The sequence below is a fragment of the Paenibacillus sp. FSL W7-1287 genome (genome assembly GCF_038004245.1).
Lineage (GTDB): Bacteria > Bacillota > Bacilli > Paenibacillales > Paenibacillaceae > Pristimantibacillus > Pristimantibacillus camelliae.
In genome coordinates this window covers 800,858-858,528 of the sequence record NZ_JBBORD010000001.1, presented here as the reverse complement: position 1 = coordinate 858,528, position 57,671 = coordinate 800,858, and the positions used below count along the sequence as shown (strand labels likewise).

Annotated in this window: 51 protein-coding genes and 1 pseudogene (1 of these 52 cut by a window edge); 19 read left to right on the top strand and 33 right to left on the bottom strand. The window is 44.0% G+C overall.

The genetic code is table 11. From position 1 onward, the window contains the following. A protein-coding gene (locus tag NSQ99_RS03970) for a sensor histidine kinase (protein ID WP_251666822.1) crosses the window boundary here: on the bottom strand, positions 1-1,408 show its 5' portion. It extends 335 nt beyond the left edge of the window; the window shows 1,408 of its 1,743 coding nt (coding positions 1-1,408); the start codon lies at positions 1,406-1,408; the stop codon falls past the left edge of the window. Between the two features lie 256 nt (positions 1,409-1,664). On the opposite strand from NSQ99_RS03970, the gene NSQ99_RS03965 reads away from it, so the two are divergent. Then, positions 1,665-2,231 carry a GNAT family N-acetyltransferase gene (locus NSQ99_RS03965; protein WP_251666823.1) on the top strand — a complete coding sequence of 189 codons (567 nt, stop codon included), beginning with the start codon at positions 1,665-1,667 and terminating at the stop codon, positions 2,229-2,231. 127 nt (positions 2,232-2,358) lie between these two features. Here the strand turns inward: NSQ99_RS03965 and NSQ99_RS03960 are convergent, their stop codons facing one another. Next, positions 2,359-3,423 carry an LLM class flavin-dependent oxidoreductase gene (locus NSQ99_RS03960; RefSeq protein ID WP_340835207.1) on the bottom strand — a complete coding sequence of 355 codons (1,065 nt, stop codon included), beginning with the start codon at positions 3,421-3,423 and terminating at the stop codon, positions 2,359-2,361. 246 nt (positions 3,424-3,669) lie between these two features. On the opposite strand from NSQ99_RS03960, the gene NSQ99_RS03955 reads away from it, so the two are divergent. After that, positions 3,670-4,230 carry a hypothetical protein gene (locus NSQ99_RS03955; protein WP_340835204.1) on the top strand — a complete coding sequence of 187 codons (561 nt, stop codon included), beginning with the start codon at positions 3,670-3,672 and terminating at the stop codon, positions 4,228-4,230. Positions 4,231-4,370: 140 nt separating this feature from the next. Here the strand turns inward: NSQ99_RS03955 and NSQ99_RS03950 are convergent, their stop codons facing one another. Both NSQ99_RS03950 and NSQ99_RS03945 read right to left on the bottom strand, forming a co-directional pair. Next, the gene (locus NSQ99_RS03950) at positions 4,371-5,933 is read right to left on the bottom strand and encodes a PTS sugar transporter (RefSeq protein WP_340835202.1); all 1,563 of its coding nucleotides are present in this window, start codon (positions 5,931-5,933) and stop codon (positions 4,371-4,373) included. 124 nt (positions 5,934-6,057) lie between these two features. Continuing rightward, positions 6,058-6,945 carry a LysR family transcriptional regulator gene (locus tag NSQ99_RS03945; RefSeq protein ID WP_340835200.1) on the bottom strand — a complete coding sequence of 296 codons (888 nt, stop codon included), beginning with the start codon at positions 6,943-6,945 and terminating at the stop codon, positions 6,058-6,060. 166 nt (positions 6,946-7,111) lie between these two features. On the opposite strand from NSQ99_RS03945, the gene NSQ99_RS03940 reads away from it, so the two are divergent. Continuing rightward, complete coding sequence (locus NSQ99_RS03940) at positions 7,112-8,092, top strand: DMT family transporter (protein ID WP_251666830.1); 981 nt, start codon at positions 7,112-7,114, stop codon at positions 8,090-8,092. 169 nt (positions 8,093-8,261) lie between these two features. On the opposite strand, the gene greA is transcribed toward NSQ99_RS03940, so the two are convergent. From greA to NSQ99_RS03915, 5 genes are all read right to left on the bottom strand, one after another. Continuing rightward, complete coding sequence (gene greA / locus NSQ99_RS03935) at positions 8,262-8,729, bottom strand: transcription elongation factor GreA (RefSeq protein WP_340835198.1); 468 nt, start codon at positions 8,727-8,729, stop codon at positions 8,262-8,264. A gap of 265 nt (positions 8,730-8,994) precedes the next feature. Then, positions 8,995-9,852 carry a class II fructose-bisphosphate aldolase gene (locus NSQ99_RS03930; protein ID WP_340835196.1) on the bottom strand — a complete coding sequence of 286 codons (858 nt, stop codon included), beginning with the start codon at positions 9,850-9,852 and terminating at the stop codon, positions 8,995-8,997. Between the two features lie 315 nt (positions 9,853-10,167). Continuing rightward, complete coding sequence (locus NSQ99_RS03925; protein ID WP_340835195.1) at positions 10,168-10,872, bottom strand: SDR family NAD(P)-dependent oxidoreductase; 705 nt, start codon at positions 10,870-10,872, stop codon at positions 10,168-10,170. A 26-nt stretch (positions 10,873-10,898) separates the two neighbouring features. Then, a complete protein-coding gene (locus NSQ99_RS03920; protein WP_251666836.1) occupies positions 10,899-11,351 on the bottom strand; it encodes a VOC family protein in 453 nt (150 codons plus the stop codon). Between the two features lie 57 nt (positions 11,352-11,408). Then, positions 11,409-12,452, bottom strand: coding sequence for a LacI family DNA-binding transcriptional regulator (locus NSQ99_RS03915; RefSeq protein ID WP_340835194.1), 1,044 nt, complete (start codon positions 12,450-12,452; stop codon positions 11,409-11,411). A gap of 173 nt (positions 12,453-12,625) precedes the next feature. On the opposite strand from NSQ99_RS03915, the gene NSQ99_RS03910 reads away from it, so the two are divergent. From NSQ99_RS03910 to NSQ99_RS03895, 4 genes are all read left to right on the top strand, one after another. Further along, positions 12,626-13,465 (top strand): sugar phosphate isomerase/epimerase family protein, encoded by an 840-nt coding sequence (locus tag NSQ99_RS03910; RefSeq protein WP_340835192.1) that lies wholly within the window; start codon positions 12,626-12,628, stop codon positions 13,463-13,465. 89 nt (positions 13,466-13,554) lie between these two features. After that, positions 13,555-13,899: a DUF4234 domain-containing protein gene (locus NSQ99_RS03905; protein ID WP_340835190.1), complete on the top strand. Its 345-nt coding sequence runs from the start codon at positions 13,555-13,557 to the stop codon at positions 13,897-13,899. Beyond that, positions 13,880-14,278: a DUF2752 domain-containing protein gene (locus tag NSQ99_RS03900; RefSeq protein ID WP_340835188.1), complete on the top strand. Its 399-nt coding sequence runs from the start codon at positions 13,880-13,882 to the stop codon at positions 14,276-14,278. The genes NSQ99_RS03905 and NSQ99_RS03900 overlap by 20 nt, the downstream gene beginning before the upstream one ends. Before the next feature lie 249 nt (positions 14,279-14,527). Continuing rightward, complete coding sequence (locus NSQ99_RS03895) at positions 14,528-15,916, top strand: aldehyde dehydrogenase (protein ID WP_340835187.1); 1,389 nt, start codon at positions 14,528-14,530, stop codon at positions 15,914-15,916. A 125-nt stretch (positions 15,917-16,041) separates the two neighbouring features. Here NSQ99_RS03895 and NSQ99_RS03890 read toward each other — a convergent pair whose 3' ends face one another. Next, positions 16,042-19,131: an efflux RND transporter permease subunit gene (locus NSQ99_RS03890; RefSeq protein ID WP_340835184.1), complete on the bottom strand. Its 3,090-nt coding sequence runs from the start codon at positions 19,129-19,131 to the stop codon at positions 16,042-16,044. Between the two features lie 97 nt (positions 19,132-19,228). On the opposite strand from NSQ99_RS03890, the gene NSQ99_RS03885 reads away from it, so the two are divergent. Then, positions 19,229-20,077 carry a TetR/AcrR family transcriptional regulator gene (locus NSQ99_RS03885; protein WP_340835182.1) on the top strand — a complete coding sequence of 283 codons (849 nt, stop codon included), beginning with the start codon at positions 19,229-19,231 and terminating at the stop codon, positions 20,075-20,077. 7 nt (positions 20,078-20,084) lie between these two features. Here the strand turns inward: NSQ99_RS03885 and NSQ99_RS03880 are convergent, their stop codons facing one another. Further along, on the bottom strand, positions 20,085-20,258 hold the full coding sequence (locus NSQ99_RS03880) for a hypothetical protein (protein ID WP_340835180.1): 174 nt from the start codon (positions 20,256-20,258) through the stop codon (positions 20,085-20,087). 84 nt (positions 20,259-20,342) lie between these two features. Between NSQ99_RS03880 and NSQ99_RS03875 the strand changes: the two genes are divergently transcribed. Next, positions 20,343-21,371, top strand: a complete 1,029-nt coding sequence (locus NSQ99_RS03875; protein ID WP_251666848.1) for an NADH:flavin oxidoreductase/NADH oxidase — start codon at positions 20,343-20,345, stop codon at positions 21,369-21,371. 220 nt (positions 21,372-21,591) lie between these two features. Here NSQ99_RS03875 and NSQ99_RS03870 read toward each other — a convergent pair whose 3' ends face one another. The 3 genes from NSQ99_RS03870 to NSQ99_RS03860 all read right to left on the bottom strand — a co-directional run bounded on the left by NSQ99_RS03870 (position 21,592) and on the right by NSQ99_RS03860 (position 23,571). Beyond that, positions 21,592-22,392, bottom strand: a complete 801-nt coding sequence (locus NSQ99_RS03870) for an HAD-IIA family hydrolase (protein ID WP_340835179.1) — start codon at positions 22,390-22,392, stop codon at positions 21,592-21,594. Between the two features lie 61 nt (positions 22,393-22,453). Continuing rightward, positions 22,454-22,999, bottom strand: a complete 546-nt coding sequence (locus NSQ99_RS03865) for a chromate transporter (protein WP_285855667.1) — start codon at positions 22,997-22,999, stop codon at positions 22,454-22,456. Further along, complete coding sequence (locus tag NSQ99_RS03860) at positions 22,999-23,571, bottom strand: chromate transporter (RefSeq protein WP_251666851.1); 573 nt, start codon at positions 23,569-23,571, stop codon at positions 22,999-23,001. Before NSQ99_RS03860 ends, NSQ99_RS03865 begins: the two co-directional genes overlap by 1 nt. 245 nt (positions 23,572-23,816) lie before the next feature. On the opposite strand from NSQ99_RS03860, the gene NSQ99_RS03855 reads away from it, so the two are divergent. The 4 genes from NSQ99_RS03855 to NSQ99_RS03840 all read left to right on the top strand — a co-directional run bounded on the left by NSQ99_RS03855 (position 23,817) and on the right by NSQ99_RS03840 (position 29,050). Next, positions 23,817-24,785: a substrate-binding domain-containing protein gene (locus tag NSQ99_RS03855; RefSeq protein ID WP_251666853.1), complete on the top strand. Its 969-nt coding sequence runs from the start codon at positions 23,817-23,819 to the stop codon at positions 24,783-24,785. After that, complete coding sequence (locus NSQ99_RS03850; protein WP_251666854.1) at positions 24,782-26,221, top strand: sensor histidine kinase; 1,440 nt, start codon at positions 24,782-24,784, stop codon at positions 26,219-26,221. Before NSQ99_RS03855 ends, NSQ99_RS03850 begins: the two co-directional genes overlap by 4 nt. Beyond that, on the top strand, positions 26,221-27,555 hold the full coding sequence (locus tag NSQ99_RS03845) for a response regulator (protein ID WP_340835177.1): 1,335 nt from the start codon (positions 26,221-26,223) through the stop codon (positions 27,553-27,555). The genes NSQ99_RS03850 and NSQ99_RS03845 overlap by 1 nt, the downstream gene beginning before the upstream one ends. A gap of 127 nt (positions 27,556-27,682) precedes the next feature. After that, positions 27,683-29,050 (top strand): sugar porter family MFS transporter, encoded by a 1,368-nt coding sequence (locus NSQ99_RS03840; protein ID WP_251666857.1) that lies wholly within the window; start codon positions 27,683-27,685, stop codon positions 29,048-29,050. A 151-nt stretch (positions 29,051-29,201) separates the two neighbouring features. Here NSQ99_RS03840 and NSQ99_RS03835 read toward each other — a convergent pair. From NSQ99_RS03835 to NSQ99_RS03810, 6 genes and pseudogenes are all read right to left on the bottom strand, one after another. Next, positions 29,202-30,755 (bottom strand): annotated as a pseudogene (locus NSQ99_RS03835) (IS1182 family transposase); the annotation flags it as partial. A gap of 272 nt (positions 30,756-31,027) precedes the next feature. Beyond that, positions 31,028-31,915, bottom strand: coding sequence for a metal ABC transporter permease (locus NSQ99_RS03830; protein ID WP_340835175.1), 888 nt, complete (start codon positions 31,913-31,915; stop codon positions 31,028-31,030). Then, the gene (locus NSQ99_RS03825; protein ID WP_340835174.1) at positions 31,912-32,829 is read right to left on the bottom strand and encodes a metal ABC transporter permease; all 918 of its coding nucleotides are present in this window, start codon (positions 32,827-32,829) and stop codon (positions 31,912-31,914) included. The genes NSQ99_RS03830 and NSQ99_RS03825 overlap by 4 nt, the downstream gene beginning before the upstream one ends. Before the next feature lie 3 nt (positions 32,830-32,832). Further along, positions 32,833-33,567, bottom strand: a complete 735-nt coding sequence (locus tag NSQ99_RS03820; RefSeq protein WP_340835173.1) for a metal ABC transporter ATP-binding protein — start codon at positions 33,565-33,567, stop codon at positions 32,833-32,835. Position 33,568: 1 nt separating this feature from the next. Beyond that, positions 33,569-34,519, bottom strand: a complete 951-nt coding sequence (locus tag NSQ99_RS03815) for a metal ABC transporter solute-binding protein, Zn/Mn family (RefSeq protein WP_340835172.1) — start codon at positions 34,517-34,519, stop codon at positions 33,569-33,571. 225 nt (positions 34,520-34,744) lie between these two features. Beyond that, complete coding sequence (locus tag NSQ99_RS03810) at positions 34,745-35,434, bottom strand: sensor histidine kinase (protein ID WP_251666863.1); 690 nt, start codon at positions 35,432-35,434, stop codon at positions 34,745-34,747. Positions 35,435-35,697: 263 nt separating this feature from the next. Between NSQ99_RS03810 and NSQ99_RS03805 the strand changes: the two genes are divergently transcribed. Then, on the top strand, positions 35,698-36,009 hold the full coding sequence (locus tag NSQ99_RS03805) for a YbjQ family protein (RefSeq protein ID WP_251666865.1): 312 nt from the start codon (positions 35,698-35,700) through the stop codon (positions 36,007-36,009). 20 nt (positions 36,010-36,029) lie between these two features. Further along, the gene (locus NSQ99_RS03800) at positions 36,030-36,431 is read left to right on the top strand and encodes a secondary thiamine-phosphate synthase enzyme YjbQ (RefSeq protein ID WP_251666867.1); all 402 of its coding nucleotides are present in this window, start codon (positions 36,030-36,032) and stop codon (positions 36,429-36,431) included. A 165-nt stretch (positions 36,432-36,596) separates the two neighbouring features. Here NSQ99_RS03800 and NSQ99_RS03795 read toward each other — a convergent pair whose 3' ends face one another. Together NSQ99_RS03795 and NSQ99_RS03790 are read right to left on the bottom strand one after the other, a co-directional pair. Continuing rightward, positions 36,597-38,216 carry a glycoside hydrolase family 9 protein gene (locus tag NSQ99_RS03795; protein WP_340835168.1) on the bottom strand — a complete coding sequence of 540 codons (1,620 nt, stop codon included), beginning with the start codon at positions 38,214-38,216 and terminating at the stop codon, positions 36,597-36,599. A 16-nt stretch (positions 38,217-38,232) separates the two neighbouring features. After that, entirely contained in the window at positions 38,233-38,403 is a 171-nt protein-coding gene (locus NSQ99_RS03790; protein ID WP_340835165.1) for a hypothetical protein, read from the bottom strand. A gap of 94 nt (positions 38,404-38,497) precedes the next feature. Here NSQ99_RS03790 and NSQ99_RS03785 point away from each other — a divergent pair, with 94 nt between their 5' ends. Then, on the top strand, positions 38,498-39,415 hold the full coding sequence (locus NSQ99_RS03785; protein WP_340835163.1) for an aldo/keto reductase: 918 nt from the start codon (positions 38,498-38,500) through the stop codon (positions 39,413-39,415). A 56-nt stretch (positions 39,416-39,471) separates the two neighbouring features. Here NSQ99_RS03785 and NSQ99_RS03780 read toward each other — a convergent pair whose 3' ends face one another. Beyond that, positions 39,472-40,092 carry a DUF3298 and DUF4163 domain-containing protein gene (locus NSQ99_RS03780; RefSeq protein ID WP_340835161.1) on the bottom strand — a complete coding sequence of 207 codons (621 nt, stop codon included), beginning with the start codon at positions 40,090-40,092 and terminating at the stop codon, positions 39,472-39,474. 149 nt (positions 40,093-40,241) lie between these two features. Here NSQ99_RS03780 and NSQ99_RS03775 point away from each other — a divergent pair, with 149 nt between their 5' ends. Then, positions 40,242-41,042, top strand: a complete 801-nt coding sequence (locus NSQ99_RS03775) for a TIGR00266 family protein (RefSeq protein WP_251666873.1) — start codon at positions 40,242-40,244, stop codon at positions 41,040-41,042. A gap of 90 nt (positions 41,043-41,132) precedes the next feature. On the opposite strand, the gene NSQ99_RS03770 is transcribed toward NSQ99_RS03775, so the two are convergent. The 7 genes from NSQ99_RS03770 to NSQ99_RS03740 form a co-directional block, all read right to left on the bottom strand. Continuing rightward, complete coding sequence (locus NSQ99_RS03770; protein ID WP_285855668.1) at positions 41,133-41,261, bottom strand: hypothetical protein; 129 nt, start codon at positions 41,259-41,261, stop codon at positions 41,133-41,135. Positions 41,262-41,324: 63 nt separating this feature from the next. Beyond that, a complete protein-coding gene (locus tag NSQ99_RS03765; protein WP_340835156.1) occupies positions 41,325-42,821 on the bottom strand; it encodes a sensor domain-containing diguanylate cyclase in 1,497 nt (498 codons plus the stop codon). A 308-nt stretch (positions 42,822-43,129) separates the two neighbouring features. Beyond that, positions 43,130-43,876 (bottom strand): hypothetical protein, encoded by a 747-nt coding sequence (locus tag NSQ99_RS03760; protein ID WP_340835153.1) that lies wholly within the window; start codon positions 43,874-43,876, stop codon positions 43,130-43,132. A 95-nt stretch (positions 43,877-43,971) separates the two neighbouring features. Beyond that, complete coding sequence (locus NSQ99_RS03755) at positions 43,972-45,441, bottom strand: protein adenylyltransferase SelO (protein ID WP_340835152.1); 1,470 nt, start codon at positions 45,439-45,441, stop codon at positions 43,972-43,974. Between the two features lie 149 nt (positions 45,442-45,590). Then, the gene (locus NSQ99_RS03750) at positions 45,591-47,840 is read right to left on the bottom strand and encodes a methyl-accepting chemotaxis protein (RefSeq protein WP_340835150.1); all 2,250 of its coding nucleotides are present in this window, start codon (positions 47,838-47,840) and stop codon (positions 45,591-45,593) included. 289 nt (positions 47,841-48,129) lie between these two features. Continuing rightward, positions 48,130-48,933 carry an alpha/beta fold hydrolase gene (locus tag NSQ99_RS03745; protein WP_251666880.1) on the bottom strand — a complete coding sequence of 268 codons (804 nt, stop codon included), beginning with the start codon at positions 48,931-48,933 and terminating at the stop codon, positions 48,130-48,132. A 176-nt stretch (positions 48,934-49,109) separates the two neighbouring features. Continuing rightward, positions 49,110-51,893: a glycoside hydrolase family 3 C-terminal domain-containing protein gene (locus NSQ99_RS03740; protein ID WP_340835146.1), complete on the bottom strand. Its 2,784-nt coding sequence runs from the start codon at positions 51,891-51,893 to the stop codon at positions 49,110-49,112. A 460-nt stretch (positions 51,894-52,353) separates the two neighbouring features. Between NSQ99_RS03740 and NSQ99_RS03735 the strand changes: the two genes are divergently transcribed. Further along, positions 52,354-53,322, top strand: a complete 969-nt coding sequence (locus NSQ99_RS03735) for a family 43 glycosylhydrolase (protein ID WP_340835145.1) — start codon at positions 52,354-52,356, stop codon at positions 53,320-53,322. 227 nt (positions 53,323-53,549) lie between these two features. Here the strand turns inward: NSQ99_RS03735 and NSQ99_RS03730 are convergent, their stop codons facing one another. Then, positions 53,550-54,005, bottom strand: coding sequence for a hypothetical protein (locus NSQ99_RS03730; protein ID WP_340835144.1), 456 nt, complete (start codon positions 54,003-54,005; stop codon positions 53,550-53,552). A gap of 120 nt (positions 54,006-54,125) precedes the next feature. On the opposite strand from NSQ99_RS03730, the gene NSQ99_RS03725 reads away from it, so the two are divergent. Further along, positions 54,126-55,529, top strand: coding sequence for a hypothetical protein (locus NSQ99_RS03725; protein ID WP_340835142.1), 1,404 nt, complete (start codon positions 54,126-54,128; stop codon positions 55,527-55,529). Between the two features lie 60 nt (positions 55,530-55,589). Here NSQ99_RS03725 and NSQ99_RS03720 read toward each other — a convergent pair whose 3' ends face one another. Together NSQ99_RS03720 and NSQ99_RS03715 are read right to left on the bottom strand one after the other, a co-directional pair. Beyond that, positions 55,590-56,702, bottom strand: a complete 1,113-nt coding sequence (locus NSQ99_RS03720) for an SGNH/GDSL hydrolase family protein (RefSeq protein ID WP_340835140.1) — start codon at positions 56,700-56,702, stop codon at positions 55,590-55,592. 54 nt (positions 56,703-56,756) lie between these two features. Continuing rightward, complete coding sequence (locus NSQ99_RS03715; RefSeq protein ID WP_340835139.1) at positions 56,757-57,656, bottom strand: TIGR01777 family oxidoreductase; 900 nt, start codon at positions 57,654-57,656, stop codon at positions 56,757-56,759. Between the last annotated feature and the right edge of the window lie 15 nt (positions 57,657-57,671).

The following is a 57,671-nucleotide window of genomic DNA, read 5'->3' as shown; positions in this document are numbered from 1 at the left end:
CGGGTACATCAAGGATTGCGTCATCTGCTTGTATACGCACATCAAATTGAAAATTATAGCGAATTTGTTGAAGTGTCAGATATTGCTTTAATGAATCTATCTCTTCACGTATCGTAGCGGTGCTGTTTCCTTTTCGAAGATTGTAGAAGAGCAGCTTATTGAGTGAAGTAACGAGGCGATCGATCTCCTCTTGCCCGTTAATAACAGCTAGCCAGTGGACAGTATCTAACGTATTCATTAAAAAGTGAGGGTTAATTTGATACATCAGCTTCTCAATTTCTAAATTAGCTCTTCGTTTTTCCTTCATTTCTATCTCTGAATAAAGCTGTGCGATTTGAACCTTCATATGCTGAAATTGATGTAGGAGCATCTCAAATTCTGGTATATTCGATTGTGTTTTAACAGCATTAAAGTTGCTGTTAGCCATCCATTTGATTTCTTTATTAAATCTTGAAAGAGGACGATACACCATCCGCCAAAGCAACAAACCGATCGTTAAGCTAACCAAAATAAATAACAGCAGCAATAGAAGCATTTGCATTAGCCACTGATTTTTTTCTTTGTTATAATCAGCCTTTGCAATTAGCGACACGACACTCCAGCCCTGATTGCTCACTTGTCGATACCAATAATGCTCGCTGGCTACTCCTGATTCTGAGGATGAGGCTTGCAGTCCGGAGAATAAGCTATTCTCTGGGAAGATATCACTTCGCTCGCTATACGCGATTCTTCCGTCGTTATCTAGTATCAAATGGTATGTATACTTACTAACCTCTTCGAGCTCAAGAATGCTTTGTGTCAGCTTGAAGCCTGTCTCAATATATACGTAAGCATCATTACGCTCCGGCATGTCAAATTTGCGTAGGGCAGAGATAACATATTGATTATTAAATCGATCATTACTAATATGAGGACCGTAGTAGGTTATGTCATGATAGCTGGCAATAACGGGGAGCTGATCTATATCGAAGGTATCCTTAACTCCAGTGTTTTCGAATAATATCAAGTTATCATCTTGAAAATAATACATGGTCAAGCCGATATTGGGGTTTGTAAATGTGATGAGGTTTAATTGATATTTGATCTGGTCAATTAAATAACTGCGGTTATAAGGAAGTTTCTCATTCATAAATTGCTCCAGCTGCGCACCTATGATTCCTTCATAAGCAAGCTGCTGGGAAACATGATTTAGATTATGGATATGATTTTCGAATGATAGGCGAACTTGCTTCAGATTAGTCTGAATACCCGATTGAAGCTTCGTATCTAATATGGAGGTAATCGTATTATAGGAAAGATAACTGATGCACATAAAGGGGATTATTGTTGCTACAGCAAATAACCACAGTATTCGATTTTTTAAGGTCATCCGCTCCATACGGGACTTCCATAACGGACCTAGTTTCATTTGCTTCCTCCCATCAATCTCAGTGATTGCTTTATTCACAATGATGACAGAGTGCTTAGCTTGTCCTTGTCTAGCTAGCAATAATACTATTGCAGCAATAGTCGATGTCTTATCTAATCAGTCTTAAGGTTATAGTATTCAATTAGTGTACAAATAACACCTTTCAGTGCTTGAGATTCTTCTCGGTTAACATTACATGTTATAGTGATAATGATATAATTTTCTTCAAGCATTAGACATCAAAGGAGATTACACCATGCTACGATCTGCTACAGCTAATGATGCGCATGCCGTTGTGGAGCTAATTATACTTGCAATCGGCAGTGAACTAACTGAACTATATACCGGCTTCTCTAGCCCTCAAAAGGCTGCTCCAATATTATTGCAATATTATTTACAGCCTGGAAATCGATTTAGTAAGGAATTGATTGTCGTATATGAGCAAGCTGATCAAATTCAAGGAATGATTCTTTGCTACGTCGGTGAAGAAGCTGCTGCACGCTATGCACCGATTGAACGTCAGCGCTCGAGTGAATTGAAAAAAACCGTCAATCATCCTATCGAAGCTGAGCTCGATGAATATTATATCGACGCACTTGCCGTGCATCCAAGCTTCCAAGGAAAAGGAATCGCCTCTAAGCTTATGAAACAGGCCGAGCTGGATGCCGCTTTGCTAGGGAAATCCAAAGTCGGCTTATTAGTCGATCAAGATAAGGAACACGCTTATCAGATCTATGAAAAAAAAGGCTATCGTAAGGTAAATGAAAAAATGCTAGGTAATCAACCGTTTTGGCATATGGTTAAGGAAGTGAGCATTATGTGAATGGAGGATGATGAGGGAGCTAAAATTGCAGCGTTAACGATTACCGTAATAGAAAAGAGATTTTACTGTGAGTTTCTAATGAAAGCCATGGTAAAATCTCTTGTTTTCTATTTATGTTCTATTGTAGCTATTGATTGGAGATTCCTTGTTCCTTCTCCCACTTTGCAACTTCCTCACGAACGATAGGAGCGACAACCTTGCCATACAGCTCAATACCATGCATCACTTGATCATGTGGCATGGTGCCGAGCGGCATATGCAGCATAAAGCGTGTGATGCCTACATGCTTACGTAAATTTATAATCTTTTGCGCGACATATTCAGGATCACCAACGTATAGAGCGCCCTCGACTCCACGCATATAATCATAGGTTTGACGGTTATATGGACTCCAGCCGCGTTCCTTACCGAGCTGATTCATAACCGCTGCAGTAGATGGATAGAACTGCTCTGCTGCAAGCTCCGTCGTATCAGCTATAAACCCGTGAGAATGAGAGGCTACAGGCAGCTTGTCTGCATCGTGACCACTGCGCTTAGCTGCACGCTTGTACAGCTCCACAAGCGGTGCAAAATGATATGGACTACCACCAATGATAGCAAGCACTAGCGGCAAGCCGAGTATGCCTGCACGTGCAACGGATTGTTGATTACCGCCACTGCCAATCCAGACAGGTAGCGGGTCCTGCACAGGACGCGGATAGACGCCACGACCTTTAATGCTTGGTCGGTGGTTACCCTCCCAATGTACAATCTCATCCTTCGTAAGCTTTAGCAGCAGCTCTAGCTTCTCATCAAACAGCTCATCATAATCCGATAAATCATATCCGAACAGCGGGAATGACTCAATAAAGGAGCCTCTTCCAGCCATAATTTCTGCGCGTCCATTCGAGATCGCATCAACCGTTGCAAACTGCTGATAGACACGAACAGGATCATCACTAGAAAGCACAGTGACAGCACTCGTTAAACGTATATTTTTAGTCCTTGCAGCTGCTGCTGCCAGTATCGTAGCCGGGCTGGAAGCTGCATAATCGCTGCGATGATGCTCTCCAACGCCATACACATCAAGTCCAACCTGATCGGCAAGGACAATTTCCTCTACTACTTGACGAATGCGCTCAGCATGGGAGATAAGCTCTCCAGTTTGCGGATCCGGGTTCGTCTCGACAAACGTTGATATTCCAAGTTCCATAAGATCACTCCTAACTTTTCGCTCGCTGGCATTGAAAGATTCCTTTAATTAGCCTGCCCATTTTTTGTGAAAGCTCTACGTTTATTATGACCTGTTTTCTTTTCTTCTTCAAGTTACTTTACTTTTTATTGTAGTAAGTGCATGCAACATTTTATAGTATTCAACGTCAGACAGTATATACTGCGCTTAATACCGTATAGTTGGTTTGTAGCGATCAGCTTTGAGCTGTTAAATGGAGGTAAAGTAATGAGAAAAAAAGTAATATTATTTCTTTTAGCATGCTGTATTATTAGCGCTCATCTTATATATGTTAGTTCCTCAACAGAGCAATTCATTAGTTACCAACCATTAGAATATAAACATAGCATGAACGCTCCTACAACAGAGAAAGAAATACTCTACACCATTCCTGAATCATTAGATCAGTCTTTAATATCGGTAAATCATCTTTTAGAGCAATATGATGACGCTTATGGTGGTGTCACATTAGAAGGGAATTATATCGTTGTTCATACGGTAGGAGAACAGCAGAAGCTAAGTAACGAGCTTTCTGAGTTAAGCAAGTATGACAACATCTTATTAAGGCCTGTTCAGTATTCAATAAAACAGCTAAATCAGGCTCAACAAAGGATAAGGAGCGAAGCCTCTATTGCTGCGTCCTATATTGATATCGAGGCCAATCAAGTCGTCGTAATGCTTAACGAACTTACTGAAGAAAACATACAAACAATAATCGATCTATTACCGAATGAGCAGATGGTAGCTTTTGTAGAAGGAGAGATCACTTTACACGATCAAGCTGCTTAATAAGCGATCTAATGCATTATGTATATAAAAAATGGAGCTAGGCAGTAGCCTTAGCTCCATTTTTTTATATTCTGCGTCTCCACTCACTATAGCGTGTAATGGAAAGGCTCATTAACAAATGTCGCGCAATTAAATATTAACTACACTTTTGCTTTTATTGTTTTGTTCGCTACAAGCGTTATCGAGAACGCCACCAGTAGGGAAGCAAGCATTGCAACTACAAATCCTATTGGATTATCACTTAGATAAGGTGCAGCGAACGATGGTACGTAGGCTGTTCCACGCACAGCGAACAATCCGACAAGTCCGCCTCCGATGCCCGATGCGATAATCGCCCCGGCGAATACAAGCTTATTGGAGAACATAAACGGATATGCCGCTTCTACAAAGGTTCCAAAGCCCATATTGATTAAAAATCCTGGTGTTGCAACAGCTGCCTCGCCTTTATCACGTGGCCCTACAATGTTTGCAAGTGTAATGCCCGCTGACACCATAACGAGTCCAACCATATCCACTGCACCAAGGAAGCTGTTCCCTGTATGCTCCATCTCCAGAAGGACAATCGGCAGTATCGCCGCATGATACACCCCAGCAATAATCGCAGGCCAGATGAGCAAGCCACCAATAATTCCCGCAAGTATCGGATTGAAGTCAATCATTGCACTAATCAGCTGTTTTACCCACTCGCCTAGCTGAAGGGCAATCGGCGACACGAGAAAATACATTAACAAGCCCGCAACAAGACCAGCCAACCCGCCAGCTACAATATTAACGGTTGTCATTGGAAAGCGCCATTGAACACATAGAATGAATAAATAATGCACGAGTATACCAGCCAATATTCCGCCGATCATGCCGCCAATAATACCGCCATCCGTGGACAGCACACCTGCGATTACGCCCGCTACGATGGATACTTCATCTAGCTCCGCCACTTGCTTTGCAGCGACTACTGCAATGAGCACGGGCAATGCACCAACTATAATATCAAATACGCTTGAAAGCGATGCTAATGCAGGAATTTTACCAAGCGCCAGTACAATGGCCATCGCAATAAAACCTGGCAATGATGCCTGCATAATGCCTTTAAAGTTAATTCTTCGCCATATACTTATTGAGCCTGCCGCATTAGCCTCCGCTGCAGACTGCGTGCCTATAACAGGCATATACTTAATCTTCCAATGCTTGCATAGCGCGGTAACAAAGGACACTGCACGTGTGCGATTTGTCGTCCCAGTCGTACCGGAAGTCGCAATGACATTGGCTCCCTTGGAGCTGATCTGTGCCATCGATGTCCCGCCAGTCCCTACAATCGGAATTCCTTTAGCTGCAGCTGCGGCAATTGAGGCGGCATTCACCCCTGTAGGATCACCACTCATTACGATGATGCCATCTACCTCACCCTGCTCTATTCTAGTAGCCAGCTGCTCATCTTCCCGCTTCGCAAGCTGATTAATATCCGCAAGAGTCAAGGTCTCTCCTTGAACGACTACCTGCTGCACAGGATTCCAGCTATATAAGGAAGCACCTGTTTTATCTTTGGCAACATCCATCGATTCTTCAGCTGCAATAAACTGAATAGCTGTGATGTCCAGCTGCGCACTGCTACACTGCGCTATAATTTCACCTAATAGCTTGTCTGGCTGTCGTCCGCCTAGATTAAATAAATTACCGCCACTACTGCCGATAATAGCAACTTTCATCTCTACACTCCTTATCTTATGCTGTCTAATCGCTTTACCGTAGTAATGCATTACCTAATTATAAGGACAAATAAGCATACTTTACAATAACTATTTCTTTGTAGACGTGCGTTTACTATTAAAGTTAAGCATCATCCTGTGGCGAGTTTTCAGCTAATTGCTCTGCATGCAGCTTAATTTCTTCAATAAAGTGGGCAAGAGTACGCGTAATGTAAGCATCCTTGCGCCATATAAAGATTGTCGTTATGTTGCAATAAGGCTCAGGCAGCTGATGCTCATCGACAATTTCCTGCGAGATGAGATTGGTCACGGACGATTTTGGGATGACGGTTACGCCAATCCCCGCAGATACGCTGCCGATAATCGTTCCAAACGTACCAAACTCCATTATTTTTCGTGGAATAATCCCCTCCACCTTCATCCAGCTCTCAAGTCGGCCACGATACCCGCAGCCTTTATGATAGAGCAAGAAAGGAGTCGTCGTAAGCTGATCCATCGTAAAGCTGTCACGCTTAGAGACGAGCACAAGGTTTTCCTCTACGACCGGAAGCTGCTCAACATTCGGGTGGCGAATCGGTCCCGTAACAAAGGCCCCATCCAGCTTCATATCTAGTACATCCTGTATGAGCTGATCGGTCACGCCCGCCATAAGTGAAACCTCTACATTCGGATAAGCATCATTAAAGGAGGATAATATGCCCGGCAATGCATTAACCGTCTCTACTATCCCAATTTTCAGCATCCCTGATACATCTGCATGATCCTGAAAGCTTTGCTTTAGCTCCTCAACCTTTGATGTAATTTCCTTCGCATACTCCAATAATCGCTCGCCCTCTGAATTGAGTACTACACCTCGTTTATGCCTGCTGAACAACGGTGTATGCAGCTCCTTCTCCAAGCGTTTTATCCGTGCAGTAACGTTGGACTGTACATAATTAAGCTCCACTGCTGCCTTACTGATGCTGCCACATTCCGCTACCTTTTGAAAAATTACAAGATCATTTAGCTCCATCCTATTCACCTCTGTCCGTTGAATTTGTCAATGTGTTTTATCATTATATCACTTTTAGTGATGGATAAATTGATTTTCAATCATTTTACATGTTTATTATAACGTAATATGATCATGTAAGAGAGCTACATACGATAAAAATATAAATCGATAGGGTGGAGAGTCAGTGAATAAGAAAGTTTTGATTGGAGCGTTTCTATGTTTAGTTGCTAGTATGTCCTGGGGAGCGATGTTCCCTGTCGCGCATGTTGCATTAATGCATATTGATCCGTTCTACTTCTCATTTATTCGTTATCTTATTGTAGGTATTATATTATCTGTCATATTGTTCATTAAGGAAGGCAAGCAGGCATTTCGCCTTGAAGGTAAAGGATTGTCATTACTGTTTTATGGTTCGATGGCATTCGTCGTTTATAATATGTTTATCTTTTTTGGACAGCAGCAAATGGGGAAAGCTGGTACGATTATCGCCTCCATCATGGAAGTGCTTATGCCGATGATCTCTATTATTCTAATCTGGGTAACCACTCGTAAAAAACCAGGAGCTGCTACACTGCGTAATGTACTCATCGCATTTATAGGAGCCGTTCTCGTCATCACTCGTGGTGATCTAAGCTTTTTCGCAATGAACAGTTCTCAGCTTATGCCGCTATTATTCATGCTCATTGGAGTAACGGGATGGGTTGTCTATTCGTTAGGCGGCTCCCGCTTTAAGGAATGGTCCATTCTTCGTTATTCAACGTTAACCTGCTTGATCGGAAACGCCGCTGCATTGCTCATCGTTACAACAGGAACGATGGCTGGATGGCTACAGGTGCCTACTATGGAGACACTATTTACGATTAAATATGAAATGGCATTTATGAGCTTGCTTCCAGGGCTAGTCGCGCTGCTTAGCTGGAATAAGGGCTTGCAGATGCTCTCATCTACTCATGGCCTTCTGTTCATTAACTTTGTCCCAATTACAACCTTTGTTATTATCGCGATTCAGGGGTATAGCATCAATGCATTTGAAATCGTTGGTACCTTGCTTATTATTGCTGCGATTGCTCGTAATACATTGAATCAAGGCAGTAGTACTGGGAAGAAACAGCTGCCTATTAAGCTGACAAAAGCGTTGCGTACGCTCACGTCAAAGCTACACTAACCACAAAGCACCTATCACCAATAAGCCTTTCAGACATCGGATAAGTAAGCTCTGCTTACTCCGATATGCTGAAGGGCTTTTTAGTTGGCGTCAAGGACAAAACAAAAAAATCATTTTCTTCTCGTCCTGCTTGAGAACGAATAGAAAATGATTATGTACGCGACATACGTTATTTTATTTCCAACAATTTATAAGTAATTATACCAACAGGAGCTTCTACTTGTATAACATCATTGACCTTCTTGCCGATTAGACTTTTGCCCAGCGGGCTTTCGAAGGAAATTTTATTGTTCGCAACATCAGCTTCGGCTTGTCCGACAATGGTGTATTCCACATTCTCATCGAATTCTTCATCATATAATACTACAGTTGCACCAATGGTTACGTCCGTAGCCTGCTCTGATTTCACAATTTTCGCCCTGCGCAGCATACCTTCAAGCTGTTTAATTCTCGTTTCCATATGTGCCTGATCATCTTTAGCTGCATGGTATTCACTGTTTTCTCTTAGATCGCCGTAGCTAATCGCTAGCTTCAGACGCTCTGCAATATCGCGGCGTTTCGGCCCCTTTAACTCCTCGACCTCTTGAACTAGCTTATCATAGCCCTCTTGCGTTAGTATAACTTGTTCCTTATTCATCACGCACACTCCTTTATTACAGCTGTCGTGCAAAGCTGTTGACGACTCCATATTGCAGTCTGCAGTCATTTGACTTCACTATTGCACCGCTAACGTTCTGCTGTCTATTCATTACATATGCATACGTCATAGTATACTCAGACGAGCATTATTTCATTATACGATAGCCAAAATTGATTTATGCACTATCGATCTAAACGGCCTTTCAGGAATAAAAAAGCTGCATAGCCAACGACTATACAGCTTGTACAACCCATGGAGCTTATTAAGCTTTGTTAGAAGAACCGAATTCACGGATTTTGCCGATAACAGTAGCTTTAATCGCATCACGACCAGGAACAATATATTTACGAGGATCGTAAGCTTCACTATCGTTAGCAAGAACTTCGCGAACTTTTGCAGTGAACGCCATTTGGTTTTCTGTGTTCACGTTAATTTTAGATGTACCACGAGCAATCGCTTTTTGGATATGCTCTGTAGGGATACCTGTACCACCATGAAGAACTAGAGGCATATTTGTAAGCTTACAGATTTCCTCCATCTCGTCAAAGCCAAGGTTAGGCTCGCCTTTGTAAGGACCATGTACAGAACCTAGAGCTGGAGCCAATGTGTCGATACCTGTACGTTTTACAAGCTCAAGACACTCTTGAGGGTCAGCATAGATAACGCCATCTGCGATAACATCGTCTTCTTGGCCGCCTACAGTTCCTAGCTCAGCTTCTACAGAAACACCTTTGCTATGTGCATATTCAACAACTTTTTTAGTTGTTTCAACGTTTTCTTCGAACGGATGATGGGAAGCATCGATCATAACAGATGTAAAACCAGCATCGATCGCAGCTTTACATTTTTCAAAGCTGGAGCCATGGTCAAGGTGAGTAGCAACAGGAACAGTAATGTTCATTTCTTCAATAAGTGCAGCAACCATAGCTGTTACAACTTTAAATCCGCCCATGTGACGAGAAGCACCTTCAGAAACACCTAGAATAACTGGGGAGTTTTCTTCTTGTGCAGCAGCTAGAATAGCTTGAGTCCACTCCAAGTTGTTAATGTTGAACTGACCGACAGCATAGCCTTCTTTAAGCGCTTTGTTTAACATGTCTTTCATTGAAACTAATGCCATTATAATTCCTCCTAAAACTTTTCGTGTTATCGACTTCCTTACACTTCCATCCACCATAGAGGCAGCATAAGAGGCATAAACGAAGATCATTAGTTAATTCATTACGATCCCATTAACTATACCTATTTATCATATCCATTTTGGACTAGAATTACAAATGGTAATCAGGCAATTATAGTCAAAAAACGACGCTGTAAGCGATTACTTTTGAAAATATGAAAAAAAAATTTTGACACTCTGCATATTCATCGTCAGATTACGATAACAGACAAAAAAAGCATCGCTTTTGTAAGCAAAAGCGATGCCCGATTCATTTTATATGTCCATAGCCGCTCCACGGTAATCAATAAAGCTAAAGCTCGAGTCGACTGTTACTTTTCTCTCCATAATATCGATAATGCTCACCGCACTTTGCTGTGGGGACAACGGGGCAGCTGAGCCTCCCATGTCTGTTCGCATCCAACCAGGATGAATACTCCAAACATCTATACCTTTAGCGGAAAGCATGCGATTCAGCTGCTCACTTAGCAGGTTTAATGCGCATTTGGATAATGAATATGGATAATCTCCTGCGTATGCGTTATGGATACTCCCAGCTTCTGAGGAGATGTTAAGGATTGTGCCATCCTTCGCGTCAAGCAGCTCAAGCATATGCTTAACGACCCGAATCGGTCCAAATAAATTAACATCAAAGCTTAGCTGCATATCGTCCATATCCAAGTCTTCAATCGCAGTCTGCCGTCCTACGAGCACTGCCGCACTGTTAATGATGCAGTTCAGTCTCATCCCTTCTTGCTTCAACTGCTCTGCTGCCTTCTCAATAGCCGCTTCATCGCGAACATCGGCTAGCATAATCGTTATCTGCTGTTCATTCAAGCCCCCCGCTTGCAACGAAGCACTTAGCCGCTCGCTAGCTGCTTCGTTACGGACTAACGCAACGACATGATGGCCGCGGCTTATAGATTCTGCTGCGAGCTCATAGCCTAACCCGCGATTGGCTCCTGTAATCAATACGTTCACCGTATCACCCCTTCAATCACTTCCGTTTAATCGTTTTCCAACAGCTCAATGAGTACCTTTAATTGAGGAAATGTATCGATATAAGCATATCTGCCGCCCGTATATTCACCTTTTTGCTGCAAAGGGAAGCCTGACTTCGCAAGCAGCTCAACTTTATCCTTCATCCCTTTAATTCCAAATGCGATATGATGTGGACCTTCGCCATGCTCATTCAAATAGTTTCGCCAAGTGCTTTCGTGGTGATCTGGCTCAATTAATTCAATTTGAAGTGAACCCATATCAAAAAAGGCTAGCTTTGCACGAGCAGGACTAGGCTTACCCTCGAATTCAGTCTGCGCCTGCTCCATTGGATCTGTCCAAAAAATATTTGGCTTTTCTACTCCAAAAAAAGTGGCGTATGCTTCACTAACCTTTTCAATATCATGAACAAGAATACCAATTTGCGTAACGACATTCGTTTCAATTAGACCTGACATCATAATCCCTCCAATATGAAATGGTGAATTGCCCTGTACAGCCTTGCCTCTAGCTTACCTTTAATCCAAACGCCTGCAGGATTCCCGGATAATTAGCGTGCAGTCATACTTGATCTCACGAATCGTATCTGCTGGCTCCTCAACTTGCTTAACAACGACCTGCATCAGTTCCTTGAATAGCTGCTTAAAATCAACGCGCACGGTTGTGAGTGGCGGATCTTGCTTCTCACTTAGCACATGATCGTCAAAGCCGATAATCGACATATGCTCAGGAACCTTGAGCCCTTGCTCTCGCATCGCCCGTATCGCACCAAAAGCAACACTATCATTGGCTGCTACAAGTGCAGTAGGGAGTGGCTCATCGCTTCCAAGCAGCTTCGACATCGCATCATAGCCTGCCTGCTCTGTAAAATCTCCATCCAGCACCCAGCCCGGATGAATGTCGAGCCCTTGCTGCTTCATGGCATGATGGAAGCCCTCGTGCTTTTTAAGGCCTGACAATCGGCTTCGATCACCATTAATGAGACCGATATGCCGATGACCAAGGCCAAGTAAATAAGCAATTGCCTGCTTCATACCAGAATCATTGTTGAAATTGGCAACGATGCGATTAGGTACAGCAACGTCTGGATGCTCCTGATCAAACACACCAACGACAAAGCCTTCTGCTATGAGCTCCTCAACAAATGGCTCTTTATGCTTTGTTCCAATAAATATGCCCGCATCGATCCGCCGCTGATAGAATGCTTCCCTTACATGATTAATGCTGGCTTCATCCTCGGTATTACGAATAATAAAGGTGAGCACATAATAATTAAGATCTGATGCACTTTCTATCACGCTCACGATCATCATATTCGTTAGCACATCGACAGAGATTTCCCCTGAGCTTACCATGAACAGACCAATCGTACGGGATTTTTTGCCGGCCAGCATTTGCGCTGAAGCATTAGGAAAGTAATTGAGCTCTTTAATAGCTTTCATCACTTTCTCTTTTGTTTTTTGTGGTACATTTGAATAATTATTAATGACCCGACTAACCGTACTCCTTGATACACCTGCTAACCTCGCAACTTCCGTACTATTAATTTCATTTTTAGACAAATCATAACCCTACCTTTAAATAAACACGTGTTTATACCTCTATCATAGTCCTGCTATGATACACTGTCAACCGGTTCACAAGGAGAAACGGCTGTAAACAGCGTCAATATTTACATTAACGCGCGTTCATGGTACGCTACTGCTAGAAAAATGATCAATTTGGAGGGATATATATGCTACGATTAGGTGGTCAAGTTTTTATTGAAAATCAACAACCTGAAACTTGGGCAAAAGCGATGCATCAAGCTGGCTTTCGGGCGGCGACCTGCCCATTTGACGGGAAGGATCGCGACCTTATGAAGGCCTATCTCGATGCCGCTGAACAACATAACATCGTTATTGCGGAGGTCGGTGCTTGGAGCAACCCGATTAGCATCGATGAGACTATTGCTAAGCAAGCCATTAACTATTGCGCAGAACGTCTGCAGCTAGCCGATGACATCGGTGCACGTGTCTGTGTTAATATCGCCGGCTCTAGAGGCACCGTATGGGATGGACCGCATGAGCTTAATCTTACCGATGATACATTCAATCTTATTGTTGATACCGTACGAGCGATCATTGACCAAGTAAATCCGACGCGGACAACCTTCGCATTAGAGATGATGCCTTGGGTATACCCAAACAGTGCTGACAGCTATGCAGCGCTGTTAAAGGCGATTGATCGACCACAATTCGGTGTACATTTTGATCCAGTTAATATTGTGAATAGTCCAGAAACCTACTATCATACGGATGCACTTATTATTGATTTTATCGAAAAGCTAGGGCCTCATATCGTCAATGTGCACGCCAAAGATATTCTGCTACAACCAAAGCTAACCCTCCATCTTGATGAGGTAATTCCTGGACGAGGCAATCTACGCTATGATGTGCTGCTTACACAGCTTAATAAGCTGCAGCGAGACATCCCTGTCATGATTGAGCATCTGTCTACTAATGAACAATATACAGAGGCTGCGCAATATATTCGTTCGGTCGCAGATCAATTACGCATCGATTTTATTAACTAATTGTTGGAATTTCCTAAAAATGTATTGTCAATCCCATCACATATCTCCTATACTAATAGGCAGGTTTTATAGTATCTGTCATAAGGAGAATGATGATGATTACACAACGTAATATCGCTTTAAGTATTATTCTTACATTAATCACTTGCGGTATTTATGGAATTTACTGGTTCATTGTATTAACGAACGAAGTGGGTAGATTGAGTGGAGACCCTGATTTTACTGGGTTAAAGCATTTCTTGCTTTCTATCGTTACTTGTGGAATTTGGTCATTAGTGTGGGCTTACCAGATTGGCAAGCATGTAGCTGAAGCTCAGCGTCAACGTGGCATGATGTATAGCGACAATTCTGTAATATATCTTGTGCTGGGACTGTTCGGGTTTGGTATCGTAACCTATGCACTTGTACAAAACGATGTTAATAAAATGGTCTAAGCCTTTTAGAAAGAATCCTAAGCTTGTTTGGGGTTCTTTCTTTGCTATCGGTACCGTGGTCTATCTGAAGGTGTGGATTCCGCTCACTGGATTAAGCATTCCTTGCCCGATTCATGCCGTGACTGGTTTATATTGCCCAGGCTGTGGAATGACCCGCTCGCTTACCGCTCTGTTAAAGCTTGACCTTGAGGCAGCCTTTCGCTATAACAGCTTAGTTTATGCGCTCGTCCCGTTATATCTATGCTACTGGCTGCTGCAGCGCAAAAAGCTTCATCGCACATCCAATGCTGTGCTAATTGCAATGGTGATTCTCGCTCTCGGCTATGGCATTGCAAGAAACTTGCCTCTGTTTGATAGGCTTGCACCGCCTGATTTATAAAATGCTACGAAGCTTAGTTGTAGTACTTCATCTTCTCTGTTACACCATACAAATGCATACCGAAGGGGTTGTTCAGAATGTCCGTTTAGCTGGCATTGAACAACTCCTTTTTCATTATGGCTTCACGCACAGAACACATTTAGCTGTTACAAGCTTTAGTTACTGAAAGTCGTTACAATTTGTTATATTAGTATCAGCATATAGATGACGAATATAGCAGTGCCTATAGCATGGAAGGAGTGATCCGGCATGACGACTTTGACGCAGCAAGTAGATGCGATCATTACACAGCAGCGAAATTATTACGACCAATCCTCTACAAAGGATGTTCATTTTCGTAAAGAGCAGCTTGTAAAGCTAAAGCAAACGATAAAAAAATATGAAAAGCAAGTGCTGGAGGCGCTAAGGCTTGATTTAGGTAAAGGTGAATTTGAAGCCTATACAACAGAACTCGGAATCGTGTACGACAGTATTAGCTTTATCATTAAAAATATCGAGCGCTGGGTAAAGCCTAAGTCAGTAAAGACACCTCTGCATTTCCAGCCTGCCAAAAGCTTTATTGTGCGAGAGCCATACGGTGTGGTGCTAATTATCGCTCCGTTTAACTATCCATTCCAGCTTGTGATGGAGCCTTTAATCGGTGCAATTGCCGGAGGCAATACAGCCGTTATAAAGCCTTCTGAAGCAAGCGTCCATACGACACAAATCATTAAGCTAATATTGGAGGAAGCATTTGAGCCTAATTACGTGAGTGTTGTAGAAGGAGAGAAGGAGATGGTGACGGCACTTATTCATGCCCCCTTCGACTTTATCTTCTTTACTGGCAGCGTTGCGGTAGGTAAGGTTGTAGCAAAAGCTGCGGCTGAGCGATTGACCCCTTATGTGCTGGAGCTGGGTGGAAAGAGCCCTACCATTGTTAGTGAGACAGCCGACTTAGAAGTCGCAGCCAAGCGTATCGCTTGGGGTAAATTCAGCAATACAGGACAAACGTGCGTGGCACCTGATTACGCTATCGTACACGAAAGTATATATCCAACATTTGTAGAGCTGCTGAAAAAAACAATAAAAGACTTTTACGGGCATGATCCACAGCAAAGCACAGACTATGGTCGCATCATAAACGAGCGTCAATTCGACCGGCTGCACCATATTTTAATCGCTGAAGAAAGCAATATAACACTGGGAGGAAGCATAGATCGCCAAGACCTATATATTGAGCCAACGATTATTGAACATGTAACGTGGAATAGTGTAGTAATGGAGGATGAGATATTTGGCCCTCTATTACCCGTACTAAAGTATAGCTCTTTGGATCATCTAATCAGAGAAATTCGTAGGCTGCCTAAGCCATTAGCTGGTTACTTATTCTCGACAAACGAAAAAGAAACACAAACGTTTCTACAGGAGCTGCCATTTGGAGGCGGCTGTATCAATGACGTCGTAGCCCATGTTGGCAATACACATTTGCCTTTTGGCGGTGTCGGCCCTTCAGGCAGTGGTGCATATCACGGTAAAGCGAGCTATGAATGCTTCACTCATCCGAAGTCGATTCTGCATCGTTCAACAAAGCTTGAAACCGGCTTGCTCCACCCTCCTTACAACTCGCGAGTAAAGCTCGTTCGAAAAATATTAAAGTAGGCTAATTATGGTTAGCGCCATGCTATGCGCACAAAAAAAGATGTTGCCTCGGGGGCAACATCTTTTTTGTAGTGCTGTATCATCGTACTCTTCTTTACAGTAGAATGATCGCTTTATCTAATCGCCTAGTTGTCTAAAACTTCACGACGATTTTTCTTAAGCATTTTCGATAGAATTTCATACATCACCGGTACAATAACTAATGTTAACAGCGTAGAGCTCGTAAGTCCGCCGATTACAGTAATCGCAAGACCTTTAGAGATCAAGCCGCCACCTGCACCACCGAATACAAGCGGAATCATAGCACCGATTGTCGCGATCGCTGTCATTAGAATCGGACGAAGACGCGTCGCACCAGCTTCAAGAATCGCTTCACGCAATGTCATACCATCGCGTTCCATATGAATGATGCGGTCAACATACACGATAGCGTTTGTTACGACAATACCGATCAGCATCAGAAGTCCCATCATGACCGATACAGAGATCGTTTCATTAGCAATGTACAGACCAACGAATACACCGATAACTGTAAACGGAAGAGATAATAGGATAACGAATGGAGCAAGTCCTTCTCCGAATGTAACGACGAGAATAAAGTATACAATCGCAATCGCTGCCAGCATTGCTACAGCTAGCTGAGTGAAGGTTTCAATAATATCCGCCATTGCACCGCTGTTACCAAGCTCAACACCTTTAGGGAATTCAAGCTCGTTAACCTCTTTATCCACCTCGCTCGATGCTTTGGATACATCATCGCCTAGGATTGTACCTGATACGCTAGCATAGAATTGACCTTTGCTGCGTGCAAGTGTATTCAGCGCATAGCCTTCTTCAACTTCCACAAGATCGCCTAGTGTAAGCTGTGCACCTGTTACTGATTGTACAGGAAGCTTAAGCATATCCTCTACAGATTCAGGCGTTACTACTTCTTTCTGAACGATAACCTCTACTTTGTTACCGTCACTTTCAACTGTAGTCAATACTTCCTTAGAAGTATCTGGGTATAGCATCATAACGATTTGCGCTGTCGTCAGACCATGCTGCAGCAGCGTTGCTTGATCAACATGGAATGTAAATGCCTCATAGCTCTCTTCACGAGTAGAGGATACATCCTTCAATTGCTCATTGCCTTTCATAACCTCTTCGACCATTAGGACTGACTGCTCTAGATCATCGAGGCTTTCGCTGTATAGCGTATAGCTAAGCTCGTTGCTGGATAGTGCTGACATCGAGAAGTTCTGGCTTGACCAGCGTCCCGGGTGTCCAATCTCTTCAACGTACTGCTCGATCTCCTCACGAACCTCTGGGAAGTTCTTCATATCTGGATCGAAGATAACATACATAAGTGAACCGCCGGCGCCGCCCATCATCATCGTCTGCATATCTGCACTTTCCGCTGAGGAAATGGATAGCTGAACGATATCGACATCTTCACGCTCAAGCAGCTTTTGCTCTACTTCAGAAACATGCTTAATTGTATCTTCTCTAAGCTCACCAGCTTTAGGTGCGTAAGTAAGATACATGACCTTCTCCTCGTCACTTCCAAGGAAGCTCAGTCCAACTAGACCAGAGATCGGAATGATACAGCTTCCCACTAATAGGACAAGCGAGATAATGACGGTAATAATTTTATGGTTCAATGTCCATTGAAGTGCACCACGATATTTTTTCGCAAGTGCTCCAACTTCTTTATGCTTGGATTCTGATTTGGCTGCATAAAGCTTTTTCTTGAACAAGAAATGAGACATAGCAGGAACGATCGTAATGGCAACAATTAGCGATGCAATCAAGGCAAAGCTCATCGTCAACGCGAACGGTACGAAAATCTCACCAACCATGCCGCCAACAAATACAAGCGGTGCAAATACGGCAACCGTTACAAGTGTAGACGATAGAATTGGCTTGAACATCTCAATCGTCGCTTCACGTACTAGTGCACGACCATTCAGCTTCTCTTCCTTCAGATGCAATCTTCGATAGATGTTTTCGACGACGACAATCGAGTCATCAATTACACGTCCAATCGCAACAGTAATCGCACCTAATGTCATAATATTAAGCGTTATATCAAGCCAGTGTAGAATCATCAAAGCCATAAATACGGACACTGGAATGGATACAATCGAAATAATTGTAGATTTAAAGTCGCGTAGGAATAGTAGAATAATAATGACAGCTATAAGTCCACCGAACAGCGCTTTTTCAACCATCGTAAGCACCGCTTCTTCAATCGGCTCACCTTGGTCTAACGAAGTCTCTACAACAAGCTCAGGAAAACGCTCCTGCTCTTCTGCCATTAGATCTTTAACTGCATTCGCAACCGTTACTGTGTTAGCATCCTGTGCTTTAATAACCTGAATCGCAATGGCATCTTCACCATTTGTGCGAGAGATGGATTGAACCTTACCAACAAGCTCAATCGATGCAAGATCACTTAGCTTCGCAACAGGAGAAGGATAGTCAGCCGTCGGCGTTACTGGTATTAGCATATCGCCAAGCTCTTCTATGGACATAAACTTACCATCTACTGCGATAGCCTGTTCAGCTTCCGTAAACTCGAACAAACCGAGAGATGTATATAAGTCACTTGCTTTAATTAGGTTCGCAATCGTTTCTTTTGTTACCCCAAGGCTCGCCATCTTCTCTTCATCGTACGTCAGCTCAACCTCTTCAATATGCTGACCCGTAATTGAAGCAGAAGCAACCCCTTCAATTTTTTGCAGCTTCGGTAGAAGAACCTCTTCTACTGTGCTCGTTAAATCAACGATATCACCAGAGGTACTGCTCACACTGAGCGCAAGGATCGGCATCATATTCATGCTAATAGCCGATACTGAAGGTGCCTGTGCATTATCTGGCAGCTTAATATCATCTAGCGCGGATTTCATCTCACGCTTCGCTTCATCCATATCTGTTCCATAATCATATTCAACCTGAATACTTGCTACACTGGAATATGAGCTGGACATGACGGTCTTCACACCGCTTAGATTTTCAAGGGTTTTCTCTAGCGGAATCGTAACATCCTCCATTACCTGTTCAGCAGTTGCTCCAGGATAAACACTCATAACCATTAGATAAGGAATAGAAATGTCCGGTATCGTCTCCATCTTCATTCTTACAGATGAATACATTCCAGAGAATAGAACAATTAACGTTAGTAGCCATACTGCTAACTTGTTTTTCACTACGAAATTAACTATTGACCTCACTTACACACCTATCCTTTCTTGACTATTTTTTCTCTATTTTTTATACTAATGACCGGACGGTCATATGTCAACACAGACCTAAGTTGAGGTGAAAATTATGTCTAAGCGACAATTAATTATGGATACAGCAATTGAGCTATTTGCAGAAAAGGGCTACGAAGCCACATCAATACAAGAGATTACAAAGCACTGTGGCATATCCAAAGGCGCTTTTTATCTAGATTTTAAATCCAAGGATGAATTGATTCTAGCCATTATCGATTACATTATTAGCAATTTTGGTACGAAAATTGACCGCGTGGTCAACAGCGCTGTAGACGGGGAACATAAGCTGTTTCTTTATTACTCCAGCATATTCGAATTCGTTAATAGCCACCGTAGCTTTGCGTTAATCTTTTTCACAGAGCAAATCCACCAAACGGGTCAGCTGCGTAAGGTTAATTATGAGCTTTTCCACAAATTTACGTTTTATGATGAGCAGTTTTCATACTCGATCCTTACCTTGCTCGAATCGATCTATGGTGATGCTGTCGTCCGTACCAAATACGATCTGATGCTCTGCGTAAAAGGGTTTATTAAATCTTATTGTGAATATGTATTGATGCAGCGCACACCAGTTGATATCGTTGCTTTATCGCAGAGCCTCGTCGACAAAACGAATATTCTCGCCAAGCACTCACGCGCCGTATTTCTAATGAATCCAGAATGTTTCAAGGTGAACAACTCACAGCAGATCACGCTTTCTTATATCGTCGAGCAAATCAACTCCGTAGAGCAAATGACAACAAGTGATCTAGAGAAGGAATCGCTTCACATCTTAAAGAACGAGCTGACGAGCGAGCAGCCTAGTGCTGCCTTAATTCAAGGGATGCTGCACAATCTGAACCAATACTCAAGCAGCTATTATATTGTTTCCTTAGTGAATCACTACCAGCATCAAAAGTAATCTAGCATTAGCCCGCTGCTTCACAATATGTAAAGCTTGGCGCTTGCTCAGCTTGCGCCTGCTGCAATCCTTGTCCACTTACCTTCTGAGTTCGTTTTACGAATTTATAGCTGTTACGTTTCGTATTTTTTACAACTTCAACAATTGTTAATATTCCCCCTTTCTTCTTTTCCTTACTCATACAGAAGACCTAACCTCAGAGCATTGCATTCATAGCAAACAAAGCTTATAGTAATTTTATTACTTTAAAGGAGGCTGAGATCACATGACTTACATTAATCAACCCTTTCACATAAAAGGAATGGAGCTGAAAAACCGTGTTGTCATGGCTCCGATGTGCCAGTACTCTGTAGAGGCACATGACGGAATTCCGACAGAATGGCATCAGATTCACTATGCCTCACGAGCAATAGGCGGTACAGGTCTAATTATTGTAGAGATGACTAACGTAGAGCCTCGTGGACGCATTACCGATCGCTGCCTCGGCCTATGGTCAGATGAGCAGGTTCCTGCATTTAAGCAAATCGTTGATTCTGTGCATCGTTATGGTGCAAAGATCGGTATACAAATTGCACACGCTGGTCGTAAAGCACAGGATGCTGAGCTTCCTGTTGCACCTTCCAGCATCTCCGTTACACACGATGATACAACGCCTAAGCCTTATGCTTTAACGACTGAGGAAGTACAGGACATGGTGCTTCGATTCAAAGAAGCTGCGGAGCGAGCTGTCGCTGCTGGCTTTGACTGCATCGAGCTTCACGGCGCTCATGGATATCTCATTCATCAATTCCATTCACCTGGCATTAATAAGCGCGATGACCAATATGGTCAGGATGTCGCTCTGTTCGGCGAAGAAGTCGTTAAAGCCGTGCGCAGCGTCATGCCGAAAAACATGCCGCTCTTATTCCGCATCTCTGCCATGGAATATATGAAGGACGGTTATCAGGTTGAGCACGCCATCGAGGTCGCTAAGCGCTATCACGCTGCTGGTGTAGACAGCTTCCACGTTTCTTCAGGTGGTGAAGGCCCCGTATCTGTCGTACAGCCCGGACATCACGCTGGCTATCAGGTACCGTTAGCTAAAGCATTCAAGGATGCATTCCCTGAACTACCTATTATTGCTGTAGGCAAGCTGGAGCAACCAGCCGTAGCTGAGCAAGTGCTCGCTAACCAAGAAGCCGATCTAATCGCAATTGGACGCGGCATGCTTAATGACCCATACTGGACACTGCATGCCATTAAAGAACTGACTGGCACTGTGAATCCACCCGTACAATATGAGCGCGGTATGTAAAAAATTTAACATAAACTAGAAGGGCTCTGCATCAGCCTACGGTCTGATGCAGAGCCCTACCTTTGTCGTACACCTAAGCACGATATCACTCAAGTTCTCACTTAAGCTCTCTCTTACATATAAACATTATCGCACAGCTACATAACGTCTACGTGTAGCCACTATGGTTTGGATCATCTAGTCGCCGTCCTACATCTGGATAAGTTCCACATATGAGCTTCTAACGGTAGCCGCAAGCTGCTGTATAGGCATGGACAAGCTGCAGCAAATCATCGCTGACATAATCCGGCTGCTGCTGGGCGTGTGCTACATCCTGCTGAGTTGCATTGCCTGTTAGAACGAGTGCTGTTTTCATCCCATGCTTGCTGCCTAGTCCAATATCTGACGTCATGCTATCACCGACAACGATGCATTCCGATGGCTCAAGTCCAAGCACTGTAAGTGCTGCACCTGCCATCATCGCTGACGGCTTCCCCATTACATGGGATACTTCCACTCCTGTTGCGTGAACGATAGCGCCGATCATTCCAGCAACATCAATACTATCCCCTTTCTCAGTAGGGAACATCTTATCCTCATTTGTTGCAATAATGCGTGCTCCATGTCTTACCGCGCGAAATGCCTTGTTTAGATCCTCGTAGGTCAAGCTCTCATGCAACGTAATTACAAGCCACTTTGCCTCTTCAGGCTCATTAGCGATTACTACGTTATGCGAACGAAGCTCCTCCTCCAAGCCTGGATCACCGAATGGCCAAACTGCTTCTCCGGGATAATGCTTCTGTAAAAATGCAGCGGTCACGGTAGAGCTTAATAATATTCGATCAGCTTCAACATCTAAACCCATGCGATTCAGCTTCTCCCGGCACATTGCTCTTGAATAATTACCACGATTACTTAAGAATACGAACGGTATATGTAGTGATTTAAGTATATTTACAGCCTCAATAGCGCCTGATATCGCTTGCTGTCCCGTATAGACTGTGCCGTCCAGATCGATAATAAACCCTTTAACACTCTCCATATCCCCATCTCCCCTTTACATCGCTTCCTTCAACATGATCAGATAGTCATTCCATGCTGCCTTAAATCATCGGTAAAACAACACCACCGTATATAAATGCAGCAAGTACGACAAGAGCAGGATGAAGCTTCTTGATCGCCATCGCCCACCAAGCTACTGCTGCGATAATAATCGTTTGCAGCCATCCGATATCGACCATCGAGTCCTTGGCCATCTGCCACGTCAATACGACCATCAGCATCGCAATGACGGGTTGCACGAGCAAGCTAATGCCCTTAACTATCTTCGATTCGCGGTGCTTTTGCAGAAGCTTTAACATCACGATTAATGCAATAATCGAAGGCACAATTGTAGCTGCAAGCGCAACAATCGCTCCGACGATCCCTCCCACATCATAGCCAACATAGGCGGCAATTTTCGTAGCGATCGGTCCAGGCAACGCATTGCCTAATGCGATAATATTTGAAAATTCATTGGACGTTTGCCATGCGTATTTGTTAACAACCTCTTCGTATATTAGTGGTATAGATGCAGGGCCGCCTCCATAGCCTAAAATATTTGCGATTAAAAAGCCGAGCAGAAGCCATACAAGCTCAATCCAATCCATTAGGAGCGGCCTCCTTTAAGCTTATGCAGGGTAGCCTTTAAGCGGTAATGTATACTGCCATAGCCTATGAATAGAACAATAACAATGGCAGGATGCAGCTCTACCCACTGCAGCAGCAGTATTGCAATAATAAAAAACGCGATTCCAGCAGCTATACCTAAGCCCTTCACAGCTTTTTCGGCAAATTCGTACGCCATCATGCCCAGCATTACGGCTACAACAGGAACAACTGCACTGATCATGCCTTGAACGATCGGCGAGCTGCTAAAAAATTTAACCATCGACATACAAATAATCATCGCTACCGAAGAAGGAAGAATATGAGCGAGCACAGCGATAATTGCCCCCAGTGTACCTTTTAGGCGATAACCTAAGTAACCAGCCATTTTTGTCGCAATAGGCCCTGGTAACGTATTAGCTAGCACAAATACCTCTGCAAATTCCTCGTCGCTTAGCCAGCCATATTGCTGCACTGCTTCATGGCGAATAAGCGGAACAACGGAAGGGCCACCGCCAAAGCCAATCACACCTGTTTTCATCATGCCCCATATGATTTGCCTGTATTGTCCCATTATGAACTTTCTCCATTCTTGTCACTTTAGCATCTATAGCAGCCCTCTTTTCTCTTAGCTCAAGCTTGACTGCCTCCTTCATTATACAACAGCGATAACACATTTATAGTCACATAATGAACAAAGTCAGCTGCTGCCACTAATTAGACAGAATAAACATTTTGTCTTAGGTTCATTTTGACGGTATAATCAACAACAGTTTTTACGAACACTGAAAGAGATAGACTGACGGAGGACTATATCGAATGGCTAGACGTTTCATATCCATCCTTTTATCGATCATTGTGCTTACATCGCTGTACTTTTTCATAGATTCAGCAATCAACATCCATAGCACCGTTGCAGAGCTTAATGATCGATCTACAGCTGAGCAAGCAGCAAAAAGAGTTATTCTTATCGCTCAAGAGCTCGATACTCCTTACTGGAAGCTGCTCAAGGAAGGGGCAGCTGAGCAAGCAAAAAGCTATGGTTATATGCTGCAATACGTCGGACCACAGCGCCATGATCCCGATGAGCAGACAAGATTGCTACAAAAAGCTATTGCAGCAAAACCAGATGCAATTATTACACAAGGACTCCAGGGTCAGGAAGCATTATTCGAGCTTGCACAGGACAGTGGCATTGCGATGATTGCGATTGATACAGATGTTGAATCCAGCAGCCGCATCGCTTATGTTGGCACAGACAACGAATTAGCTGGCAAACAGCTAGCACAGCTTATGCTATCAAAGATAAAGCAGAAAGAGCTGCATGTCGGTGTGATCATCGGCAGCTATGCACATAATCAGTCGGAGCGACTTGCAGCGTTTCAAAACGCATTAGCAGACCAGCAGCATATTGAGCTTGTCGAAGTACGCACCTCTAACATCTCACGCTTGCAGGCTGCCGAGATGACCGTTGATCTACTACAGCAATACCCACATATTAATGTATTTGTCGGTCTGAGCGGACTGGATGCAATCGGTATTGTAGACGGTCTTGATGCAGCAGGTCATAAGAATATCGCTGTGTTTGGCTTTGATAATTTGCTCAATACGGAGTCGCTTATTCAGCAGGGTAGAATTGTTGGGAGCATCGTACAACAGCCGGATATCATTGGTCAGCAAGCTATCGAAGTGCTTCATCACTCGATGGAAGGGATGCCCTATGCTGAACAAAACTTTATCTCTACCTACGTTCTTACCGCAGAGCAGCAGAACGAGGTGCAACGATGAAAATTAGAAATATGCTTTTTATCGTCATTCCGCTCCTCTTTCTAATCAATGGAAGTATTAGTTATTTGTTGTTTAGCAGCAGCAATCAGGTCAATACGAGCTACCTCCAGCTACAAGAGCGTTTACTTGTCTATGAACGTTTGAATGAATACATACAGAACCATATTCAGCTTGCAGATCAATGGCTAACGACACATTCTAAGGATGCCTATGACGCTTTTCAGCAAGGTTCCCAGCAGATGAACAATGAGATCCTTCGCTTGAAGGACTATGGCCCGCCTGCCAACGGAATGGTGGATGCCTTAAGCTATCAAGCATTAATTGATGGATATCAAGCGGTGGAGCAATTACTTCTTGCCTCCTCTACGCAAAACACCCTGCTCTACTCATCGTATCTCGATCAAGCAGAGCTGCTATCGGCGTACATTATCGAGGACAGCTATCGCATGATTGGGTTAGAGCTAGAAGCTTATGAAGAACGGTCAGAGGAAATTCGAAGTCAAGTGGCTAAGATGAGGATATCTGGCATGATGCTGCTGATCGGCGTTACATTGCTATGCTTATGGCTCGCTTACAGAATATCAGCTTCCATCTCAGCTCCAATCCGTCAGCTTGCCCAAACTGCAGAAGGCATAGCACAGGGCAATCTTGATCAGCCTGTAGCTCAATATTCGAAGCAAAGTGACTTTTATCGGTTAGGTGCTGCATTCAAGAAAATGCAGCAGCAGCTTAAACAATATATTGCTGCGCAAAAGGAAACACTAGAGAAGGACAAGCAGCTTAAGGAGATGGAGCTAGAGGTGCTTAAAAGTCAGATCAATCCTCATTTCCTCTTCAATTCCTTGAATGTAATGTCTAAGCTTGCGCTTATTGAAGGCGCAGAGCGAACAAGCGATCTAACGGTCGCGATGGCTAATTTGCTTCGCTATAACCTCAAGCAGCTCGATACGCCCGTTCCACTGCGCGATGAGGTGAAGCACGCGAACGATTATTTCTATATTCAACAAGCTCGCTATCGAGATCGAGTAAAATTCGAGACGGATATAGACGAAGAGCAGCTCGATACTACTGTTCCTGTGCTTACGCTGCAGCCGTTGCTAGAAAATATATTTGTACACGGCATAGAGCAGCTTGAGCGCAACGCAGTGATCACGCTGCGCATTTACGGGAACACCGAGTTCACTTGGATTACTATCGAGGATAACGGTATAGGGATGAATGAACATACAAAGGCTCAGCTGCTCGATTATGAGCAAAGGCAGACAGCATCAGCTAAGCAGAGCAAACCACACCAATCTACTGGACTAGGAACTCGTAATGTATTTCGGCGTTTACAGCTCTTATATGGAGCGCAGCACGAGGTTCAGATAGACAGTCGTGAAGGTGAAGGAACATCAATCACACTACGTATCCCGCGTCAGAAGGGAGATTTATAATGTATCGTATATTGATTGTCGATGATGAAGCGCTCGAGCGCGAAGGCATGCGCTGGATTATGACAAATATGATAAAAGAGCCTTTGGATATTATTGAAGCCGAGAACGGAAGAGATGCCATCCAAAAAGCAAGCATTCATAAGCCTCATATTATTTTTATGGACATTCGCATGCCGGGAATGGACGGCCTGCTAGCGCTCCGCTCCATAAAAGCAGAATCACCACAGGTCAAGTTCGTGCTTGTCACAGCCTATGATTATTTTGATTATGCGCAGGAGGCGCTGCGTCTCGGGGCAAACGACTATATCGTTAAGCCTGCCAAGCGGCAGGAAATCACCGCGCTTGTTGAACGCTTGATCGCTGACATCAAGCAGGAGCAAGAGGCAGCAGAAAGCACAAAAGCTCGTGAGCAGCAGCTTGTAGAGCTCATTCCGCTAGTTAAGTCGGAGCTTGCACTTGGCTTAATCGCTGAGACGATTGATGAGCAAGAGCTGCTCAGCATGGCTGACTCTTTGCAGCTGCCGCTTGATCAGGTATGTGCACTCGTTATTGCACTTCCTGACAGTGAGTTGCTAGCCAAGGAGCTTGTACAGCAGGTCAGGACGCTGCAGCTGCAGCTAAAGTCAAGCCGTTATTATAGCTTTAGCAGTACACTGGTGAACGAGCATATTGCACTGTTTCTATCTGGTGATGAATCTATACGCTCCGAGGAGCTACAGGATGAAGCAGAGCGATGGAGCAGTGAACTCATTGACAGCTTTAAGAGCTGTGCGCCGCAGCAGCAAGTCATGATCGGCATCGGATCGAGCCATGAACATATACAAGGTGCCCGGCGTTCCTATTATGAGGCCGTTTTTGCTTCCACTACCGCTACAGGACATCAAGCGAGCAGCAGCTTCCAGCACATTGAGCACCACAGCCCGCAGCCGCTGCTGCAGAACAAGGCCGAGCAATATGCCTATGTTCAGCAAGCAATCACGCTCATACGACAAGAACGAGAGCAGCACACCTACTCGGTCATTGATGCAGCAATCAGCTATATGAATCGAAACTATAAGCGTGAGCTGTCGCTTGAGGAGGTTGCCGAGCAGGTTCGTCTGAATCCGTACTACTTTAGCAAAGTATTCAAGCAGCAGACTGGAGAAACCTTTATCGATCACATTACGCGCATCCGTATTGAGCATGCTAAGCGTTGGATGAGTCAAAAGGATATTAGCCTAAAGGAAATATGTTATCTTGTTGGCTATAATGACCCCAATTATTTTAGCCGCGTCTTCAAGAAGGTGACTGGTATTACGCCATCTGAATACCGCGCAAAACAATCGTCAACATAAGCTCTTAAAAATGTGCTAGCATTCGACAAATAAGTGAAGATATCTCCTCAGCCAAGCAGCAAAATATCATGCTAGAATAACACTCGACCATGAAAAAAGCATAATCTTGTGCTGGAAGGAGTGTACAATGACATCAACACAACAACAAGCTTCAACACTTAAATTTGTTACACTTATATCTATCGTTGCCGCAATTGGCGGCTTATTATTTGGCTTCGATACTGCCGTTGTATCAGGAGCTATTGGATTTATGGAAGAAAAGTTCGACCTGAATCATTTTCAGGTAGGTTGGGCTGTATCCAGCTTAATCGTCGGCTGTATTGTCGGTGCTGCCTTTGCAGGTGTGCTAAGTGATAAATTCGGTAGAAAGCGCGTGCTCGTTGCTGCCGCTATCTTATTTATTGTTAGCTGTATCGGATCTGCTACACCAGAGAGCTTTAACACGTATATTATTTTCCGTATTATTGGAGGACTTGGCATTGGTATCACCTCTACCCTTTGTCCACTATACAACGCGGAAATCGCTCCGACCAAGTACCGTGGGCGTCTCGTAGCGTTGAATCAGCTAGCTACCGTTACTGGTATATTCCTTGTCTATTTCGTTAACCTATGGATCTCTAACAGTGGGGATTCCGTATGGCAGGTAGAAAGCTCCTGGCGCTGGATGTTCGGGGTTGGCGCTATACCTGGTCTTATCTTTCTCGTTGCTCTATTCTTTGTACCAGAAAGCCCGCGCTGGCTCGTTAAGCAGGGTCGTCGTGACGAAGCAAATGTCATTCTGAAGAAGATTCACGGAGAAGCGCTTGCTGAACAGGAAATTGTTGATATTGAGCAATCGTTTAAGAAAAAGCAAGGCACATTCTCAGAGCTGTTTAAGAGCCCTACGTTAAGAGCTGCTCTAATTGTTGGTATTGTGCTTGCTGTGATGCAGCAATTCACAGGTATTAACGCTGTAATGTACTACGCTCCTGAGATTTTCAAAGCAGCGGGTGCAGGTACAAACACTGCACTTACGCAAACGATTTTTGTTGGATTTATTAATTTCGTATTCACGATATTAGCGATTTGGCTGATCGATAAAGTCGGTCGCAAGCAGCTGCTCATGTTCGGCTCTGCTGGCATGGCCATTAGTTTGCTCGTTATTTCCTTTGCATTCCAATCTGAGCAAATTAACAGCACGGTTCTATTGATCTTCCTACTGCTTTATGTAGCATCCTTCGCTGTATCATTAGGTCCAGTCGTATGGGTGATCATGTCTGAGATCTTCCCGAACCATGTGCGTGGCATAGCGACTGCTATCGGTTCTATGTCGTTATGGATTGCAGATTATATCGTTTCTCAATCGTTCCCGTCGCTGCTTACATCGATCGGGGCATCACCAACCTTTATTATTTTTGCTGTATTGTCCGTCTTCACGTTCTTCTTCACTTGGAAGAAGGTTCCCGAGACGAAGGATATACCGCTCGAGAAGATCGAAACACTTTGGGCAAAATAATGCTCATGCAGCATACACATTGAATATAGGATGAAGAGAGGCTGGGACAAAACTAGCTTCTCATAAACAAAACAGGGATGAAATCGATTCAGATTTCATCCCTGTTGCATATTGCTTGTTACTTATGGGTGAAAACTTACGTCCTCACCGCATACTTTCTCAAGTTAACAGCCAATAATGCTAGACCAATATCATATTCGACTTTAGATTTCCCTCGAAGCATAAAACGAGTGAAACCTAAATTAGCCTTCAAGAAGGCAAAAACTGGCTCTACGTCAATTTTTCGTTGGCGGTAGAGCTTGTTTGTTTTGTCTTCTGAAAGCTTCTCTCTCACATAGGCTTTTTGCTGCTCCCATGTTTCATTGATCATGAGCGTACGATTCGTTCCCTCTTGTGCTTTGGTGCAGGTAGAACGGAATGGACAGTCGGTACAATCCTCACACTCATACAACTTGAATTGACGTGTAAAGCCTGATCGATCTCTTCGTGTCACCTTGCGCTGAAACCATAGTTTCTTTTCATTCGGGCATAGATAGACATCTTGCTCCGCATCGTATACCCAGTTACTCGTTTGGAAAGGGTCTGTCTTGAATCTTCTTTTTTGCTCGTTCAAGTAATGAGCATACGTGAGCAGAGGTGTACGGTTGATCTTCGTTAAAATATGATCATAATTTTGTTCACTGCCATAGCCTGCATCCGCAACAATATGTTGAGGTAATTCAAAGTATTCTTCTTCAATGGTATGTAGGAATGGAATCAACGTTTTTGTATCGGTTGGGTTAGGGAAAATGCCATAGGCCAACGTGTATTGCCCTTCGGTTGCAATTTGGACGTTGTAACCAGGCTTGAGTTGTCCGTTTTTCATGTAGTCGTCTTTCATACGCATGAAGGTGGCATCATGATCTGTTTTAGAATAGCTGTTGCGTGCACCTAAAATGTCTAGATCCTTTTCATATTTTTGTTTACGTCCAATCCATTCTCGAACCTGCTTGACCATTTGCTTAGGCGTTTTACGTTGACGGCGTAGCTGCTTACGCTCAGCGACGTCCTCTGTATGAGCGATGGTTTGTGTATAGTCCTCTACAACTTCCTCTAGTTTTTCTGCAATTTCTCGCAGTTGTTCATTGGAAAGCTGCTCATCCTGTTCACGAGCCATTTCAGGAATGATCTTGTTGTTCAGCAGTTCATTGTAGAGCTGATTGGATTGTTCAATGAGTCTACGGTGATGCTTTTCGATGGCTTTTTTCCAAACGAATGTAAACTTATTCGCATTGGCTTCGATCTTTGTACCGTCAATAAAAATAGCCTCCTGATCAATGAGCCTTTCTTCAACTAATTGACAACGAAACTGAATAAAACATTGACGGATAAGAGTTTTCATTTCGGGATGAATACGAAAACGATTAATGGTGCGGTAGCTAGGCTCATACCCTTGGGCTAACCACATCATACGAATGCTGTCCTTCGTTAATGCTTCGATTTTTCGACCTGAAAAAGCAGACTGAGTATAGCCGCATAAAATAAGTTTGAGCATCATGCGTGGATGATAAGCTGGACAACCTGAATGACGAAGAAATGAAGCAAAGGCTTCATCTGGAATAGTTTCTACAAGATGATGGATATGAAACGCAATGTCGTTTTCTTGTAATTTAACTTCTAAATCTAGAGGCAAAACTAATTGATTCATGTTATAATCTTTAAACATAAGGAACACCTTTCCTGTTGGATTTGTTTTGTGGTGATTCAATTTTAACAGATGGTGTTCTTTTTGTATTTAAAAATATTAAAGCCGTTGAAATTTTACTCGTCGTAAAATTTCAACGGCTTTCTTTGTTTGTTAGGGCTGGGTTTTGTCCCAGCCTCTTCTTCATAGAGCCTCCTGCAATACAGTCCTTCTTCATATATTGCTTCTACGTTAACAATACGTATTTCCCAGCTCCCAGCTCATCACAATCCTTGCAGTCATAGCCATATGCTTCAATTGATCGTAGCTGTTGACTTCGCATGACCTCTGCGATGCTTGGCAATCACACCATGGCGCGGTGCTCCAATAAAGCTGATCAAGAAGATAATCCCTGTCGCTAACGCCATTGCTCCTGAGATGGAGGTATCGAGCAAAACTGCCATATAGTAGCCACTAAAGGCTGAAATTATTCCAAAGATGCTACTTAGCACAAGCATAATAGAAAGCTTATCTGTCCATAGGTAAGCAGCAGATGCTGGAGTAATGAGCATCGCAATAACGAGTATCGCACCTACTGCATCAAACGCTGCTACACTTGTAATGGAAACAAGGGACATGAACACATAGTGCATGAGCGTAACTGGTATTCCGATGCTTGCGGCGAATACAGCGTCAAAGGACGTAAGCTTCCATTCCTTATAGAATAGCAATAGAACAGTTAAGATGACGATCAATACAATGACTAGGCTAACAACGGCTTTCGGCACTTCACCTACGAGAGGCAGCAGCACTTTATTCCATGGGATAAACGTAATCTCGCCCATAAGTGAGTGCTGAACATCCAGATGCGCATTCCCTGCCTTCGTCGCAATAAGAATAACACCGATGGCAAACAGCGTTGTAAATACAATACCGATAGAAGCCTCCTGCTGCACACCAAGCTGGTGGAACCATTGTACAAGCACAGCGGTTAACAACCCCGCTACGACCGCGCCGATAAACATATGAATTCCGCTTAGCTGCAGGGTAACTAGATAAGCAACAACGATACCTAGCAGTACCGTATGACTAATCGCATCTGCCATCATCGCCATTCGTCTAAGAATAAGCAGCACACCGACAAGCCCGCAGCTTACACCAACCAATGAAGCGGTAAGGAGAATCCAAGCTGTATAGCTCATCCTCTCCCTCCTTCCACTGCCTGCTCTGCCAGTATTGTATTTTGTCTCTTAAGCTGCGCACGCTTCCGTTGATATAGTATAACTAACAAGCCTTTGCTCGTTCCGAGCAGCAAACTGATGACAAACATCGCTGCTGCGGCTACGACGATAAATGGACCTGTAGGCCAGCCCTTCCCCAGCGTACTGAGTAGCGTGCCGCACACACCCGCTCCTCCACCAAATATTGCAGAGAGCACGAGCATTCGTCCAAAGGAATCTGTCCAATAACGCGCACTCACTGCCGGAATAATCATGAGGGCTGCGATTAATATGACACCTACCGCTTGAATGCCAATAACAATTACGAGCACAAGAAGAGATGTATACAGGATATTCATTGATTTAACGGATAAGCCAAGCCCCTGAGCATAGCTTGGATCGAACAACGCAAGCTTCCATTCCTTAAAAAAAAGATAGACAAGGACAATCACACTAATGGCTAAAATAGTAAGCAGTATCACATCGCTGTGGACCATTGAAGCCGCCTGCCCGAATATAAAATTATCAAGCCCGCTCTGACCGCCGCCTGGCATACGATTAGCATAGGTGAGCAGCATAATGCCGAGTCCAAAAAATACGGAAAGTACAATGCCCATCGCCGCATCCTCCTTCACTCTGGAGGAGCTTCGAATCCACTGCACAAGCCAAGCTCCGATCAGTGCGCTTATGGCAGCTCCGATCAGCATCGCAGGAAGCTGCTTCGTGCCTACTGCAATAAACCCAAGCACAACGCCAGGCAACGCAGCGTGAGATAGAGTATCACTCATTAGGCTTTGCCTTTTCCAATAAGACAACACCCCAACCACTCCCGCGGCCATCCCTAGCAGCAAGGTGCTGAGCAGCACCCACTGTGCATTGTAAGACAGAAAATTCATCGTCTACACCTTCTCTCTCATCCAGCGCAATGCTCCGCCATACGTACGATGCAGCTGATGATCCGTGAACGTATCAGCTGTCGCGCCGTGCGCAATGACCGTACGATTGAGCAGCAGCACATGATCGAAGTAATCCTCTACTGTCTGCAGGTCATGATGAACGACCATCACCGTTCGGCCTTTCATTTTCAATTGCTGCAGTGTATCCATAATGATACGCTCCGTGGCAGCATCTACTCCTGCGAGTGGCTCATCTAAAAAGTAGATCTCCGCATCCTGAACAAGTGCCCTCGCTAGAAACACCCGCTGCTGCTGACCACCTGACAGCTGACTGATTTGCCGATCAGCATATTGCTCCATTCCCATTACACGCAGTGCTTCCAGCGCTTGATCGCGATGTGACTTACGCGGCCGCTTCAGCCATCCGATTCTTCCATATAGCCCCATAAGCACAACGTCTAAGGCATTTGTAGGAAAGTCCCAATCAACGGATCCGCGCTGTGGCACGTAGCCAATTTTTGTTTTTGCGCGTCGATAGGATTGACCTAAAAAGCTAACCTCTCCCGTTGTACGTGGATGCAGCTCCAGCATCGTTTTGATCAAGGTTGATTTCCCTGCGCCGTTTGGTCCAACGATACATGTTAACGAACCTGGCATTACCTTGAAGCTGATCTCTGACAGCACCTCGTTTTTGCGATATGCAGCACTTAAATGATTTACCACTATAGCGGCATCCATATTAATCACCCTGACCTGTTAATGCTTTTGATATGGTCTCAACATTATGTGCATACATCCCGATATAGGTTCCTTCCGGCGTTCCTGCGGCTCCCATTGCATCCGAGAATAGCTCTCCGCCAAGCTGAACATCAAGACCATTTTGCTTAGCACCCTCGATGACCGCATTGATGCTGTCTGGATTAATGCTGCTCTCTATAAAGACAGCGGGAACCTGGTGCTCCATTAATATCTCAATGGTGTTCTCAATATCACTTAAGCCGATCTCATCCTCTGTGCTTAGCCCTTGCAAACCGATCACGCTAACCCCGTTCGCTGCGCCGAAATATCCAAATGCATCATGAGCCGTAACGAGTATGCGTTTCTCTGATGGAATCTGCATGAGCTTCTGCTTGCTTTCATCCTTCAGCTGATCGAGCTGTGAGAAATATTGATCGCGGCTCGCTTCTAGCTGCTCCTCATGCTCTGGCAAATTAACAATTAGCTCATCAACTGCCGCGCCCAGTGCCGTTTTCCAAAGCTCAATATCAAACCAAATATGTGGATCCTTCGCTCCAGTTTCATCCTTAAGTAAACGCGCTTCCTCTACTGCCTCACCAATCGCAACGACTGATTTACTTTTGCCCATCTCATGGAATACTTCAAGTAGATTCGCCTCAAGATGTAGTCCGTTATAGAAAATTACATCGCTTTTTTCTAGCTTAGCAATATCTCCCGTCGTTGCCTTGTGCAAATGCGGATCAACGCCTGGCCCCATTAAGCTCGTAACGGAAATGAGATCCCCTCCAATGACAGACAGCGGCTCAGCGATTTGAGCGATCGTTGTAACGACGTTTAATTTGCCGTCATTATCAGCATATTTATTATCTTGACCAGCCTGACAAGCAGATAGCAGCATGACAAGTCCAATAAGCAGCACCACCGTACTACGCAATGTTTTCATTCTCTTCATCCCTTCCAATTAATTTAAACTTAGTATATGATCAATTTTGCTCTAGTGCAACATTTTTTGTTATAGACAAAATTTATAGCCACAAACAATAGTTATAGATTAAAGCAATACTTATGGCTTGAACCAATATAGAACACAAAAAAAGAGCAGATCCCAATATCAACGACTATTGGTGCCTGCCTTCTATGTGCTATGCACAATCTATTCAATTTTCTTATGTACAAGCTATTCGTCATAATCAGCCAGGATCGGAATTCGCAGTATGCACTGGAAGCCTTGCTGCCTTGCACTTATAAATTTTAGATTGGCGTGTAAACATTCCGCTCTACTATAGATGCCCTTCAATCCAAACTTAGACCAAGCACTCAGATCGATCTCATCCATGCCGTTGCCATCATCACTATAATCAAGCGTATAATAGCTATGATCTTGATAGAGCATTAGCTTCACTCGCCTCGCATCTGCATGTTTTTCAGTATTATGGAGCAGCTCTTGAATAATACGATACACATGAAGCGCTCGCTCTCCTCCTAGTGCGTACTCTGGCCAACTATTCATATAGTCGATCTCTAAATACGTACGAAGCTGCAATCGATCTAGTAAAAACTGCAGCTGACTCTTCAGCTCTCCTTCCGCTAATCTTGGAGCATATTGTGTCTGACAAAATTCACGCAGTAAATAGATACTGCTGGCCTGCTGCTCACGAATACGCATTATTTTTTTTCTAAGCTCCAGCTTATTCGCCATCTCCGGTGTTTCAAGCAGCGCATCAAGCTCACGCAACGCAATGACCTGCTCCTGTAATGCTGTATCGTGCAATTCTCTTGCTAGTTTGATTTTTTCTTGTTCTAGCTGACGCATGTAAACTGTAACCGTTGACTGTTCTTTCTGATTCGTATAAAGATCCTTTAGCATACTTTCACTCTCCAATTCCTCTATCGTATATCATCGCTGCTACCACTCCGTGTATAGCTGCTTATACTTTTACTCATGTAAACTGCTTATACTTCGTATTAGGTAACTCCTAGCTCGATAAGCTTGTCTATCTTCCTATCTGAAATTCTTATCTCTAGACTGTTGATCAGTATCCCAGATTATGTATATTCATTCGGTTATGCTATAGTATAAGAACTAGAACTGCAAGAACAGATGGACTTATATCGATAGGGAGGAATACGATGATTATTACAACAACTTCAACAATCGAGGGATATCCTGTGAAGCAATACCTAGGTGTAGCAACAGGCGAAGTTATTATGGGGGCTAACGTTGTTCGTGATTTCCTAGCTTCAATTACTGATATTGTAGGAGGTCGCTCCGGAGCATACGAAAGCAAGCTTCAGGAAGCACGCGATGCGGCTATGGCAGAAATGCAGGCCAAGGCTGAAAGAGTTGGTGCGAATGCGATTATTGGTGTAGACATTGATTATGAGGTCATTCGAGAAGGAATGCTCATGGTGGCTGTCAGCGGTACGGCTGTTCGCATTTAAGAAGGGGTTGATCAATTGCCATGATTCATACCTTAACCATTTCTACGCAAAAGCGCGATGCTATGATTGACATTACAAGTCAAGTGAAGCAGTTTGTACGTTCAACCGGAGTGAAGGAAGGACAGGTAATTGTCTATTGTCCTCATACAACAGCAGGAATTACAATCAATGAAAACGCCGACCCAGATGTCGTTATTGATGTACTTCGTCGATTGGATGAACTGTATCCTTGGCACCACGAGCTTGATCGTCATGCAGAAGGAAACACTGCATCCCATCTAAAAGCAATAACGACCGGCTCAAGCGCATCCGTAATTATACATAAAGGCGAGCTAATTCTAGGCATATGGCAGGGCATATATCTCTGCGAGTTTGATGGTCCACGCACTCGGCAGGTAACCATAAAAGTAATGGCTGGTTAATCACAACCGCTTATGTCTTAGCCTATTAATAACATATCATAGTGGAGCCATTAGCAGTGGCTGTCGTCATATGATGTCGATTTATCATCTTACAATGCATGTTAATCCGCATATGGGCACATATAAGAAAACAGGTGGAAAGGAATCCACCTGTTTTTTTGGCGTTTATAGCGATGTGAAATGAGATAGCACAAACAAGGCCGGAGAGTTCCAATAAATCGTAACCTCATTCGTTGCGTAGCTATCCTCATGATCCGCATAGCAAGCAGCTGGCGCTCGATTCTGAAGATGCTTCGCTGCATATTCATCCTGCAGATTTTTGTTAGGCCCGCCTGATACCATGCCTGGCACAGGAGCATCTACTCCATCTCCTACAGAAGGACGATGATGCGGATGGGTCATCGCAGAATGTCCGTATCCGCTAATGTAGCTTATGCCATTAACGTTCATCCCAAGCAAATAATGCACATGTGCTGCAATAACGCCTTCATAGCGTTGATGTCCTTCGACATGCTGCGCGAACAGCATAAGCATCGCGTGATTCATAACATCCATATTGCTACCCCAGCGATATTGCTCTGGCAGCATGGAGATACTGTAGCCATCCTTACTGCTTACATCAGCAAGCTGATCCGCGTGTGAGGATAATGCTTGCTTCAGCTCACTGACGATTGCTTCCTCCCTCTTATGCTCGCACAGCAAGTAACTCATTGTTCCGTACCCGCCCATATCTGCCCAGCCGAGTGATGTTTTATTGAAGCTGCTTCGCTTTGCATAACGAAGGAAAGCAGCGTGGTATTTATCGTTGCCAGTTGCTCGATATAGCTCAGCAGCGGCCCAGTAACGCTCATCCTCATCCTGAGAATCCCCATACTCTCCCGTACCAACGTCAGATGGATTGCGGAAGCCTTCAACATCCGGATGCTCCTCTAGCCATTGCCAAGCACGCTCAGCTGCCAGCAAGCAGCGCTCGGCATAATGCTCATCGTAGGCTGCATAAGCCCTGGCAGCCATCGCCATGGAAGCGGCAAAGCTAGCAGTTGCGGTAGCTGATATCGGCATCGCATATAAATCAGCCGTGTCATCCTCAGGCATCATATCTAATGGTGGAAACTGCAATGTTGTCAGCTTATGATATACACCGCCTGTTGCCGCATCCTGCATCTTAAGCATCCAATCGAGCTCAACCTTAACCTCATGAAGCAGATCATCCATGACGTCATTACTTTCCGGAAGGGGTACTTTTCGTTTGAAGGTCTGAGGATATAGCTCATAGGCAAGTAACAGATCGGCAATAGCTTTACCTGCCGCAACGATATACTTGCCGTAATCTCCAGCATCATGCCAGCCTCCTGTACCGTCAAAGGTCAGCTCGGGCTGTCCATGCACATGAACGAGCGAGTGATGACAAGCAGCGTGAGCCCAAGGCCCAGCGTACTCGGAGGTCAACTCTTCACCACAGCGTAAGTAATAGAACGCCTTAAGCACTGCAACCTGAACATCTTCATACACATGCGAAGAGATAGAGAACGGCCAGGAGCTACCTTCCTCTCCTACAATACGATACCTACCCTCACGAGTAACATGAGAGAAGTCAAGCTTGCATACCGTCACTCCACTCGCTTCATCATACTGCTCGGCAGAGCTTTCCCCCTCCCAGATGACCTCATCTGAGTCAATCGCTACTAAACGATACTTGCTTTGCTTACCTTGAATAACAGCAAGCTTCGCGTCATTGGGACGATAGCCAAGCTGGTTAATTGCAATATAATTCTCATTCATCATTCGTGCCTCCTTGTCTTCAGTTACGTATGTATGCGCTCACATAAAGCTGTCTAATAGGATGTATTTCATGCTCATTATTGTAGCACAGCAGCCCTCTATTGTATGTAACATATGGAACCATATGGATTAATGCTAGTCTTATAACATATGATTCATCGATCATGCCATTGCGTTTAATCTCTACCATATGGCAAAATACATGTAGACTGACCAGCATGTTCATCCTGTCAGCCACTTTCTCGCGGCTGGTACAGCACATCTATCATTTGGAGGTTGAATGAATGAGAACCATGAAGCTTGGAACAACAAATCTTGAAGTCCCAGTTATTGCAGTAGGCTGCATGCGTATTAATTCTTTGGATAAAAATGAAGCAGAGCGCTTCGTACAATCGTCGCTAGAGCTAGGTGCTAATTTCTTTGATCATGCAGATATTTATGGTGGTGGACAATGCGAGTCCATCTTCGCTGATGCGGTACATATGAACGATGATGTTCGTGAAAAGCTGATCCTACAATCCAAATGCGGTATTCGTAAAGGGATGTTTGACTTTTCGAAGGAGCATATCCTTCAATCTGTGGATGGAATACTACAACGTTTGCGTACGGATTATTTGGACGTATTGCTGCTTCATCGCCCAGATACGCTTGTGGAGCCAGAGGAAGTTGCAGAAGCCTTTGATCAGCTAGAAAGCTCTGGCAAGGTTAGACATTTCGGAGTATCCAACCAAAATCCAATGCAAATTCAGCTATTACAAAAATATGTAAAGCAGCCGCTTGTAGCTAACCAGCTTCAGCTAAGCATTACGAATACAACAATGATTAAACAAGGCTTCAATGTTAATATGGAAAATGAAGCTGCAGTTAATCGTGATGGCAGCATCCTAGATTTCTGTCGCTTGAATGATATTACTATTCAGCCTTGGTCACCTTTCCAATATGGCTTCTTCGAAGGCGTATTCTTAGATAATGAAAAGTTCCCTGAGCTGAATGCTAAAATCAATGAGGTTGCAGCTAAGCACAATGTAAGCAATACAACGATTGCCATTGCATGGCTGCTTCGCCATCCTGCTAAAATGCAGCCTGTTACGGGAACGATGAATATTAGCCGCCTGGCAGACTGCGTTAAAGCGGGCGACGTTAACCTTTCTCGCGAGGACTGGTATGCTATCTATTTAGCAGCAGGCAATATTTTGCCATAGCACCAGAACATAAACACTCCCCCTTCTTGGAAGGGGGAGTGTTTTACTTGTATAAGCTAAATATTTGCGGCCATAATGCCCAGCGGGCCATCCTCATCGATGATATCACTAAGCTCATATACCGATATTGGGAAGAATGGAAAACCAAAAACATAGGGAGTCAATTCATATAATTGAAAATACAGCACGAGTGTTTTATCCGCAATATAGAACGATTGGTCTGCAGCTATACCTGTAAAAGGAGACAGTAAACCTATATCTCTCTCCTTAATTTGCTGGGCAACAATCGCTGATAGCCGCTCGACATAAGGACTTGATGGTTTAAACAAATCCTTCAGTGAGTATACTCGATGCTTACTCATATCAAAAGTTAACGAACGCAATATGGTCATCCCATGAGCTGCCTGCATGCGGTATAAGTAGTTCGATTGCGTCAAGCTAAATATGTTGCGCTGATTATTTTTCAGCTCATATTGGCCAATTAATGTGTTAACGGTCGATATATCCCCCGCTACTTGCTCGTCAATCATATCTTGCGCCTGCTTGACAATCATCGTATTAACCGTTCGTTGCCATGCAGGATCGGCTAGGCCAACCACTTCAGGGTAATAGATTACGATTTCTTCACCGGCACGAACAACACGTGTATGAGTCGTAACCGGAAACACCTCAGTCATACGATCCTCCTCACTTTCTTAGTAGCATCGTATTCGATAGGCATTTCACTTGTGTCACTTTCTATAGATCAGAAAAAATTTACAGAAATAACTTCCAATATCTAGTATGATGAGAATGATATAATATCGAAAGACTGGGAGGCTGACAAATGAACAATCATGAAATCGACTACAAGCTATACGGAGATGACATGCAATTTGTTGAGGTTGAGCTTGATCCGAGTGAAACCGTTATAGCTGAAGCAGGAAGCTTAATGATGATGGATGATCATATCAAGATGGAAACGATTATGGGTGATGGCTCTGATAACAGTCAATCGAGCGGATTCCTTGGTAAAGTGCTTGGTGCTGGTAAACGAATCATTACTGGAGAAAGTCTGTTTATGACGATGTTCACGAACGAGGGCATACATAAGCAGCGAGTATCTTTTGCTTCCCCTTATCCTGGGAAGATTATTCCGATGGACTTAAGCCAGTTACAAGGTAAAGTTATTTGCCAGAAGGATGCATTTTTAGCTGCAGCTAAAGGAGTAAGCGTTGGCGTGGAATTTCAGAGAAAGCTAGGCGTTGGCTTCTTTGGCGGTGAAGGCTTTATTATGCAAAAGCTGGAGGGCGATGGTTTGGCATTTGTTCATGCGGGCGGAACAATTTATGAACGAGTGCTGCAGCCTGGAGAGTCCTTGCGCATTGATACAGGCTGTCTTGTTGCGATGACAAGAGATGTGCAATACGATATCCAAGCAGTTGGGGGAATTAAAACAGCGTTATTCGGAGGAGAAGGATTGTTTTTTGCACGCCTAACTGGTCCTGGTAAGGTGTGGGTTCAATCTCTGCCATTCAGCCGTCTCGCTAGTCGTGTATTCGCTGCTGCACCAGCCTCCAAGGGTGGCGGTGGAAAATCTAAGGGTGAAGGCGGTATTGGCAACGTATTTGATCTGTTTAGCAACTAGAATAATACATCGCCTTTCAAGAGGTATAAAGAGAGTAAGCCCCGCTCTTCAGAGCAGGGCTTACTTGTGCTTACAACGAAATAATAATTTCTAGTTTTTAGCTTTACCTTGAATTTCAGGTACTGGCGGCATATCGTTTTTAGGCATTCGCATTTTATGATTGCTTTCTGTGCCATGCGGTTCTTTAGGGTCTGGTCTTCTCATCCCTTTTTTGGCCATCGTTATCACCTCAAGCTTATTATGTGTGATTATCGACAACTTATACATACAGATAGATCATTATCATTGTTCATGAGGACCGATCAGCTCCGGTCCAGCATTACATTGATTTCTTCCGTTGCGCTTCGCTTCATATAAACGCTGATCCGCCAAGTTGAACAAATCAACCTTATTGTCTGCATCGCTTGGATATGATGCGATGCCTGCCGAGATAGTAATAACATCGCCACACGGGCTCTCTTGTGCACTTATTCGCTTACGAAAGCGTTCTGCTAATTCCAAGGCCTCTTTAATACCTGCTTCCGGAAGCAGTATTACAAATTCCTCACCGCCGTAACGACAGCAAACTGCAGATTGCGAAGCAGTCGCTTCCATCATATTGGCCAAGTACTTAAGCACCTCATCTCCAACCGCATGACCATACGTATCATTAATACGCTTGAACAGATCAATATCAATGACAATCAAGGAAAACAACCGCTTTTCCTCAATCCAAGTACCCAGCAGCTTGTCCATCGTACGCCGATTAGTAAGCTGCGTTAATGCATCTGTCTGAGATTCATGGGTCATATGATCGACCTTATCATGCAGGAAGCCTAAGCTGTAAGTAAGAGCTTGCTTTAATTGTATAGCTTCATAATACCAGGCTTTTACTCTAAACAATCGATCCTTTTGATTGTTGCGCGTGCTATCCTCCGTTAGGATAGCCAGTTTTTGAAGCGGCATTGCGATTAGTCGTGAGATTAGAAAGATTAACAGTATGGACAACAACAGCGATGGCAGTGCATTCAATATCATTCGCGTAATCATTTTCTGATTAGCAACAAGCGCTGCATCTGTCGGACGCTGAGATACGATACCCCAGCCAGAGGTCGGCACATAGGAGTAGCCTGCAAGCATGTCGACACCCCTTGTATTAATAACTCTCTGTGCACCGCTGTTAGTATTGATTAGCTCTTGAATGACTGGATTTTGATCAGCGAGATCACCAATCCGATCGTGATCCTCATGGTAAATAATTCTTCCATCCGGATCAACCACATACACATAGGAGCCATCCTCATAGAAATGATCGCCTAACAATTCGTATAACACATTGTCTTCCATTAAATAAATGGTACCGCCAACAAGCCCCAAATATTGCTTCTGCTCGTCGAAAATAGGATAAGAGATAAATATAATATACCGACCAGTTATCCCCTTATAAGGCTTCGAAATAAGTGGCTTCTGCTCTGCAAAAGCCTGTTTTCCACCCTCCGAGTTCAGCGTGTCTCCAATTAGATCTAAGGTATGAGGAGAGGTGGCTAGTATTTCACCGTCTGCTGCTGCAATGATGATGGAATTCAATGTATTCGTCTGGTACTTGAGTCTATTCGCTTCCTCAAGCAGCTGTACTTCTCGATCGTCATCATCACGAAGCATGATAGGTGCTAATAGCTGTGCACTGTATTCAAAGGTGTTCAAGGTCATATTAAAAAACACATCAGTCGTGTTAGAAAGCTTCTGGGCATACACACGGTTAGTTTCCAGCGTGCTATCGATCAGATTTCTTTTATTCATCTCATAACCCGATAGGGTGCTGCTAAAAAAAGTTAAAACAATCGAAATCATGGCGACAGCTAATATTAAATATTTTAATTTTAGAGATAGCTTCATCGATGAACAGAAAGCTCCTTCTTTAATTATGATTGACAATACTATATCACAATTACAGCTTTCGTAATGATTACTTTTTTATAAATAATCTCCCTAGATGCGTTAGATGCCTTAACCCTGTTCATCTATTCTGCCTATACGATTTTATACTTTCATGTGCAGCTTGATAGGTTCAACCCGATAACCCAGCTTGTGGTGCAAGCATATATCTGCTATCTAGACATAGTCCAGCTTGCAACTCGCTGGATCATCTGCTGCTTCTGCTCAGAGAATTGCCGATGTCGATGCCCGTTAGCCCCTGATGGATGAGGAAATCCCCACATCACATTCCGCTCATCTAGTGTATGCTGCGCAACGAGCATACGCAGAATGCCTTCTACACTTTTTCCTAGCGGTATAACCGGGATGCCCGGCAGCAGCTCAAGCTGCTTGGCCATATGACTTAGCGCATAACAACTTAACTGCTCATGCTTCAGCAGATTAGGCTGTGAGCCCGTATAATTTTTATGCTGTAAAAATGCTGGGTACGGCAGTACAGAGGTTGAATTCAACCAATCTATATGTTGATCAAACAACGTAAAGCAGCTATCAATCCCTAGCTTTTCATGTAAATTAAGCTGATCCAGCATATCAATTAAATGATGGCGCATCGCTCCTGCAAATCGTGCGCTTCGCTTCGCCCTGATGCAGGCTTCCTCGTCACTGAGCCCCGCCTGAATGGCTGCTTGTGCCTCGGATAGCGCAATCTGCATCTGATGAAAGCCAGGTGTTAGCCCTACAATCATTAGCCTGGCATGCTCAAAAATGACATCGTTGTGCGGAGCATAATAGAGCTCTAACGGTGCAATGCGTGTCAACATCAAGTCCTCTACAAGCAGCTCTTCCCTAGTTAACGATAGAATGGGTGGCAGGCTCGCAATGGTGTGACGATAGGTCGAAAAGGTATGACTAATGATCATAGCTACTCCTTGCAATCGTAATGATTATACAAAGAGCAACAACGAAGGCAGAATTCATCCTCATTGTTGCTCTTATGTTCTTGAACCATCGTTAGCTACGTCCCGCAGTAGGTCTGGTATCCACATTCCACCTGCTCTGACGGCGGCTCACTATACGCTTGCTGTTCACTTGTGTAAGCATATGGAGACTGCAGAGCTTCGACAAATTGCTCTAGCTGCTCATAATTGCCTTGCTTAACGGCTGCTTCCAGCACCTCTTCCACGATATGATTCCGTGGAATAATAGCTGGGTTACTGCTTCGCATAAGCTCATATGCTCGCTTAGTATCCGCATCCTGAGCGTGCAATCTTTCCTCCCAGCGACTATGCCAAGCTTCCCAATCCTTATGCTTCGCGACACTCATTTCCTCGATATGTCCTAGCGTCAGATCACGGAATGTGTTCGTGTAATCAGCCTTCGTCTCCTGCATCATTACGAGTAAATCAATAACAAGCTGCTCATCACCTTGATCTTCATGCTGCAGGCCTAATTTAGCTCTCATCCCCTGAAGCCAATATCGCTCATACAGCTTGCCAAACTCCATCACAGCTTCCTGAGCCTGCTCAAGTGCTGTCGTGGAATCCGGATGAATAACCGGCAATAGCGCCTCTGCTAAGCGTGCCAAGTTCCAACCAGCAATCTGCGGCTGATTGCCATACGCATATCGTCCTCCTGTATCAATGGAGCTGAACACCGTCTCTGGATCATAGCTATTCATAAATGCGCACGGACCAAAGTCAATCGATTCTCCGCTAATGGTCATATTGTCGGTATTCATAACACCGTGAATAAAGCCGACAAGCTGCCACTTAGCGATAAGCTTCGCCTGCTGCTCGATAACTGCCTGCAATAAAGCTAGTGCTGTACCTTCACCCGACTTAATGTCTGGATAATGCCGCTGTACAGCATAATCTACGAGCTGCTGTAAGACGTCAGCACCACCCCAATTTGCCGCATATTGGAACGTACCAACACGCAGGTGACTGGATGCAACTCGAGTTAATATCGCGCCCGGAAGCCTTGTCTCACGTAAAACCTCTTCGCCTGTCTCGACGACTGCTAAACTGCGAGTCGTCGGTATACCTAGCCCATGCAATGCTTCACTAATGATATACTCTCTTAGCATCGGGCCTAACGCTGCTCGTCCATCACCGCCACGCGAATAAGGTGTGCGCCCTGAGCCTTTTAACTGAATATCCACTCTTCGTCCGCTTGGGTCAATATGTTCGCCAAGCAATATCGCTCGACCGTCACCTAGCATCGTAAAATGACCAAACTGATGACCAGCATAAGCCTGAGCTAGCGGCTCAGAGCCCTCAGCAATTTTATTTCCACTTAATATATCAGCACCATCCACCTCTAACTCCTCAATGCTGAGCCCCAGCTGTTCAGCTAGTGCATTGTTCACAAGGGCGAGCTGAGGGTGAGAAACAGGCGTAGGAAGCTGCATGCGATATAAAGTTTCAGGTAATCGCGTATAGCTGTTATCCCATTTCCAGCCAATCGCTGTACGTATAGTTCCCATGTCGTTAACTTTCCTTTCCACTTGAAGCATTATCGTTACGCATCCGTACTTCGTATTGATTAATTTTACTATAGCATACTGGAATGATTCCCAATACTGATGAACGTAATGCGCAGCTTATAAACTTCACTTCATGAGAACATTACCTATTAGCTGGATTTCACTTGAAATTGAGAAACGATGCTTTGGAGCTCTTGGGACAGCTCATGAAGCTGCTGCGATACTTGAACGAGCTCTGAACTAATGGCTAACTGATTGTTAGAGGTTGACGCAACCTCCTCAGATATGGCGGTGGATTGCTCTGCCGTAGCACTGACGTGCATCATCATCTCAGACAACGTAGATTGCGCAACATGCAGCTTATTAACAGAATCAGTCGTATCATTGATCTTCTCTACAAAGGTATTCATCCTTACATCTACATCGCGGAACACCGTATCCACCTGTCTCGCGACCGCTATCTGTTCTTTATAGATCGGGTAGCTGTCATTCATCGCTTGTACTGTACCTTCGATGTCTTCCACGATGGAAGCAATGATCTGATTAACTACAATAATGGAATCTCTCGATTGATCAGCCAATTGACGAATTTCTTTCGCTACGACCATAAAACCGCGACCATGCTCTCCTGCACGTGATGCCTCAATCGCTGCATTAAGCGACAGCAAATTCGTATGCTTGGCAATATTATCGAGCAGCTCTAGAATTTTCCCAATCTCTAACGCACGTGCCGTCAGCTGCTCTGCACGCTCCAGCGTTTGTCGCGTAAGAGCTTCTCCCCTCGTTGTTTTCTCCAGCAAGGTTTGCATTTGCTTGATCCCTTGATTACTTTCATGCTTCACATCGATTACATGACTTTGCATAATATGATTGTTATCCAAGAGAACACTCATCTCTTCCTCGATTGAAGCGGCATGAACACTTCCCTCTTCTGATTGCGTTGACAGCAGATCGGCACCACGTGCTATCTCATCTGTAGCGACAGCGATTTCCTTGGCGGAAGTATCCATCTGCTGTGATACCTGCTGCAGCGTTTTGGCAGATGAAAGCACATAGTCGAGCGCACCGCTTGTTCTAGCAATTAAGCTGCCTACATTATCCGCCATTTGGTTAAAGCTTTGCCCGAGCATACCGATTTCATCACTTCGATTGCTCTGCATTCTAACCGTCAGATTGCCACGCTCGACCTCTCTCATAAGCTGTGAAACCTCACGAATCGGCTTGCTTATCATTCGTGCAATCATCCCACCTAGCACGAACGAAACAGCTACCGCTCCAGCTATAAGTATCACGGTTATCGTTAATATACGATCAATACCTTGAGTCAGCTCTGCCAGTGGCATTCCCTGAATTAAACTCCAGCCAGTACGATCCGATGTGCTGTATACAATAAGCTGACCATCTTCAATGTAAGAGCCGCTCGTGTCGGCAGCTTCTGGAAGCTGGTAGCGCCCGTGAGTTCTACGTTCTAGCTGAACGGGGACTACTGCCTCTCCCTGTTGTGCATCCGCAAGCTCTTCCTCCGGAAGCACTGCGTTCTCTACCTCACCGGAATGCTGCTGGCCATCACCTTGAGTTTCGGTTGCTATGTCAGAGGCTTGCCCCGATTCGACATATGGAGAATCTGAATAGACAAGCTCTCCTGATGCGTTAATAAGCTCTGGCAGCTGACCACTACTAAGCTCAAGATTAGCCAAAGCTTCAGCGATAATCTCTTCCTTAAATTCAATAAACAGCAAGTAGTTCCCGCTGTTCGTCTTCATCATCTTCCCCATCGATATGTAAACCGTTTCTGAGCCTATCTCACCCTTCGGGATCGCTCCGAGCCAGACAGCCTTACCATTGCCAGCGATGACAGATTCAAAGTACGGCTCGTAAAAGCTAATCGCGGATGTTCCATTGCCTGATGAGAAGATAGCAGACACATAGTCTCTCCCTGTATCTACCTGCGTGTATAGATGCTCGTCAAACAGCTGTATAAATACTTTATTCGTCGTCGCTGTTTGCTTCAGCTTGTCCATTATTTTAGCTTCGACATTCATGCGATTCTCTGTTGTCCCAGCCTTTATGAGATTTAGTCGATAGGTCAGATCACCTATAAAATCCTGGTCAAGCGTAAGCTGGAGCGATATATTTTCATAAAAGTTTAGCAAATAATCTAGCTTTTCAGATGTTTGCTGCAAGCTTTGTGCAGCAACCTCGGATACCTTTTCTTCCATAGCTTTACTCGATACAAAATAAGAAACAAGACCTACTGTTATAACAGCAACAACCATGCTTAAAACAAAAAACAGAAATAGCTTAGTTCCAATCGTTTTCAATCGATTTGGACGAATCGCTGATTTTCGCTCCGGCTTGTAAGCGCCTACATTATTGTGCACTTGCTTTCTTTTGCTCATGTGAAAGCCCCCTGTTATGGTTAATAAATTAGTTATTTATTAACATACATGTTACTACAGGAGTGTTGAACTTACAATATAAATGTTAACAAATAATATTTATATTAATGTTATTACAGCAGCATTGAGCAGTCTATTCGTAATCGTTCCAAAGTTTTATCACATGCTAACGCATTTAAAATGAAAAAGGAGCCTCTGTACTTACTAACATTAGGCTCCTCCTGCACTTATGAGCTAATAATGAGCTGCTATTATACATGAAGTTTAATAGAGACGATAGGAACGCTTGTTAGGATGAGCTGCCAGTTGATAGACCGAGCCATTCTAGCAGTATCCGGTTGAATCTATCCCTTTCCTCCCAGAAGCCGCCATGTCCGCTATAAAGCAGCGGTACAAGCTGAGAGGTTGGCAGCTGCTTATGCAATGCTTCTGCCTGCGAGAAAGGAACAACCTGATCGTGGATGCCATGTATAATTAGCGTCGGCACTTGAATAGCGGGCAGGTCTGCGTGAAGATCCGCCTCACTTAGCAGCTTCATAATCGCTGCGGTTGACCAGCCAGAAGCCTCTAGACCTAGATCAAAAAACCATTGCTGAAACGATCTCGTCGCATATTGAAAGAAGAACATATTGGTCAGGTCATTCAGCATATTGGGGCGATCATTCAGCGTCTGCTCAATAATTGGGTTGGCAACCTCGGGAGGAAGCCCAGTCGGTACAGCTGCATCCACAAGCACTAAACCAGACACACCATAGCCTTTATGACGAGACATATAACGGGTAGCAATGGCACCACCTGTTGAGTGTCCAAGCAATATGACATTGGTAATGCCCATCGTATCGATAACCGCGCGCAAATCATCCGCCAATCGATCAAAGTTATAGCCAAAGTAAGGCTTGTCGGATTGACCAAAGCCTCTCCAATCTAAGCCGATACAGCGAACGCCATACTGAGGAAGCACGTCGAATTGATATTCAAATTGCTTATGGCTGAGCGGCCAGCCGTGAATAAATAGGATCGTCGTCTTTCCTTCAGGATTCAAATCCTGTACAAACAGCCTTATGCCTTGCTCCACCTCTACATAATAACCCATTCATTCCTTCCGCCCTTCTATATACGATATGTGCTAAATATATTCAATATAGGCTGGGCTAATGTCATAAGGAGCGCAAAACAAAGAAGGATGAGTATGCATTAGGGCGCACCCCTCTGCATGACTCATCCTTCCTGAAAGATCTAGTGAGTATTGTATGATTGCAAATTAGTCTATTAAACTTTGTTAAATTGAATCCAATCGATGACCATACCCGGCTTCGTGAATTCTAGCTTCAGCTCGTAGTTGCCAGCTTCAAGCTCAACCTTTACGAGCTTTTGCTTAATCCATTTGCCGTCTGTACCATTCGTCTGAATCGTCGTTGCCAGCTGCTCATTAAGCCATATATTACATGCGCTTTGTGCAGTATTCACATGCGGTGACATAATATGAACGATAATTCGATACTGACCACTTTCCGGTACCTTCATATAGACCGATGAATCAATACTTGGCTTAATCTGAGCATCAACAGCGAGATCGTGTGCCTCTGCTGGAGAAAGCGCAGCATTCGCTTTTAGTGAATCAACCGCTTCGTTAAACTGCTGTTCTCTCGTAAAGACAAGCGCGTTCATAATGAATTTACAAATATTGATCGCACTGCGCTGCAGCTCAGCACGCGTTAATGTGCCATTAGCAAGCGATGCCATCGTATTATCATCATGCGAGTTAATCTCTGCACCATAGTTGTTAACAACCATATAAAGATCGTTCTGTGCACGAATCATAAAGTTCGTATTGCGAGCATCTGCCGGGCCGCCATTAATGACATCATTCATAAGCGCCCACCAATCCGTCATAACGATGCCATCAAAGCCCCATTCGCCTCGTAGAATCGTCGTGTTCAAATCATAGTTCGAAGCAGACCAATGACCATTGATCGGGTTGTAGGACGTCATAATGGAATTCGCACCTGCCTCCTTGACCGCAATCTCAAAGCCCTTCAAGTAAATCTCACGAACAGCACGCTCGGATACTACCGCATTGACCTTCGTACGATATTGCTCCTGATTGTTGCAGGCAAAATGCTTCAAGGTAGCCGTTGATCCGCCTTCGATAATTCCTCTCGTGCATGCTGCTGCAAAGATACCAGTAACATATGGATCCTCTGAGAAATACTCAAAATTACGGCCATTCAATGGACTGCGACGAATGTTCATGCCCGGCCCAAGCAGCGTATCGATGCCGTTTCTAACGAGCTCCTGTCCTTCCATGACGTAAAGCTTCTCAATTAGCTCCACATCCCACGTTGCTGCAAGCAGCGTACCAATGGAAACCTGAGTTGCCTTATGACCGCTGTCCATTCGAATGCCAGATGGTCCATCCGCAGTACATGCAACTGGAATACCAAAGTTATACAACGCATCACTTACACCACCGAACGCCGATGCAGTACCAGGTGTAACAAGCGGGCTGCTCATTCCTTCTCCGCGCACGATCGTCGCTAGATCATCGTCACTTAGCTGGGCAATAAATTGCTCCATCGTCACACGGCCTTCTTTAACATCCTTCAGCTTGTAGCCTTGATCTCCTGTAGGCGTAATCTCCTTCGGCAAATTGCTCTCAATGCGCTCCTTAAGCGAAATTCGCTGCTTCGGCACATCCACATACGTCAGCTCGTAGGTGCCATCTGCTTGCAATGCACCTGGCTTCATACGCTTAAAGTCTGCCGTTGGTGCTAGCGCTTCACTTAGCTGCTCTACGACACGAAGCTCGTTAATAACAAACGCTGATTTCCCTTCAAATTGTACCTTTTGGGCGCACTTCACACTGTTTCCTATATAAAAAACATACTCCCCCGCTTCCAGCACATACGCTGAACGGTGTCCTGTAAAGCCCCCATCATCGTAGGAAGCCATTGCATTGACTGGGAAGCGAATGACTAGCTTGTCGCTTTCACCAGGCTGCAGCTCCTTCGTTTTGGCGAAGCCAACGAGCGCTTTTACGGGCTGACCTAGCTTGCCTTGTGGTGCTCCTGCATACATCTGAACGACTTCCTTACCGCTATACGTACTACCGGTATTCGTTACATTCACCGCGATCTCGATAAATTCCTTGCCATCGTTCAACGTTAACACTGCATCCTCAGGTGCGATGCTGAACGTCGTGTAGGACAAGCCGTAACCAAATTCATACTGAACCTTATCTGGGCAGAACGTCTCAAAATAGCGATAGCCTACATAAATATCCTCTTCGTAGACACTTTCGATCTCACTACCGTAGTTATTAGTCGATGGATAGTCCTCGATGGAGTAAGCAATCGTATCAGTCAGCTTACCACTTGGTGTAACCTCGCCGACAAGCACATCAGCAATGGCATTGCCACCCTCCATACCGCCATGCCATGCATACATGACAGCTGCGATTGGATGAACATAATCTTCATTCATCCAGCTCATATCTATAATATTGGAAACGTTGAGTACTACGATCGTTTGTTCAAAATGATTCGTTACAAGCTTTAGCATATCGCTCTCTTCTTCGGTTAGACGATAGCTGCCAGGCTTGTCTGCATTATCCTGATCCTCGCCTGCCGTACGTCCAATAACAACGATCGCTTTAGAGGAAGTTGCTCTAGCTTCGGCAACGATCTCATCTGTAAGTGGCATTTCCTTCTGATGCCATGGCTCTGCAGCCCAGCCGCCGCCGCCGTTATCGAAAGGATTTTGCTCGATCCATTGCTCATAGATGCCAGCAAGCTTCTCATTAACTTGAATCTGCTTCTTAGAGCGTAAGCCGTCCAGCAAATTCGTCGTGTGCGTCACATGCACACTGCCGCCTGAGCCTGTACCACTGCGATAGTAGTTGACTTGAATTCTCCCAAAAATCGCTACTTGCTCACCTTGCTTAAGAGGCAACGCTTGGTCTTCATTTTTTATGAGTACCGCCCCTTGTGCTGCCACCTCTCTACTAAACTCCGCAAATCCAGGCAATGGAATGCCTAATGTCTCTGTATTCAAATCTACCACTCCCAACTTCAAATTTAGTGCTGCCATTGAATAGAAATTGTAAATCACTTCATAAAAATGATATAAAGTTTTCCAGTTATTCATCATTATTATAGAGTAAGTTCGTTATATCTTATAGACATTATTATAAATGGGACCGTTTCTCACGTTCTACTATCACATTTTAAGAAATAATCAGCTAAATACTAGATATTGAAACTCAAATTACTCGATCGAGCATACCGAGCTGCTTCCAATCGTTAATATTTTTGTTAAAAATTATTATTTTTATGTTGTTTCTACTTTGGTTAAGTATTAATATACTTATTAAGGAATGGAAGGAGCTATAATCGGACAATTCCATTCCTTAGCACAACGGGTTGAAAGCGTTATCAATAAATTTGTGGAGGTGATGAGCTCGTTAACTCGTAATGAAGGTATGGAAATTCATAAGTAAAGGAGAATGATATCCATGCAACACGTACGATCACACAAAACAATGCTTACATCTGCGCTGCTTGCCATCCTGCTTTTTGTTAGCTTAATGCTTCCTGCTAGCGCCGCAACATGGAATTTAACTGGCGATACAAATGTTCACGACCCATCTTATATTGTCGAGAACGGAACGGGAACACATTGGGTGTTCAGTACAGGAGAAGGTCTTCAAGTGCTGTGGTCATCCGATGGAAAGCATTACAACCGCTCCCTCCCAATCTTCACATCAAGACCTTCCTGGTGGAGCCAATATGTGCCGAACCATACTGGCTTGGATGTATGGGCCCCTGATATTTTCTACTATAACGGTACCTACTACCTGTATTATTCAATTTCTACCTTCGGCTCAAAAGTATCCGCCATCGGCCTTGTGACAACGAATTCAATCTCTGGCGGTGTATGGACGGATCGCGGCATGGTCATCTCCTCTAACAACTCTACAAACTACAATGCGATCGATGCTAACATCGTGCAGGGACATAACGGCAAGCTCTACATGGCTTTTGGCTCCTGGAGTAATGGTATTTATGTCACAGAAATTAGCACCTCAACGATGAAGCCTACCGGCAATTCCTATCGCGTCGCAACCAAGTCAGGTGGCATCGAAGGACCGAGCCTCGTCTACAACAGCAATACTGGCTATTACTATTTGTTCGTCTCAATCGGTACGTGCTGTGCAGGCTTGAACAGTACGTATAAAATTGCGGTCGGGCGTTCAACGAGCCCATTTGGTCCGTTTGTTGATAAAAATGGCGTCGATATGAAGAATGGCGGAGGAACCGTCATCGATAGCGGAAACAGTGCGTGGGTAGGCCCTGGCGGGCAGGATGTGTATGGCACCAATGTCATCGCGCGCCATGCCTATAGCGTTGCCGAAAACGGCGCACCTAAGCTGCTCATTAGCGATCTGTATTGGGATTCGAGCGGTTGGCCTTACTTTAATTAGCGACATGCTAGCTCGATGAATGGCTCAACTAGGAAGATCAGAATTAAGTAACCTAAGATAAAGCAATGATGGGACATGAAGGTGCTGATCGATCAGTAATAACGATCAGCACCTTTAACTAACACTTCCCCAAGCTGTTGCTTAAATCGACGATAAACATTGAAAACGCCACCATGCTAAAAATATATTTAGCACTATGGCGAATATCTTTCACTAAAGTGGTTGCTCTAATATTTCTTCCATTCAATAAGATCAAAACCATAAAGCTTATTAATTTCAATATATTCTTGAAATAAATCATCCATCTTGGTAACAATATTATCCTGTGTAGAGTATAAATCAGTACCAATTAGGATGTAGTTTTCCTGTATAAAGATAAGTAGTTTAAAAGTATTCTTTTCAAAGTAGGGTTCAGTATCATTATTTACTGGGGTAACTTTTTCCCCCAATTCAATTACATATTCCCAATCTTTTAGCTCAACCTTTTTGGTATCAGCGGGTTGTTTTTTGATTTCATTAAAAGCAGCAATAAAGCTATTAACATCATTGATGCTTCTTAGAAATTGAGTTTTAATATGATCTTCATTGTTTTGATAAAGCGCAATACCGTTATACTTTAGCTTTTCAATATTAGAATCTTGAGTAGAATCTTTATTTTGACAACCAGTTAAAGTAGCAAACAATATCGTGGAAATTATAAGATAGGATAGTAATTTTCTGATATTAACGCCTCCTATTTTACATAATAGTAAATTTATGGTACTATAATCTATGAAATTATTCAATATTAGGAGAGTGATTAAGTGAAAAGGAAGTTTTTGTCTCTAGTGCTGGTAATTTGTTTATTTGCAACATTTGCATCAAGTGTGTCAACAAATGAAAGCGGAGTACAGCCTCAAGATGCTATCACACAACATCTGAATATTTCAGCTACACAAATTGAGTTAGCCGAAACTCAAGCTACACAAAGCAAACAACACCAAACTGCTACTTACAAAGTAAATAATGCTGCACTGGAACTGGAAAAAGCAAAATTAACAGATTCATCTAGTGTTGATTTTGAATTTACGAAGACTCATGAAAATGATGACGGAAGCTTAACTGTAAATGCAATTATTACTATTGATACAAATGATAATAAGTATCAGACAGTTTTAGCTGGTGATCTTCAGAAAATTACAACTAATGAAAATCATGTAGTGTATATAGGTGGTTTACACGGATATTTAGGTAAAACAGACACAGCTGAGGAACAAGATCAGAATGTAATTGATGTTGGATTACATTACTCACCAAACACCGCGGAATCGTTATTTTCAGTAACAATTGGAAGCGGTGGCAACGGACGCACACCTTCTTTTTTCTATTTCGGAGATAAAGACAGTGTAGTGATTCAAGAAGCCTTTCAAATTTTGAGAAAACAACAAGAAGTAAGTAAAGTACAAGAGCTTAATGATATTAATTCCAATACCTCAAATGATCTAATCCAACCTTCTTCTGTTGATGCAAGAGTAGTGTATCAAGGAACAGATTACGCTACTTCATCGTATGGTAACCTAGCAGCAATAAGTTTCTACTCTACAAATGAGCTAAGAAATCAATCAATAACAACCCACTATGCTAAAGCAAACTCCTATACAAGCAATGCGACAAAATATATTCAGTCTATTACAGCTTCTCCATATAAGGTCATCGATGTCGCAGCAGATACTTTTACTGTGGAAATTTTAAGTGCTGATGATTTATTGTATGCGGTTGGAGGAACTGCTTTGCCTGCTAATAGTAGTTCTACACTAGATGTAAGCATACCTTTTTATTTTGGACCTACTTTCGGTTTCCAGTCCCTTAATTTTACGATTCCTTTAAGCAGTACTGCTTTATCATATCGAAAAAAGGCCTTTGGCAGTAGCCCACACAACACGCATATTACGAGCTGGGTAATGAAGAAATCTTTAGGATTTTCACCTTCAGTGACCGATGCAAGCACGGCTAGTGGTGCTTTACCAGTTTATAGGCAAGATAATGGACTAGGTGTACAAAGTTCATATACTTATAGTGGAAATGTGACTTCTAATTTTAATGTAAGCCAGGGTGCAAGTACAAAAATTAGATATGTTTATACGAAATATTATCAAACTATATTTGTTGCTGAATATTTCACAACGAGCACTGCGTTGCATGCTAGTAGTCTTAAGATAGTACCTTAATTTATATTACGAGCAAAACGGGGACAAGATTTATTCTTGTCCTTTTTTGTGTGTAAAAAGTTATCGCTCAAACAGCAAGGTAGCGAGATAACCTGCTAGCTTTTCTGCTGCTTTTACATGCGCAAGCTGACCGGGATGGCTTCTTGCTCCTACCGTAGCCTCGGTCATGATCGGAAGCTGAAATACGCTGACCTTCTCGTCTCCACTTTCTACTTTATAGGCTTCAACGGCTCGATGAATGGCGGGCAGCATCGGTATACCTAACATGCCATATGCCCATAGCAGCTGTGCATACTTATTGCACGAACGAAGCTTGTGTAAAAAAGCTACTGCAGCTGCCTCAAAAGCTGCAATATCCTCAGGATGATAGCTTGAATTATCTAGCAGTCGCTGCTTATATTGCACTCCTGTATGCTCATCCCTCCATGGCGGCTGATAAAACGCGCTATTGTCATTCGTACCGAGATTGATAATAACAGCATCCGGCTGCCAGCTTGCAAAATCATTGGGCCGATTCGCACCTAAAGCTTCATTTCTTGCTCCAGAAAGCAGTCCGCACACCTGCTCATAGTAAAGCGGAAGCGCATGGTTTGGGTTGTTGTCCCAGCTTGTTAGAACACCCCAGCCGCTTTGTGAGAGGACACGATAGTCCGCATCTACTAGATCTGCCGTCAGCTTGGTATAATTGTGACTCGCACTAAAGAACATTGGAAGCCAATCTTCCTCCTCACGTGCACCAATCGCGCCTTCACCAGAAGTAATGCTATCACCAATAAACTCAAGACGGTATCGCTTAGCTGGAACAGGCAGCAGCTTGCCGTCCCCTTGCAAAGCATGAAGCTGCAACAGACTTCGCTCATCGCCGCTCATCGCTTGGACTTCCTTCATGACACGTACATGTTTTACTTTTCCAGCATTCATTCCACGAAACAGTGTAATCCAGCGTCGGCCTTTCTCCAGCATCAAGCGACTCACCTCAGCACCATTGATCCATATGCTGATCCATTGCTCGTATTGCCCATAGTCTGATTCAACCTCTAGCAGCAGCTCGCTTCCTGTTGCATTCAGCTCTATCCCGCTGCCAGTCCAAAACAACGTAAGCGGATTTCGTTCACTGCTTGTTCGTCCGTGAATTTTAATATGTTCATGCTCTATAGCATAGCTATTCACCATATTCACTGACTCCTCTCATCCTCATATATAAGCGATTGGTATCATTGGCTGTGACTATTTGCTGACAAGTGACTGAATAGCTCGGGAAAGATCTGCATACTGAAACGAGTAATGCTCGCCAAGTAGCTTCTCAGGAATGACGTGTTGACCCTCCAAGAGCAGCATGCTCATTTCGCCTAGCATCAGCTTCATTAACCCTCCTGGGACAGGGAAGTAGTGAGGTCTATGTAATTGCTCAGCCAGCGTACGTCCAAACTGCTCCATCGTTACCGGCTGCGGCGCAGTGAAATTTACAGCGCCTTGCATAGTAGAATGGTTTATACAGTGAAGCGCGGCTCCAACGACATCATCAATGTGAATCCAGGACAGTGGCTGTTGTCCACTGCCAAGTCGCCCTCCAACGAATAGCCTATAGGGCAGCAGCATTTTAGGGAACGCCCCTTCACCTGCACCGAGCACTACACCTAATCGCATAAGTACGGTACGGATGCCGCTTTTCATCGCTTCTTGCTCCCACTCATTTACGATATGTGATAGGAAGTCGGTCGGTCCGATAATATCCTGCTCCGTAAACTGCCGATCACGGGAAATTCCGTAATAGCCGATGGCGCTAGCATTAATGAGCACTGAAGGCTTCCGCTTCAACGCTCCAATGATTCTAACGATTTCTTTCGTCGTAGAAAGTCTGCTCTCTAATAACGTCTTCTTTCGCTTGGCTGTCCAGCGACCACTGCTTAGAGACTGACCGGCCAGGTTAACAATCGTGTCGATACCTTCAAGCTGCTCCTCTGGTCGATCGCCCTCATGCATCCACCTTATATATGTAACTCCAGGCATTGGCGTAATTCTCTCAGGCTGACGTGATAGAATATATACCTCGTGCTGTTGCTCTAGAAAGCCTTTGCACATGGAGCTGCCAATAAATCCTTGACCGCCGGCAATCGCTATTTTCATAGAACCCACCACCTT

What these genes read in the sequence shown, in the direction of transcription:
- NSQ99_RS03965 (WP_251666823.1), top strand. Translation starts at nt 1,665, where the DNA reads ATGCTACGATCTGCTACAGCTAATGATGCGCATGCCGTTGTGGAGCTA.
- NSQ99_RS03960 (WP_340835207.1), bottom strand. Translation starts at nt 3,423, where the DNA reads ATGGAACTTGGAATATCAACGTTTGTCGAGACGAACCCGGATCCGCAA.
- NSQ99_RS03955 (WP_340835204.1), top strand. Translation starts at nt 3,670, where the DNA reads ATGAGAAAAAAAGTAATATTATTTCTTTTAGCATGCTGTATTATTAGC.
- NSQ99_RS03950 (WP_340835202.1), bottom strand. Translation starts at nt 5,933, where the DNA reads ATGAAAGTTGCTATTATCGGCAGTAGTGGCGGTAATTTATTTAATCTA.
- NSQ99_RS03945 (WP_340835200.1), bottom strand. Translation starts at nt 6,945, where the DNA reads ATGGAGCTAAATGATCTTGTAATTTTTCAAAAGGTAGCGGAATGTGGC.
- greA (WP_340835198.1), bottom strand. Translation starts at nt 8,729, where the DNA reads ATGAATAAGGAACAAGTTATACTAACGCAAGAGGGCTATGATAAGCTA.
- NSQ99_RS03930 (WP_340835196.1), bottom strand. Translation starts at nt 9,852, where the DNA reads ATGGCATTAGTTTCAATGAAAGACATGTTAAACAAAGCGCTTAAAGAA.
- NSQ99_RS03920 (WP_251666836.1), bottom strand. Translation starts at nt 11,351, where the DNA reads ATGATGTCAGGTCTAATTGAAACGAATGTCGTTACGCAAATTGGTATT.
- NSQ99_RS03910 (WP_340835192.1), top strand. Translation starts at nt 12,626, where the DNA reads ATGCTACGATTAGGTGGTCAAGTTTTTATTGAAAATCAACAACCTGAA.
- NSQ99_RS03905 (WP_340835190.1), top strand. Translation starts at nt 13,555, where the DNA reads ATGATGATGATTACACAACGTAATATCGCTTTAAGTATTATTCTTACA.
- NSQ99_RS03900 (WP_340835188.1), top strand. Translation starts at nt 13,880, where the DNA reads ATGTTAATAAAATGGTCTAAGCCTTTTAGAAAGAATCCTAAGCTTGTT.
- NSQ99_RS03895 (WP_340835187.1), top strand. Translation starts at nt 14,528, where the DNA reads ATGACGACTTTGACGCAGCAAGTAGATGCGATCATTACACAGCAGCGA.
- NSQ99_RS03885 (WP_340835182.1), top strand. Translation starts at nt 19,229, where the DNA reads ATGTCTAAGCGACAATTAATTATGGATACAGCAATTGAGCTATTTGCA.
- NSQ99_RS03880 (WP_340835180.1), bottom strand. Translation starts at nt 20,258, where the DNA reads ATGAGTAAGGAAAAGAAGAAAGGGGGAATATTAACAATTGTTGAAGTT.
- NSQ99_RS03875 (WP_251666848.1), top strand. Translation starts at nt 20,343, where the DNA reads ATGACTTACATTAATCAACCCTTTCACATAAAAGGAATGGAGCTGAAA.
- NSQ99_RS03870 (WP_340835179.1), bottom strand. Translation starts at nt 22,392, where the DNA reads ATGGAGAGTGTTAAAGGGTTTATTATCGATCTGGACGGCACAGTCTAT.
- NSQ99_RS03865 (WP_285855667.1), bottom strand. Translation starts at nt 22,999, where the DNA reads ATGGATTGGATTGAGCTTGTATGGCTTCTGCTCGGCTTTTTAATCGCA.
- NSQ99_RS03860 (WP_251666851.1), bottom strand. Translation starts at nt 23,571, where the DNA reads ATGGGACAATACAGGCAAATCATATGGGGCATGATGAAAACAGGTGTG.
- NSQ99_RS03855 (WP_251666853.1), top strand. Translation starts at nt 23,817, where the DNA reads ATGGCTAGACGTTTCATATCCATCCTTTTATCGATCATTGTGCTTACA.
- NSQ99_RS03850 (WP_251666854.1), top strand. Translation starts at nt 24,782, where the DNA reads ATGAAAATTAGAAATATGCTTTTTATCGTCATTCCGCTCCTCTTTCTA.
- NSQ99_RS03845 (WP_340835177.1), top strand. Translation starts at nt 26,221, where the DNA reads ATGTATCGTATATTGATTGTCGATGATGAAGCGCTCGAGCGCGAAGGC.
- NSQ99_RS03840 (WP_251666857.1), top strand. Translation starts at nt 27,683, where the DNA reads ATGACATCAACACAACAACAAGCTTCAACACTTAAATTTGTTACACTT.
- NSQ99_RS03830 (WP_340835175.1), bottom strand. Translation starts at nt 31,915, where the DNA reads ATGAGCTATACAGCTTGGATTCTCCTTACCGCTTCATTGGTTGGTGTA.
- NSQ99_RS03825 (WP_340835174.1), bottom strand. Translation starts at nt 32,829, where the DNA reads ATGAATTTTCTGTCTTACAATGCACAGTGGGTGCTGCTCAGCACCTTG.
- NSQ99_RS03820 (WP_340835173.1), bottom strand. Translation starts at nt 33,567, where the DNA reads ATGGATGCCGCTATAGTGGTAAATCATTTAAGTGCTGCATATCGCAAA.
- NSQ99_RS03815 (WP_340835172.1), bottom strand. Translation starts at nt 34,519, where the DNA reads ATGAAGAGAATGAAAACATTGCGTAGTACGGTGGTGCTGCTTATTGGA.
- NSQ99_RS03810 (WP_251666863.1), bottom strand. Translation starts at nt 35,434, where the DNA reads ATGCTAAAGGATCTTTATACGAATCAGAAAGAACAGTCAACGGTTACA.
- NSQ99_RS03805 (WP_251666865.1), top strand. Translation starts at nt 35,698, where the DNA reads ATGATTATTACAACAACTTCAACAATCGAGGGATATCCTGTGAAGCAA.
- NSQ99_RS03800 (WP_251666867.1), top strand. Translation starts at nt 36,030, where the DNA reads ATGATTCATACCTTAACCATTTCTACGCAAAAGCGCGATGCTATGATT.
- NSQ99_RS03795 (WP_340835168.1), bottom strand. Translation starts at nt 38,216, where the DNA reads ATGATGAATGAGAATTATATTGCAATTAACCAGCTTGGCTATCGTCCC.
- NSQ99_RS03790 (WP_340835165.1), bottom strand. Translation starts at nt 38,403, where the DNA reads ATGGTAGAGATTAAACGCAATGGCATGATCGATGAATCATATGTTATA.
- NSQ99_RS03785 (WP_340835163.1), top strand. Translation starts at nt 38,498, where the DNA reads ATGAGAACCATGAAGCTTGGAACAACAAATCTTGAAGTCCCAGTTATT.
- NSQ99_RS03780 (WP_340835161.1), bottom strand. Translation starts at nt 40,092, where the DNA reads ATGACTGAGGTGTTTCCGGTTACGACTCATACACGTGTTGTTCGTGCC.
- NSQ99_RS03775 (WP_251666873.1), top strand. Translation starts at nt 40,242, where the DNA reads ATGAACAATCATGAAATCGACTACAAGCTATACGGAGATGACATGCAA.
- NSQ99_RS03770 (WP_285855668.1), bottom strand. Translation starts at nt 41,261, where the DNA reads ATGGCCAAAAAAGGGATGAGAAGACCAGACCCTAAAGAACCGCATGGC.
- NSQ99_RS03765 (WP_340835156.1), bottom strand. Translation starts at nt 42,821, where the DNA reads ATGAATAAAAGAAATCTGATCGATAGCACGCTGGAAACTAACCGTGTG.
- NSQ99_RS03760 (WP_340835153.1), bottom strand. Translation starts at nt 43,876, where the DNA reads ATGATCATTAGTCATACCTTTTCGACCTATCGTCACACCATTGCGAGC.
- NSQ99_RS03755 (WP_340835152.1), bottom strand. Translation starts at nt 45,441, where the DNA reads ATGGGAACTATACGTACAGCGATTGGCTGGAAATGGGATAACAGCTAT.
- NSQ99_RS03750 (WP_340835150.1), bottom strand. Translation starts at nt 47,840, where the DNA reads ATGAGCAAAAGAAAGCAAGTGCACAATAATGTAGGCGCTTACAAGCCG.
- NSQ99_RS03745 (WP_251666880.1), bottom strand. Translation starts at nt 48,933, where the DNA reads ATGGGTTATTATGTAGAGGTGGAGCAAGGCATAAGGCTGTTTGTACAG.
- NSQ99_RS03735 (WP_340835145.1), top strand. Translation starts at nt 52,354, where the DNA reads ATGCAACACGTACGATCACACAAAACAATGCTTACATCTGCGCTGCTT.
- NSQ99_RS03720 (WP_340835140.1), bottom strand. Translation starts at nt 56,702, where the DNA reads ATGGTGAATAGCTATGCTATAGAGCATGAACATATTAAAATTCACGGA.
- NSQ99_RS03715 (WP_340835139.1), bottom strand. Translation starts at nt 57,656, where the DNA reads ATGAAAATAGCGATTGCCGGCGGTCAAGGATTTATTGGCAGCTCCATG.